Source organism: Mesorhizobium sp. J428, assembly GCF_024699925.1.
Lineage (GTDB): Bacteria > Pseudomonadota > Alphaproteobacteria > Rhizobiales > Rhizobiaceae > Mesorhizobium_A.
Genome location: NZ_JAJOMX010000001.1, coordinates 4,758,669 through 4,815,021 on the forward strand (window position 1 = coordinate 4,758,669; position 56,353 = coordinate 4,815,021).

Genomic DNA, 56,353 nt, shown 5'->3' on the forward strand with positions numbered 1-56,353 from the left:
TGACCTTCTTCAACGCGGCGGCGCTGTTCCTGCTCACCGGCGCGGAATTCCTCGGCATGATCCTGCTCGTCGTCTATGTCGGCGCGGTGGCGGTGCTGTTCCTGTTCGTCGTCATGATGCTCGACGTCGATTTCGCGGAACTGAAGCAGGGCGCACTGCAATATGCACCGATCGGCGCGCTGGTCGGCCTGATCCTGGCGGCGGAGCTGATCGTCGTCGTGGGCGGCTACGCGTTTGCGCCGCAACTCGCCTCGACGGTCGCGCAGCCGACGCCGGATCTTGCCGCCCGCAGCAACACGGCCGCGCTCGGCGATATTCTCTACACGGACTACTTCTTCCACTTCCAGATTGCGGGCCTCGTGCTGCTGGTCGCCATGGTCGGTGCCATCGTGCTGACCCTGCGCCACAAGACGGGCGTCAGGCGCCAGTCGATCGCCGCGCAGGTCGCGCGCACGCCGGCGACTGCGATCGAGGTGAAGAAGGTCGAGACGGGGAAGGGCATCTGATGGAAATCGGCATCGCGCATTTTTTGACCGTCTCGGCGATCCTGTTCACGCTCGGCGTGTTCGGCATCTTCCTCAACCGGAAGAACGTCATCGTCATCCTGATGTCGGTCGAACTGATCCTTCTGGCCGTCAACCTGAACTTCGTCGCGTTCTCGGCTGCGCTCGGCGACCTCGTCGGCCAGGTCTTCGCGCTGTTCGTGCTCACCGTCGCGGCGGCGGAGGCCGCGATCGGGCTTGCCATTCTCGTCGTCTTCTTCCGCAACCGCGGCTCGATCGCGGTGGAAGACGTCAACATGATGAAGGGCTGAGGAAGCCATGTATCACGCCATCGTCTTCCTTCCGCTCATCGGCTTCCTGATCGCCGGCCTTGGTGGCCGTGCGATCGGTTCCGCGGCGTCGGAATACATCACGTCGGGCTTCCTGGTGATCGCGGCCGCCCTGTCTTGGATCGCGTTCTTCTCGGTCGCCCTGGGCGACGGCCAGGCCTTCACCGTGCCGGTGCTCACCTTCATCCAGGTCGGCGCGATGGACGTGGACTGGGCGTTCCGCGTCGACACGCTGACGGTGGTGATGCTGATCGTCGTGACGACGGTCTCCGCACTCGTGCACATCTATTCGATCGGCTACATGCACCACGACCCGCATCGGCCGCGCTTCTTCGCCTACCTGTCGCTGTTCACCTTCGCCATGCTGATGCTGGTGACGTCGGACAACCTGGTGCAGATGTTCTTCGGCTGGGAGGGCGTCGGCCTCGCCTCGTATCTGCTCATCGGCTTCTGGTACAAAAGCCGTCCGCAAGTGCCGCCGCGATCAAGGCCTTCGTCGTCAACCGCGTCGGCGACTTCGGCTTCATCCTCGGCATCTTCGGCGTCTACATCCTGTTCGGCTCTGTCAATTTTGACACGATCTTCAACAACACGGCCTCCTTCATTCCGGCCGCCGGCCATGGCGAGGCCGCTGCGGGTGCCGAGGCGGCCGCGGCACATGGCGAGACGGTGCTGACCTTCCTCGGCTACCATCTCGACAAGACCGCCGCGCTGACCGTGACCTGCCTGCTGCTGTTCATGGGCGCCATGGGCAAGTCGGCGCAGGTGCCGCTGCACACCTGGCTGCCGGACGCGATGGAAGGCCCGACGCCCGTGTCGGCGCTGATCCACGCCGCGACGATGGTGACGGCCGGCGTGTTCCTGGTCGCCCGCATGTCGCCGCTGTTCGAGCTGTCGCATACGGCGCTGATCGTCGTCACCCTGGTCGGCGCGATCACCGCGATCTTCGCCGCCACGGTCGGCCTCGTGCAGAATGACATCAAGCGCGTCATCGCCTATTCGACCTGCTCGCAGCTCGGCTACATGTTCGTGGCACTCGGCCTCGGCTTCTATTCCGCGGCGATCTTCCATCTGTTCACGCACGCCTTCTTCAAGGCGCTGCTGTTCCTCGGCTCCGGCTCGGTGATCCACGCCGTCTCCGACGAGCAGGACATGCGCAAGATGGGCGGTCTGAGGAAACACATCCCGACCACCTACTGGATGATGGTGATCGGCACGATCGCCCTGACCGGCGTCGGCATCCCCGGCACCATCATCGGCACGGCCGGCTTCTTCTCGAAGGACGCCATCATCGAGGGCGCGTTCGTCGGCCACAACGTGATCGCGCCGATCGCCTTTACGCTGCTGGTCGTGGCCGCGATGTTCACCTCTTTCTATTCCTGGCGCCTGATCTTCATGACCTTCCACGGCAAGCCGCGCGCCTCGGCCGACGTCATGCACCACGTGCACGAATCGCCGATGGTCATGCTCGCGCCGCTGTTCATCCTGGCGGTCGGCGCCCTGTTCGCTGGCGTGCTCTTCCACGAGTTCTTCATCGGCGAGGGCTATGAGCACTTCTGGAAGGCGGCGCTGTTCACGCTGCCCGACAACCATATCCTGCACGACTTCCACTCCGTGCCGGTGTGGGTGAAGCTCGCGCCCTTCGTGGCAATGCTGCTCGGCCTCGTCACCGCCTGGTATTTCTACATCCGCTCGCCGGAGACGCCGAAGGCGCTCGCGGAGCAGCATCGCGGCCTCTACGCCTTCCTGCTCAACAAGTGGTATTTCGACGAGCTCTACGACTTCCTGTTCGTGCGCCCGGCCAAGCGCCTCGGTCACTTCCTGTGGAAGAAGGGCGACGGCTACGTCATCGACGGCTTCGGACCAGACGGCGTGTCGGCCCGTGTCGTCGACGTCACCAACCGGGTGGTCAAGCTACAGTCCGGCTACCTCTATCACTACGCCTTCGCCATGCTGATCGGCGTCGCGGCGCTCGTCACCTGGATGATGCTCGGGAGCAGTTTCTAGACCATGACCGACTGGCCCATCCTCTCCACGGTCACGTTCCTGCCGCTTGTCGGAGCGTTCCTGATCCTCTGGATCGGCGACGACAACGAAGCCGGACGCCGCAACATCCGCTCCGTGACGCTGTTCACGACGGTGTTCACCTTCCTTTTGTCGCTCGGCATCTGGCTCGGCTTCGATAATGCGACGCCCGGCTTTCAGATGGTCGAGAAGGTGGAGTGGCTGAACTCCGGCATCGCCTACCACATGGGCGTGGACGGCATCTCGATGCTGTTCGTGATCCTGACCACCTTCCTGATGCCGCTGTGCATCCTGGCGTCCTGGGAATCGATCCAGAAGCGCGTCAAGGCCTATATGATCGCCTTCCTGGTGCTCGAGACGCTGATGATCGGCGTGTTCTGCGCGCTGGACCTGGTGATCTTCTATGTCTTCTTCGAGGCCGGCCTGATCCCGATGTTCATCATCATCGGCGTGTGGGGCGGAAAGCGGCGCGTCTACGCCTCGTTCAAGTTCTTCCTCTACACGCTGCTCGGCTCGGTGCTGATGCTGCTCGCCATCATGGCGATGTACTGGCAGGCGCAGACGACCGACATCACCCAGCTCCTGACGCACGACTTCCCGGCCAACATGCAGACCTGGCTGTGGCTTGCCTTCTTCGCATCCTTCGCGGTGAAGATGCCGATGTGGCCGGTGCATACCTGGCTGCCCGACGCCCACGTCGAGGCGCCTACGGCGGGCTCCGTCATTCTGGCCGGCATCCTGCTGAAGATGGGCGGCTACGGCTTCCTGCGCTTCTCGCTGCCGATGTTCCCGCTCGCCTCGGACTGGTTCGCCCCGTTCGTGTTCACGCTCTCGGTCGTGGCCATCATCTACACCTCGCTCGTCGCGCTGATGCAGGAGGACATCAAGAAGCTGATCGCCTACTCGTCGGTCGCGCACATGGGCTACGTGACCATGGGCATCTTCGCGATGAACGTCGAAGGCGTGCAGGGCGCGATCTTCCAGATGCTGTCGCACGGCCTGGTGTCGGGGGCCCTGTTCCTCTGCGTCGGCGTCATCTACGACCGGCTGCATACCCGTGAGATCGCCGCCTATGGCGGACTGGTCAACAACATGCCGAAATATGCGGTGGTGTTCCTGATCTTCACCATGGCCAATGTCGGCCTGCCGGGCACCAGCGGCTTCGTCGGCGAGTTCCTGACGCTGCTCGGCGCGTTCAAGGTAAACACCTGGGTGGCCCTGTTCGCGGCGACTGGCGTGATCCTGTCGGCGGCCTACGCGCTGTGGCTCTATCGCCGCGTGATGTTCGGCGCGCTGACCAAGGAAAACCTGAAGGCGATGCTGGACCTCTCGCTGCGCGAGAAGATCATCCTCTACCCGTTGGTGATCCTGGTCATCTTCTACGGTGTCTATCCGTCGGCGCTGCTGAACCCGACCACCGCCTCCGTCGAGGCGCTGGTGAACAATCTGACGATTTCGCGCGAAGCGGCCGCCGCCGCCGAGCCTGTCGCCGCCCCGGCGCCGGCACATTGACGAAGGCCCGACGACATGACGCCTGACATGATCTCGAACCTGTCCACGATCGCTCCCGAGCTGATCCTCGCGGTCGGCGCGATGGTGCTGCTGATGATCGGCGTCTTTTCCGGCGAGCGCGGCAACACGATGGTGACCGGCCTTGCGGTGGCGATCCTCATCGGCGCGGGCGCTTGGATGGTCCTGATCGGCGAGCAGGGCGAGTCCTTCGGCGGCGCCTACATCTCCGATCCCTTCGCGCGCTTCATGAAGGTGCTGACGCTGATCGGGTCGGTGGTGACGCTCGCCATGTCCGTCTCCTTTGCGCAGGAGGAGAAGTTCGACAAGTTCGAGTATCCTGTGCTGATCCTGCTCTCGACGCTGGGCATGCTGCTGATGGTCTCGGCCAACAACATGCTCACCCTTTATCTCGGCCTCGAACTGCAGTCGCTGGCGCTCTATGTCGTCGCCGCCATCAACCGCGACAGCACCAAGGCGACCGAGGCGGGCCTGAAGTATTTCGTCCTCGGCGCCCTGTCGTCCGGCATGCTCCTCTACGGCATCAGCCTCGTCTATGGTTACACCGGCAACATCGGCTTCGACGCGATCGCGACAGCGCTCGGCCAGGGTGAGCGGCAGCTCGGTCTCGTCTTCGGCCTGGTCTTCGTGCTCGCCGGCCTCGCCTTCAAGATCTCGGCTGTGCCGTTCCACATGTGGACGCCGGACGTCTACGAGGGCGCGCCGACGCCGGTCACCGCCTTCTTCGCCGCTGCGCCGAAAATGGCGGCCATGGCGCTGGTCGTGCGCGTTGTCGTCGGACCGTTCGAGCCCGTGGCGGCCGACTGGCAGCAGATCATCGTCTTCATCTCCATCGCCTCGATGCTGCTCGGCGCCTTCGCGGCGATCGGCCAGAAGAACATCAAGCGCCTGATGGCCTATTCCTCGATCGGCCATATGGGCTTCGCGCTGGTCGGGCTCGCCGCCAACACCGAGGTCGGCGTGCGCGGCGTGGCCATCTACATGGCGATCTACCTGGTGATGACGCTCGGCACCTTCGCCTTCATCCTTGCCATGCGTCGCAAGGACGGCAATGTCGAGCAGATCGAGGACCTGTCGGGCCTGGCACAGACCAATCCGATGATGGCCACGATCATGACCATCCTGATGTTCTCGCTCGCAGGTATCCCGCCGCTCGCCGGCTTCTGGGCCAAGTGGTACGTGTTCCTTGCCGCGATCCAGGCGAACCTGCTCGCGCTCGCCATCATCGGCGTGCTTGCCTCCGTCGTGGGCGCCTACTACTACCTGCGCATCATCAAGATCATGTGGTTCGACGAGCCGGCCGGCGGCTTCGTGCCGATGACCGGCGAGCTTCGGATCGTGCTCGGCGTCTCTGGCCTGTTCGTGCTGTTCTATATGCTGGTCGGGCAGCCGGTCGAAGCGCTCGCCGAAGCGGCCGCGCGGGCGTTCTTCTGAGCGGGATGGGATTTCGCCTCTCTCCGCTCGCCGAGGCTGCGGGCTACCGTCTGGAGGCATTCGAAGTCTCCAGCTCCACGAATGCGATCGCGCTCGAAAGGGCACGTCAGGGAGAGTCAGGTCCGCTCTGGCTCGTCACCACACGCCAGGAAGGGGGCGCGGCCGTCGCGGCCGGCCTTGGGCATGGGTCGACGGCAATCTCGCGGCCACCTTGCTTCGGGTCGAGACCGATCTGCGCCAGGCTGCCACGCTCGGCTTTGTTGCCGGTCTTGCCCTTGGAGAGGCCCTCGATGCTCTGGCACCCGATGCCGGCATCTCCATCGGCATGGACGGCGCAAGCGGCCCGAACGCGCCGCGGTTCGAGCTGAAATGGCCGAACGATGTGCTCTGCTCCAACGCCAAGCTGTCCGGCATCCTGCTCGAGTCGTCCATGTTGCCGGACGGCCGCTTCGCGCTTGCGATCGGCATAGGCGTCAATGTCGTGGCGCATCCGGCCGGCCTGCCATACCCTGCGACGTCGCTCGCCGCGCTGGGGTTCAGGATCGATGCAGAGACGCTTTTCCTCGCGCTCTCCGACGCCTGGACGCGGCTCGACCGCATCTGGGCAGGGGGCAGGGGGATTGCGGAGATCCGCCGGCTGTGGCTCGCCCGTGCCGCCGGCCTCGGCAGCGAGGTGGCGGTCAACATTGACGGTAATATCGTGCGCGGCGTGTTCGAGACGATCGACGAGGATTGCCGCTTCGTCATTCGCAACGATAAAGGTGGCACTGTAGCCATCGCTGCCGGCGACGTGCATTTCGGCGCGGTTGCCTCGGCGGGCAGAAACTGAACGGGGCAAGAGGAAACGAAAATGGCTAAAAATGATTCGGCCGAACTCGTCTTCGTCCCGCTGGGGGGCGTCGGCGAAATCGGCATGAACTTCGCGCTCTACGGCTACGGGCCGGCGAATGCGCGGCAGTGGATCGTGGTCGACGTCGGCGTGACCTTTCCCGGCCCCGACCTGCCGGGCGTCGACCTCGTCCTGCCGGACACGCGTTTCATCGAGGCCGATCTGGCCAATCTCAAGGGGATCGTCATCACCCATGCCCACGAGGACCACTACGGCGCGCTGCTGGACCTGTGGCCGAGACTGAAGGCGCAGGTCTGGATGAGCCCATTTTCTGCCGGGCTGCTCGAGGCCAAGCGCCAGTCGGAGCGCGGCGCTCCGGAAGTGCCGGTGACGATCTATCGCGCCGGCGAGACCTTCGAGATCGGCCCGTTCCGCATCGAGGCGATTGCGGTGGCGCATTCGATCCCGGAGCCGGTGTCGCTTGCGATCACCACGCCGCTCGGCACGGTGATCCACACCGGCGACTGGAAGATCGATCCCGCGCCCGAGATCGGCCCCAAGACCGACGAGGCGCGCTTCCGCGCGCTTGGCGACGCCGGCGTCATTGCGCTGATGTGCGATTCCACCAATGCCATGCGCGAGGGCGAATCGCCCTCCGAGCAGGATGTCGGCAAGGGGCTGCGGGCCGAGATCGAGAAGGCGCCCGCGCTCGTCGCCATCACCACCTTCTCCTCCAATGTCGGCCGCATCCGCTCGATAGCGGAGGCAGCGCGCGACGCCGGCCGCTCGGTGCTGGTGCTCGGCCGCTCGATGCGCCGCGTCATCGACGTCGCTGGCGAGCTCGGCTATCTCGACGGACTGCCGCCCTTCATCGCCGAGGAGGAGTTCGCCGGCGTCCCGCGCGAGAGCCTGGTGGTGCTGTGCACCGGCAGCCAGGGCGAGGACCGCGCAGCACTCGCAAAGCTGTCGCGCGACGAACTGCGCTCGGTGAAGCTCGCGGCCGGCGACACGGTGATCTTTTCCTCCCGCACCATTCCCGGCAACGAGAAGGCGATCCTCGAGATCAAGAACAGCCTCATCGATATGGGCGTGAAGATCATCGAGGACGGCGATGCGCTGGTCCACGTCTCCGGCCATCCGCGCCGCTCGGAACTGAAGCGTATGTACGAATGGACGCGGCCGCGCATCCTCGTGCCGGTGCATGGCGAGGCGGCACATCTGGTGGCGCAGGGCTCGCTGGGCGCCATGCAAGGCATTCCCGAGGTCATGCAGGTGCGCAACGGCGACGTTGCCAAGCTGGCGCCCGGCCCGGCCGAGATCATCGACCAGGTTCCGTTCGGGCGGATCTACAAGGACGGACGCATCATCGGTACGGACGAGGGCGTTGGCGTCAAGGACCGGAGAAAGCTCTCCTTCGCCGGCCATGTCGCGGTCAATGTCGTGCTGGATGAGCGCTACGACCTCGCGGGCGACCCGGACCTCGTGGCGATCGGCCTGCCGCAGGTCAATGCCGGCGGCGAGGATTTCGAGGAGATGCTGCTCGACGCTGCCGCCGGTGCGGTCCAGTCCATCCCGCGCCAGCGGCGCAAGGACCTCGACCTCGTGGCCGAGGCCGTGCGGCGCGCCGTGCGCAGCTCCGCCAACGAGGCCTGGGGCAAGAAGCCCGTCGTGACGGTGTTTGTGACGTACTAGGGGAGTAAGGCGGTAGGGGAGTAGGGGACGATTCTGCACTGGCCGGATCGTCTCGGATGTGCGCGCTTTCGCCCCGTTTCCTGCTTTCCCCTATTGCCCTACTGCCTTATTGCCCTACTGCCCGAACCCGCGGAGCCGCCTCATGCTCGGACGCCTGAACCACGTCGCCATCGCCGTGCCGGATCTCGCGGCCGCGGCCGCCACCTATCGCGATACGCTGGGCGCGACCGTCACGGCGCCGCAGGCGCTGCCCGAGCATGGCGTGACGGTGGTCTTCATCGAGCTGCCGAACACGAAGATCGAGCTGCTGGAGCCGCTCGGCGCCGACTCGACCATCGCCAGCTTCCTGGCGAAGAACCCGTCGGGCGGCATGCATCACGTCTGCTACGAGGTCGAGGATATCCTGGCCGCGCGCGACCAGCTCAAGGCGTCGGGGGCGCGGGTGCTGGGCGACGGCAATCCCAAGATCGGCGCCCACGGCAAGCCGGTGCTGTTCCTGCATCCCAAGGATTTCGCCGGCACGCTGGTGGAACTGGAACAGGTCTGATCCCGCTATGGGCTACTTCTCCGCCTTCGCCATCTTCTTCATCATCTGGTGGCTCGTGCTCTTCGCCACGCTGCCCTTCAGTTTGAAGACGCAGGACGAGGACGGTGAAGTGACGCTGGGCACCGTGCCGAGCGCGCCGCGCGGCGCGCACATGCTGCGGGCGATGGTGCGCACGACGATCGTTGCCGCGATCATCTTCGGCGTGCTCTACTATCTCAATCAGGTGGCCGGCTACAGCTTCGACGACCTGCCGCGCATTGCGCCCGAGTTCAACTAGGCTGATTCTGTCCCGCAGCCGCACGCGGACGCGCCGAGCGCGGGAATCCCTCCCTTACGCACGGGATGAAACAAAAAAAGAACACGGCGCGGAATATGTCGATTTTTCAATGAATTGATGCCTCTTGCAAAAAGAGAACAAAACAGATACAAATCACCATCGGACAAAGCGGCGCTCGGCCTTCATTGACGATCTAGGGGTGATGTATCATGGCTCAGAACACACTGCGGCTGGTTGAGGACAAATCGGTGGACAAGACAAAGGCTTTGGACGCGGCGCTGTCCCAGATCGAGCGCGCCTTCGGCAAGGGCTCGATCATGCGGCTCGGCCAGAACGAGCAGGTGGTGGAGATCGGCGTCGTGTCGACCGGCTCGCTCGGCCTCGACATTGCGCTCGGCGTCGGCGGCCTGCCGCGCGGCCGCATCATCGAGATCTACGGTCCGGAAAGCTCGGGCAAGACCACCATGGCGCTGCATACGGTCGCCGAAGCGCAGAAGAAGGGCGGCATCTGCGCCTTCGTCGACGCCGAACACGCGCTCGACCCGGTCTATGCCCGCAAACTCGGCGTCGATCTCGAGAACCTGCTGATCTCGCAGCCCGACACCGGCGAGCAGGCGCTGGAGATCTGCGACACGCTGGTCCGCTCCGGCGCGATCGACGTTCTGGTCGTCGACTCGGTGGCGGCGCTGACGCCGCGCGCCGAAATCGAGGGCGAGATGGGCGACTCGCTGCCAGGCCTGCAGGCCCGCCTGATGAGCCAGGCGTTGCGCAAGCTCACCGCCTCCATCTCGCGCTCCAACACGATGGTCATCTTCATCAACCAGATCCGCATGAAGATCGGCGTCATGTTCGGCTCGCCCGAGACGACCACCGGCGGCAACGCGCTCAAGTTCTACGCCTCGGTGCGCCTCGACATCCGCCGCATCGGTTCGGTCAAGGACCGCGACGAGGTGACGGGCAACCAGACCCGCGTCAAGGTGGTGAAGAACAAGCTCGCCCCGCCCTTCAAGCAGGTCGAGTTCGACATCATGTATGGCGAAGGCGTGTCGAAGACCGGCGAACTCATCGACCTCGGCGTCAAGGCCGGCGTGGTCGAGAAGTCGGGCGCCTGGTTCTCCTACAATTCGCAGCGCCTCGGCCAGGGCCGCGAAAACGCCAAGGAATTCCTGCGCGCCAATCCCGAACTCGCCGGCGAGATCGAGCAGATGCTGCGCCAGAATGCCGGGCTGATCGCCGACAAGTTCCTCGAGACCGGCTCGGCATCCGATTCCGACGACGCCGACGACGCGGCCGCCATGTAGCCGACCTTCAAGGCGCAGAGACGTATTCGGGCCGCGGTCGATCCGCGGCCCTTTTCGCATCTGTGACACAGGCTCACCCGCGCATTCTGGACAGTGCGGAAGGGCGCCGCTAAAAGGCCGAAGTCCAGAATTCTGCCGGGTTCCCGGCGTTCCCCGCAAAGGCACGAAGATGAGTGGCGTCAACGAGATCCGGTCGACCTTCCTCGACTACTTCCGCAGGAACGGCCACGAGGTCGTCGAGTCGAGTCCGCTCGTGCCGCGCAATGATCCGACGCTGATGTTCACCAATGCGGGCATGGTGCAGTTCAAGAACGTCTTCACCGGATTGGAGACGCGCCCCTATGTGCGGGCGGCCACGGCGCAGAAGAGCGTGCGCGCCGGCGGCAAGCACAACGACCTCGACAATGTCGGCTACACGGCCCGCCATCTCACCTTCTTCGAGATGCTCGGCAATTTCTCCTTCGGCGACTATTTCAAGGAGCGCGCGATCGAGCTCGCGTGGAACCTGATCACCAAGGAGTTCGGGCTGGCGAAGGACAAGCTGCTCGTCACCGTCTACCACACCGACGACGAGGCCGCCGGCTACTGGAAAAAGATCGCCGGCTTCTCCGACGACCGCATCATCCGCATCGCCACCTCGGACAATTTCTGGGCGATGGGCGACACCGGCCCCTGCGGCCCGTGCTCGGAGATCTTCATCGACCGCGGCGAGCATATCTGGGGCGGCCCGCCGGGCAGCCCGGAAGAGGACGGCGACCGCTTCCTCGAATTCTGGAACCTCGTCTTCATGCAGTACGAGCAGGTGACGAAGGAGGAGCGCATCGAGCTACCGCGCCCGTCGATCGACACCGGCATGGGCCTGGAGCGCATGGCCTCCATCCTGCAGGGCGTCGAAAGCGTCTTCGAGACCGACCTGTTCCGCCATCTGATCGACGCCGCCTCGTCGGAGATCGGCAAGGGTCCGGGCAAGGACAATGTCGCGTCCTATCGCGTCATCGCCGACCATCTGCGCTCCTCCTGCTTCCTCATCGCCGACGGCGTGCTGCCGTCAAACGAGGGACGCGGCTATGTGCTGCGCCGCATCATGCGCCGCGCCATGCGCCATGCGCAGCTTCTCGGTGCCTCCGACCCGCTGATGTGGAAGCTGGTGCCGGCGCTGGTGCGCGAGATGGGCCAGGCCTATCCGGAGCTCAGCCGCGGCCAGGCGCTGATCACCGAGACACTGAAGCTTGAGGAGACGCGCTTCAGGAAGACGCTGGCGCGCGGCCTCGGCCTGCTCGCGGACGCGACCGAGACGCTGCACGCCGGCGACATGCTGGACGGCGAGACGGCCTTCAAGCTCTACGATACCTACGGCTTCCCGCTCGACCTGACGCAGGACGCGCTTCGCCAGCGCTCGATCTCCGTCGATCTCGCCGGCTTCACCGACGCGATGGAGCGCCAGCGCGCCGAGGCGCGCGCCAACTGGGCCGGCTCCGGCGAGGCCGCGACCGAGACGATCTGGTTCGGCCTGCGCGAAAAACTCGGCGCGACCGAGTTCCTCGGCTACGACACGGAAAAGGCCGAAGGCGTCATCACCGCGATCGTGCGCGACGGTGCTGCCGTCGATGCCGCGGCGGAGGGCGAGACCGTGTCGGTCATCGTCAACCAGACGCCATTCTACGGCGAGTCCGGTGGCCAGATGGGCGACACCGGCATGATCTCGGGCGACGGCGTGGCGATCGAGGTCACCGACACGCAGAAGAAGGCGAACGGCGTCTTTGTCCATGTCGGCAAGGTCGTGTCGGGCAAGGCCAAGGTGGGCGCCGCGGTCGAGCTCAAGGTCGACCATGCGCGCCGCAGCCGCCTGCGCGCCAACCACTCCGCCACGCATCTCATCCACGAGGCACTGCGCGAGGTTCTCGGCACCCACGTTGCGCAGAAAGGGTCGCTCGTGGCGCCGGAGCGCCTGCGCTTCGATATCTCGCACAACAAGCCGATCTCGGCCGAGGAGCTCGAACAGGTCGAGCAGATGGCCAACGAGATCGTCGTCCAGAACAGCCCGGTGAGCACGCGGCTTATGTCGGTCGACGACGCGATCGCGGAAGGCGCCATGGCGCTGTTCGGCGAGAAATACGGCGACGAGGTCCGCGTCGTGTCGATGGGAACGGCGCTGCACGGCCAGAAGGCCAACCGGCCCTATTCGGTCGAACTCTGCGGCGGCACCCATGTCCGCGCGACCGGCGACATCGGCCTGATCCGCATCGTTTCCGACGCCGCGGTCGCGGCCGGCGTGCGGCGCATCGAGGCGCTGACGGGCGAGGATGCGCGCCACCATCTCGACGAGCAGGACCGCCGCCTCAAGGCGGTCGCTTCCGCGCTCAAGGTCGGTCCCGGCGAGGTTCTGGCGCGCGTCGAGGGTCTTGTCGAGGAACGCCGCAAGCTGGAGCGCGAGCTCACCGAAGCGCGCAAGAAGCTGGCGCTGGGCGGCGGTGGCGCGAGCGGGGCAGGGGAGACCGAAACGGTCGCCGGCGTCTCCTTCACCGGGCGGGTCGTCACCGGCGTTCAGCCGAAGGACCTGAAGGGCCTCGCCGACGAGGCGAAGCAGGCACTGGGTTCCGGCGTGGTGGTCTTCGTCGGCGCGTCCGACGACGGCAAGGCCAGCGTCGTCGTCGCGGTCACGCCCGATCTTACCGGCCGCTTCAGCGCGGTCGACCTCGTCCGTGTCGCGGCGGCCGCACTCGGCGGTCAGGGCGGCGGTGGGCGTCCCGACATGGCCCAGGCCGGCGGCCCCGACGCCTCGAAGGGCGATGCGGCGATCGCCGCAGTCAAGGCCGCCCTGGCGGGCTGAGACAGCTCGCAAGGCTCATGAGGCGGCGCCAGAGGCGCCGCCAGCTTTGGTATCGTCAGGCTCCAAGGCGGCGCGGCGGGCTCGAGCCCGCCTTGTCACCGGCATGATGTCACTCGGTCACCGCGTCAGTCGGAAGGCTCGGTGGCGATGAAGCTGTCCCGCTCGCGCATCGCGTCCCACCAGGCCGATATGTTGGGATGCCTGTCCAGCATCGCGCCGGCAATGTCCGCCTTCTCGAAATAGGCCAGGACCGGGGCGAGATAGACGTCGGCGAGAGAAATGTCCTCGCCGATCAGCCACCGGCCGCTCCGTTTCAGGCGGGACAGTTCGGAGAGACAGGTTTCGGCGACCGGGACGGCCTTCGCCACGCGCTCGGTGTCCGTCGTCTCGCCGCGTCCGGGCTTTGAGACGGTTTCGACATAGATATCCCAGACCAGCGCTCTGTAGGCGTAGGAATCGACGATCCCGATGATCTGGTTCATCGCCGCACGATCGCCTGGTGCGATCGGCTGAAGCGGCGGTCCGCCAAAGGCTTCGTCGACATAGCGGACAATCGGCCCGGTCTCGTAGAGATCGATGCCGGCATGCGAGAAGGCGGGGATGCGGAGGAACGGATGGCGCCCGCGATACCAGGCGGGCGGGCCGCCCTGTGCGAAGATGTCAACCGGAACAAGGTCATACGCCACGCGCTTCTCTTCGAGCGCGAGGCGGACTATCCGGACATAGACGCTGTAGTCCGATCCGTAGAGGGTCGGACTATGCATCGGCGTGCCTCAGGCCATCGCCTTCTGCAGGTTCTCGTCGATCTTGTCGAGGAAGCCGGTGGTGGAGAGCCACGGCTGGTCGGGGCCGATCAGCAGCGCCAGGTCCTTGGTCATGTAGCCACTCTCGACCGTCTGCACGCACACCTTCTCCAGCGTGTCGGCGAACTTCGCCAGTGCCTCGTTGTCGTCCAGCTTGGCGCGATGCGCGAGGCCGCGCGTCCAGGCGAAGATCGAGGCGATCGAGTTGGTTGAGGTCTCCTCGCCCTTCTGGTGCTGGCGATAGTGGCGGGTGACGGTGCCGTGCGCGGCCTCCGCCTCGACGGTCTTGCCGTCCGGCGTCAGCAGCACCGAGGTCATCAGGCCGAGTGAACCGAAGCCCTGCGCCACCGTGTCCGACTGCACGTCGCCGTCGTAGTTCTTGCACGCCCAGATGTAGCCGCCGGACCACTTGAGCGAGGAGGCGACCATGTCGTCGATCAGGCGGTGCTCGTACCAGAGCTTCCGCGCCTTGTATTCGGCGGCGAATTCCTTGTCGTAGATCTCCTGGAAGATGTCCTTGAAGCGGCCGTCATAGGCCTTGAGGATGGTGTTCTTGGTCGAGAGGTAGACCGGATAGCCGCGCTGCAGGCCGTAGTTCAGCGAGGCGCGCGCGAAGTCGGCGATCGACTCGTCGAGATTGTACATGCCCATTGCGACGCCCGATGACGGCGCGTCGAACACTTCGTGCTCGATCACCTGGCCGTCCTCGCCGACGAACTTCATCGTCAACTTGCCCTTGCCGGGGAAACGGAAGTCGGTCGCGCGATACTGGTCGCCGAAAGCATGACGGCCGACAACGATCGGCTTGGTCCAGCCGGGCACCAGCCGCGGCACGTTCTTGCAGATGATTGGTTCGCGGAAGATCACGCCACCCAGGATGTTGCGGATCGTGCCGTTGGGGCTCTTCCACATCTTCTTGAGCTTGAACTCCTCGACGCGCTGCTCGTCGGGGGTGATCGTCGCGCATTTCACGCCGACGCCGTATTTCTTGATGGCGTTGGCGGAATCGATCGTCACCTGGTCGTTGGTGGCGTCGCGATGCTCAATGCCGAGGTCGTAATAGTGGAGGTCAATATCGAGATAGGGGTGGATCAACTTGTCCTTGATGAACTGCCAGATGATGCGGGTCATCTCGTCGCCGTCGAGCTCGACGACAGGGTTGGCCACCTTGATCTTCGCCATTGAATGCGCCTCTTTGAGAAAGTCGGAACCGCGGTTCCGCAGAGCCTTGGACTGGAGATTGGGCCGCTATAGCAAAGCCATCCGTAAGGCGCAAACGATGCGAAGGGCTTAGGGCGCTCATGCGGGGAGGAAGAGGAAATTATGTTCCAGCCTGAATTCATGGCCTTCGATGCCGGCAGTGTCACGCTGAACGTGGCATATGCCGGTGACCAGTCGCGGCCGCTGATCGTGCTGCTGCACGGCTTCCCCGAATATTGGGCCGCGTGGCGTGAGGTGATGGCCGATCTCGCCACCGATTTCTTCGTCGTCGCGCCGGATCAGCGGGGCTACAATCTCTCCTCCAGGCCGGCGGGCGTAGACGCCTACCGCGCGAAGCACATGGTCGCCGATCTCGCAGCACTCGCCGACAATTTGTCGCCGGGCAAACCCTTCGTGCTCGCCGGGCACGACTGGGGCGCCTCCGTCGCCTATGCCTACGCCTTCGCACATCCCGGTCGGCTCACCCGCCTCGTCATCGCCAACGGCGTCCATCCCTGGTGCTTCCAGAAGGCGATCCACGACGATCCGGTGCAGCGCCTGGCGAGCCAGTATATCAACAAACTGCGCGATCCCGCCGCCGACGAGCGCATGGTCGAGGACGGCTTCCGGCGCACGCTGCGCATGATCGAGGGCTTTTCCCGGGCAGACTGGATGACCGGCGAGGTCAGGGCCGGCTATCTCGACGCCTGGGGGCAGCCGGGCGCGCTGCCGGCCATGCTCAACTGGGCCCGTGCTTCGCCGATCGACGTCCCAGAGCCCGGCGCGCCGGCGGCAAGCACGGTGCTCGACACGATTCCGCCCGAGACGATGGCCGTGCGCATGCCGCACCTCGTCCTGTGGGGAGAGGACGATCGCGCCTTGACGCCGTCGTGCCTCCAGGGGCTCGACCGCTTCGCTCCGGACCTGACCATCCAGCGCATTCCGGGCGCAGGCCACTGGATCCTGCATGAGCAGCCGGAAGCGGTCGCAGCGGCGATCAGGCATTTCGCGCTGCCTAGATAATTTGGTATGAACCCGTCGGGACCGAACCCGGCGGGCCATGATACGGCCGTCGCTCCATTCCAGCCGCCTAACTTTCAGGCCATGAGTAGGCCCTGCGGCCGGGGTCGATGATGTCTCGTCTACTGTTGCGTCAGGGTTCCCGTTGGGGCACCGTCGACAGCATTGGCCCGTATTCTGTTGTTGACGAACGACAGGATCTGTCCGCTGGACAAAGCCGACAGTCCGTTTGCATTGCCGGAAACGTTGCTGTTCGAAAGCCTAACAATCGCGGTGGCGCCGCTGGCGCGTATCCCCGCTGCCGCGTTGTCGGATGCGGTCGCACCGTCGGCAATGATGTCGACATTGCCTGCGCCACCTGTGGCTGCGATGCCGTTGCCGGTGTTGAGGGAAAACACCGAATTGACGATAGTGACGGATATTGCACCGGACGTTGTAGAATTCGCGTGCAGGCCATTGTTGTTATTGGAAGACACGACATTGTCGACGACAACTTCGGCCGCCGCTCCACCGGTCGGAGCTATGAGTATCCCTGCACCTGCGACGCCGACGGCATTCCGCCAGATCGTTGAGTTGGTGACGAGCAACTTTGCGTTGTTAGACGGGACAAACGCGATGCCGTTGCCGCCCCCCGCGGCGGAAAAGTTGCGAATGAGGCAGTCGTCCACGTGAAGTGAGCCACCGGCGATAAAGCGAACGCCGTTCAGTCCCGTGCCGAGGCCCTCGATATCGAGGCCACGTAGGACGACGGCAGCTGATGTTGGCGCATTGACGACTATTGCGTTTGTCCCCGAAACCAGCACACCCGCCTCGACGTCATCGCAATAAATGGTGATCGCCTTGGTGATCGTGACCCCTCCGAAGCCGCCTGGGTCGAGGCAGTTGATCTCACCGCCTGTCGCCGTCTTGGAGATCGCGCCGGCGAACGTCTTGCAGGGCGCGGTGCGGCTGCACGGATTGGCGTCGTCGCCGACACCCGAGACCCAGGTACGGGTCGCCTGTGCGGATGCATTACTGGCAAGGCCGAGGAGTGCGGCAACAGCAACAGCGGCCGCCGTGATGAGTGTCGAGACCTTCATGGTCGTTCCCTTAGTTCGGAAAAAGCGCTCCTTCGCGCCGGCTTCCTTTAGACCTTGTCAAAAATTGCCGCAACGGAAACTTGTGCTTGGCGGAGCCGTGCTTGCGATGGCACGGTGTTCCTTTCGGCGACGTTTCATGTCAGAGACGCGCGCATGACCGGTGCCCCTTCCAGTCCACGCGACATGCCGCTTCCAGCCATCATCCTCGTCGAGCCGCAGCTCGGCGAAAACATCGGCATGGTCGCACGCGCCATGGCGAATTTCGGCCTGTCCGAACTGCGCCTGGTAAAGCCGCGCGACGGCTGGCCAAACGAGAGCGCCCGCGCCACGGCGAGCCGCGCGGACCACGTGATCGACGGCACGGTCGTGTTCGACACCTTGCAGGACGCGGTGGCGGACCTCGTCTATGTCGGCGCGACGACTGCGCGGCCGCGCGACAATTTCAAGCCGGTCGTGGGACCGGTCGAAGCAGGCCGTGGCCTGAGGGCGCGCAGCCGGGCAGGGCAGAAGACCGGCCTCCTGTTCGGGCGAGAGCGTTTCGGTCTGTTCAACGAAGAGATCGGGCTTGCCGACGAGATCGTCACCTTTCCCGTCAACGCCGAGTTCTCGTCGCTCAATATCGCACAGGCTGTGCTGCTCATGTCCTACGAGTGGATGAAATCGGGGCTTGAGCACGAGACCGACACGGCCTTCACCGGCCCGGACCTGACCCCGGCCGACAAGCGGCATATCCACGGCTTCCTCGGGCATCTCGAGCAGGCGCTCGACGCGCGCGGTTATTTCAGGCCCGCCGAAAAGAAGCCGAAAATGCTCGACAATGTGCGCGCCGTCTTTACCCGACCCAGATTCACCGAGCCGGAAGTAAAGGTGCTGCGCGGCGTGCTGGCCTCGCTCGACTACTTCTCGCCGAAGGAGCCGCGCGGCGCGGGCTATCCCGACCGCAAGCGGGAAGCGGATGAGGCCGCGCGCAGGAGCGGGGATGGGAATGACATCGACTGACCGTCCCGTGCTGATGTTCGATTCCGGCATCGGCGGCCTCACCGTGCTGCGCGAGGCGCGCGTGATCATGCCGGACCGCCGTTTCGTCTACGTCGCGGACGACGCCGGCTTCCCCTACGGCGCCTGGGAAGAGAAAGCGCTGTCCCAGCGCATCGTCGACCTGTTCGGCGGCCTGATCGCCACGCATGATCCCGAGATCGTCGTCGTCGCCTGCAACACGGCCTCGACGATCGTGCTGTCCGACCTGCGCGCGGCCTATCCGGCAACGCCCTTTGTCGGCACCGTGCCCGCGATCAAGCCGGCCGCGGAGCGCACCCGCTCGGGCCTCGTCTCGGTCCTCGCCACGCCCGGAACCGTCAAGCGCCAGTATACGCGCGACCTGATCGCGCAATGGGCGACGAAGTGCCATGTCCGTCTCGTCGGCAGCGACCGGCTGGCGGGCCTCGCGGAGACATATATGCGGGAGGGTTTCGTCGACGAGGAGGCTGTGCGCGCCGAGATCACGCCCTGCTTCATCGAGAAGGACGGGCGCCGGACGGACATCGTGGTGCTCGCCTGCACGCACTATCCGTTTCTCGCCAACCGCATGCGCAAGACCGCACCCTGGCCGGTCGACTGGATCGATCCTGCCGAGGCGATCGCGCGCCGCGCGCTGTCCCTCCTTCCATCCAGACGCGGCGATGCGCCAGCGGGGGAGGACATTGCGATCTTCACCTCCGGCAGGCCGGATTTCGCCGGGCGCCGGCTGATGCAGGGCTTCGGCCTCAAGGTCGCCTGACATTCTGCTGGAACCCGCGATGTCTAACGGCGTTGCTCGTCCACCGCAGCGAGGAGAACAGCCATGCCCGCAAGATCGAAGGCTCAGCAGAAGGCAGCCGGCGCAGCCCTGTCGGCCAGGCGCGGCGAGACGCCAAAATCGAAGCTCAAGGGCGCGTCGCGCGAGATGGTGGACTCGATGAGCGAAAAGCAGCTTGAGGAGTTCGCGGAGACCAAACGCAAGGGTCTTCCCGAGCGCTCAGCCAAGAAATAGCCGTTCCGGCGTTCTGCGCCGGCAATCTTGCGGTCGTTCCCTCAGGGGGCGGCCGTTTTCATACCTGGAACGCGGGAAACGAAGCCTGTTCAAAGCGGTAGACACATTAACTTTTGTCAATATGATCAAATCTCGGCCACAATCGTCCCTGAAAAGACTCGGATAACAGGCGAAAAACCATCGTCCACAGACGCATCTATGCGATGGATGGGTGACGGGGGCGTCAGACTACACGGCCAGGCATAAGGCCGAACGTGGAGCCAACGACGTGATAACGACTAGGGACGTAGCCTACCGGGGGAATTCGGACGGCGAGATTCTTCCCAACGGAGTAGGTCAGGGCTATTTTGCAATGGGCGCCGCGTTCATCGCGGTGGGCGTAGGCTCCGCGGGCGCGGCCGTTCTGGCGATGTCGCTGCTTGCGAGCGACCTGCCCAATCCCATGCCCGAGCAGGAAATCATCCAGTCCGCCATGGCCGCCGAGCAGGCCCAGCCGGCGCCGACCGAGAAACCGATCTTCAGCGACATCATTCCCGCCAGCACCAACGCCGTGCAGGCCAGCGCGGCTGCCGTGCCGATGCCGTCGCTGCCGGCCGCAACGCGGGAAGCTCCGCCTGAACTGGTTGCGCTCGGCGCCAGGGATCCTCGCTTCGCGCATGATGCCAGCGCCGCGCGCGGCATCGAGGATATCGGTGACATCAGCGATCTCGAACAGCCGGAAAGTGCCTTCGTGCCGATGAAGAGGCCTTCGCAGGCTCCGTTCGACAAGGTCGAAGAGGCGGCGCCGGCCTCGCCCGAAAAGACCGCGGCCATCGCACCGCCACCGAAGGTGGAGGAGCCGAAGGTCGAGGAAAAGGAGCCGCCGGCCAAGGCGGAAAGCTCGGGCAAGCAGCCCGCTGGCACCGCGCTGATGATCGACGACGCCAATATCCGCAGCCGCCCGCAGAAGGGCTCCAAGGTGATCGGGACGGTTCCCGCCAGGACGCAGGTCCAGCTCGTCGGCTGCGATCAGTGGTGCGAGATCGTCGTCAAGGGCAAGCGCGGCTTCGTCTGGGGCGAGTTCGTGCAGCGCGGCCGCGTCAGCGCGAAGATCCCGGTGTCGAAGGTCGTTGCGAAGGGCGCCGACTCAGATAAGCCGGATGTCGTGCCCGCATCGGAAACCGCGCCGCCGCCCGGCACCAACCAGTCTCGTTGACAAATCGCGTCTTTGCGCTTATTCGACCGCCAACGCCGCGCAGAGATGCGCGGTGTTTCATTTGAACTATCTCGGGTGCGGGTGTCTCGGGCACCAGTCCCGATTAATTAACGTGTCCCGTGGGGTCTTTCCGCAAAGCGTGCGTGGAAGCCCCTGTCAGGTTCCGAAAAAGGGAGCCAGAGGAGGGCGCGTTTCCTTGAACCGATGCGCGAGCATTGGTTCTCAACATGTTGAAGGAAATGCGATGAGCAAGCGCGAAGCCGCCAAGCATAAGATCGACCGCCGTCTCGGCGAAAATATCTGGGGTCGTCCGAAGTCCCCGGTCAATAAGCGTGAATACGGCCCCGGCCAGCACGGTCAGCGCCGCAAGGGCAAGATGTCCGACTTCGGCCTGCAGCTCCGCGCCAAGCAGAAGCTGAAGGGCCATTACGGCGACATTTCCGAGAAGCAGTTCCGTAAGACCTACGAAGAGGCCGACCGTCGCCGCGGCGACACCTCCGAGAACCTGATCGGCCTGCTCGAGTCGCGTCTCGATGCCGTCGTGTACCGCTCCAAGTTCGTTCCGACGATCTTCGCCGCGCGCCAGTTCATCAATCACGGCCACGTCAACGTGAACGGCCGCCGCACCAACATCGGCTCCTATCTCTGCAAGCCGGGCGATGTGATCGAGGTGCGCGAGAAGTCGAAGCAGCTGGTGATCGTGCTCGAATCCGTCCAGCTCGCCGAGCGCGACGTGCCGGACTACATCGAGGCGGACCACAACAAGATGGTCGCGAAGTATGTCCGCGTGCCCGGCCTCGCCGACGTTCCCTACGCGGTCCAGATGGAACCGAACCTCGTCGTCGAATTCTACTCGCGCTGATACTTCGACTCAGCGAAACTGCAAAAGGCCGCCGTCGGGCGGCCTTTTCATTTCCGGCCCGGCTCCGTAGTGTCCAATCCGCGCAAGATGAGATCATGAACGCTATCCCGGAAATGCCGCTCGACGATGCGGAGGCCCGCTTGGCCGGGTTCTTCGCGCATGCGCCACAGACCGTAGAATTCAACAAGCTGCGCAAGCGGCTGCTGCGCTCGACGCGCCAGGCGATCGAGGATTTCGCGATGGCGCGGGCAGGGGAGCGATGGCTGGTCGCGCTCTCGGGCGGCAAGGATTCCTACGGCCTGCTTGCCCTGCTGCTCGATCTCAAATGGCGCGGCCTGCTGCCGGTCGAACTACTGGCCTGCAATCTTGACCAGGGGCAGCCGAATTTCCCCAAGCACATCCTGCCCGACTACCTGAATCGGATCGGCGTCGCGCACCGGATCGAATACCGGGACACCTATTCGGTCGTCACCGAAAAGATCGCCGAAGGCGCAACCTATTGTTCGCTCTGCTCGCGCCTGCGCCGCGGCCATCTCTACCGGATTGCGCGCGAGGAGGGCTGCTCGTCGCTGGTGCTCGGCCACCATCGCGAGGACATCCTCGAGACGTTCTTCATGAACCTGTTTCATGGCGGGCGACTGGCGGCGATGCCGCCCAAGCTGATGAACGACGAGGGCGACGTGATGGTGCTGAGGCCGCTCGCCTACTGCGCCGAAGCGGATCTCGCCAGGTTCGCCGACGCGATGCAGTTCCCGATCATCCCGTGCGATCTCTGCGGTAGCCAGGACGGGCTCCAGCGCAACGCCATGAAGGCCATGCTGGAGGACATCGAGCGGCGCATGCCCGGCCGCAAGGACACGATGATCCGTGCGCTCAGCAATGTGCGGTCGAGCCATCTGCTCGACCGCAAGCTGTTCGACTTCGCGGCCCTTTGACCAGACAGAGCTTTAGTGGCCGCCCGGCGCCGACGTGCCGAAGAGGCGGCCGCGCTCGGCGAGCAGCACCAGCACCAGCGCCACGATCGACACGCCGCAGAAACCCGCCGCGAGCGGCGTGACCATGCCCGTCGAAGGCCTGGCCGATCAGCGCGCCGACAACACCGCCGCCAAGTGTCTGGATGAAGCCCTGGATCGAAGAGGCCGTGCCAGCGATGTGGCCGAGCGGCTCCATCGCGATCGAGTTGAAGTTCGATCCGATCCAGCCGAACTGCATCATCGCCAGTGCGAACAGGATGACGAAGGCGGTGAGCGGAACCGGTCCCGTCAGCGACCAGGCAAACCAGATCGCGCTGACTGCGATGAAGCCGAGCAGCGCACCATGCGAGAGCCTGCGCATGCCGACCCGCGAGACCAGACGTGAGTTCAGGAAGGACGACACGGCCATCATGCCCGCAACCACGGCGAACAGGATCGGGAACAGGGCCCCGAGACCATAGATCCCAACATAGATCTGTTGCGCCGAATTGATAAAGCCGAACAGGGCCGCGAACACCGCCGTCGAGGCCAGCGTATAGCCGAGCGAGGTCCGGTTCGACAGGACGATGGTGAACCCCTGCAAGATCGAGGCGATGTCGATCGTGCGCCTGTCTTCCGGATGCAGCGTCTCCGGCAGCCGCACCCAGGTCCAGACGGTGACCGCGGCCGCGATGGCCGCCATCAGCACGAAGATCATGTGCCAATTGGCGAACATCATCATCAGCTGGCCGAGGGAAGGGGCGATGACCGGGATGACCATGAAGGTCATGAAGATCAGCGACATGACCTCGGCCATGGCACGCCCGCCAAACCGATCGCGCACAACCGAGACGGCGATGACGCGCGTCGAAGCTGCGCCCACGCCCTGGATGAAGCGAAGTGCGAGCAATATCTCGAAGGTCGGCGCGAAGACCGCGGCGAACGCTGCGAGCACGTAGATGGTCAGGCCGACGAGCAGCGGCCCGCGCCGCCCGAACCGGTCGGAAAGCGGCCCATAGATCAGAAGTGCGGCTGCCATGCCGCCGAAATAGGCGGAGATCACGTATTGGCGGTGGTTCTCCTCGGCGACATTCAGGCTTTCGCCGATCTGCTGCAGACCGGGCAGCATGATGTCGATCGCAAGCGCGTTGAGCGCCATGAGGGCGGCCGCGAGCGCGATGAATTCCCAGCGCGAGAGCGAATCCTGGCCGGTCTCGGCCAGAGGGGTCTTCTGGTCCATAGTCTTGGTCCAATCGGTCGTCTGAAAATGCAAAGGGATGCGCGGTTGCCCGTCACATCCCCTGTCGAAGGGCGCCTGAACGGCGCCCGGAAGATCGTGTCAGTCGATCAGGCAGCGCCTTTGACGCTGATGCCCTTCTCGTCGAGGAAGCCCTGCAGCTCGCCGGCCTGGAACATTTCGCGGACGATGTCGCAGCCGCCCACGAATTCGCCCTTCACGTAGAGCTGAGGAATGGTCGGCCACTGCGAATATTCCTTGATGCCCTGGCGGAGCTCGTCGGAGGTCAGGATGTTGACGCCCTTGTAGTCCACACCGAGGTAATCGAGAATCTGGACGACCTGGCCCGAGAAGCCGCACTGCGGGAAGCCGGGGGTGCCTTTCATGAAGAGGACGACGTCGTTGCTCTTGACCTCGTTGTCGATGAACTGTGCGATCGCGCTCATAGTGGTGCCTTCCATGGCTGCGGCCTGATCCGGGCAGGCGCGTAGCTAAAAATGACCGTTGCCAGATTACATAGGCGATCCGGGTTGAGCTGTCGAGATAAGTAGGTCACCTTTCGTAACCATACTGACCGCAATTGTCAGGCCCGCTGCCGCTCCAGCCACCGCAGCAGTGTCATCTCGCTTTCGGACAGGCCGGACGGCAGTTTGCGGAAACTACGCCGCGCAGCCGCAAGCGACGCGGCGAGGTCGCCCTCCGTCCAGTTCTCGATCAGCGCGGGGTGGATATAGCAGTTGCGGCACACCGCGCGGGTGTTGCCGAGATGGGCTGCAACCCGATCTATCGCCTCGTTCAGGGCCCGGCGTTGCCCTGCCTGCGTCTCGGGCAACGGAGTGGCCGCGAGAACCTCGGCCGCCAGCACGCTTCCGCCCCAGGTGCGGAAATGCTTGGAGGTGAAGGGCGCGCCGGTCGCCTCACGGATATAGGCATTGATGTCGTCGGAGCGGATGCGGCGTCGGGCGCCGTCCCCGTCGAAATACTGGAACAGATGCTGGCCGGGAATGTCTTGCGCTCCCTTCACGACCCGCGCGATTCGCCGATCCGACAGCTTCAGCCGCCACTCCTTGCCCGACTTGCCCTTGAACGCGAAGCGCAGGCTGGCGCCCTCGATCTCGACATGCCGGTCCCTCAGCGTGGTGAGGCCAAACGAGCCGTTGTCGCGCGTATAGGAAGAGTTGCCGACGCGGATCATCGTCTTGTCCAAGAGGCGCACGACGGCCGCCGCGACGCATTCGAACGACAGGCTGCGGCGGCGAAGGTCCCTGTCGATCGTCGCCCGCAAGCGCGGCAGCGCCTGTGCGAAGTCGGCAAGGGAGCCATATTTGGCCTCATCACGGCAGGCCGCCCATCGTGCGTGGTAGCGATACTGCTTGCGACCCTTCTGGTCGCGGCCCGTCGCCTGGATATGGCCCTCGGGATCCTCGCATATCCACACATCTGTCCATGCCGGTGGGATGGCGAGGGCCCGTATCCGGGCGAGCACCTCGTCGTCGTCGATGCGGCGTCCCCGGCTGTCCAGATAAGAAAAGCCGCGGCCGGCCCCGCGCCGGCGAATGCCCGGCTCTCCGTCGTTCACATAGACCAGCGAGACGCGTTCGGCGGCCTCCTTCGTCTGGTCGGAAGGACCGTTGCGATCGTTGGGACTATCCGGAAGGGAGAGCTCAATCATGCCAGCGAGCTAACCACCGGCGCGCTCACAGGTTCCATGCGCCTGTGGCACACGAGTGACCATATGACGGTTACATGACGTGATCCCTTGTCAGTCTGGAACGACGGGAGCACGATTCCAGAAAAGCAGTTTGCGGAGCGAATCGCGCCCAAGGAGCAGACCAAAGGAGAAGGTCATGCTCTTCAAGCAAATGATGCCCACGCGTGCCAGTGTGCGTGCCGCGTTCCTCCTGACGACCGTGTCCATTGCGCCTGCCGCAAGCGCCCATGAAGCGCCGAAGGGCTGGGCGTATCCGCTGTCGTGCTGTTCGAACTTCGACTGCAAGCCCGTGTCGAACGGTTCGGTCAGCGAGCGGCCGGAGGGCTATGTCATCAGCACCGGCGAGGTGGTGGCCTACAACGACAAGCGCATCCGCAATTCGCCCGACGGCGAATTCCACTGGTGCGCGCACCAGTCCGGCGTGGATGCGGGCCGCACCATCTGCCTGTTCGTGCCGCCGCGCGGCTTCTGAGGGCAGCTTAGGGAACGTGACCGACACGGCCCGCCGTGACGAACGCGGCGGGCACGCAGCGACGCATTCAAGCGTTACCGATCATGGTAAAGATCGGATTCAATCTTTCTTGGTAATTTCCCGTTCATAAAGAGACTGGTCTTTCCGGGCGCTGCTCGGTCCTTCTCGTATTGTGTAACGGTCCGACATGCGACTTTCCCCTCTCGTCGTCTCGCTCCTTGCCTGCGTTGCGCTGGCCGGCTGCATGTCGAGCAATGCCGCCGATGTGCTCAAGGTCGGCGCCTCTCCCGAAACCACCGCGTCCGTGTCCGGTCCGCGCCCGGCCGAAGTGGTGGGCCTCGCCCAGGAGCAGCAGGCCTTGATCGAGGCCGACGCTGATGTCGACCCGGTCAAGGTGTCAGCGCTCGCCCCGCCGGACGTGATCGACGAACCTGCCGTCAAGGCCGTCGCCCTCGTCACTCCGCCGAAGCCGACGGCACGGCCCGAGGCGCGCAGCTATGGCGCAGTCCAGCGGCAGCGCTTCCGCGACGCCAAGCCGATCAATTTCGGCAAGCGCAAGCCGGCCGACTATGCCGTGCACGGCGTCGACGTCTCGCGGTGGCAGGGCGAGATCGACTGGGTGAAGCTGCGCAGCCAGGGCGCCAACTTCGCCTACATCAAAGCGACCGACGGCGGCGACCATCTCGACCCGATGTTCCGCAAGAACTGGCGCGAGGCCGATGCCGCAGGCCTGAAGCGCGGCGCCTATCACTTCTTCTACTGGTGCCGCAGCGCCTCCAGCCAGGCCGACTGGTTCATCCGCAACGTGCCAAAGGACCCGAACGCGCTGCCGCCGGTGATCGACGTCGAGTGGAACCATCTCTCCGCCTGCAAGAAGCGGCCCTCGCGCGCCACCGTGCTCGAGAAGATGCAGGTCTTCATGGACAAGATAGAGGCGCATTACGGCCAGCGCCCCGTCATCTACACCGCGCCGGACTTCTACGGCGACAATCTGAAGAACGCTTTCCAGAACTATCCGTTCTGGTTGCGCGCGGTTGCACAGCATCCTTCCAAGGTCTATCCGGGCCGCGACTGGGTGTTCTGGCAGTATTCGGGTTCGGGCCTATCGCATGGCGTGAGGGGCAAGATCGACCTCAACGTCTTCTCCGGCTCCGAATCCGACTGGCGCCGCTGGCTCGGCAAGCAGGAACGTATCGCCGCCAACTGACCTGGCGGGGCGAGGGGCAAAAAGCCTGTCCAGAAGGAAGGTGGTACGCCCTAGGGGAGTCGAACCCCTCTCTGCACCGTGAAAGGGTGCCGTCCTAACCGATAGACGAAGGGCGCGTAGCCGAGGCGGCTTATAGTCAGCTTCGCCGGGACGGGCAACCCGGACCGGCGAGGAATTTTCGCTTTTTTGCCGCAGCCGCCGAAGCGCCGGCCCGGTCAGCCTGCGACGCGTTCCATGAACGCCATCGCGCCCTGCGGCGCACGGATCTTGCCCTCGTGGATGATGTAGACGAAGACGTCGCGCGGCAGCTTCTTCGCTGTGCGGGTCGGGTCTGCGTAGGGCAGGTCGTCGGGCTGGCCACCCTCGGCCCAGATCCTCGCCCGCTTGGCCCAGCCGTCGAGATCCTTCGGCGCATAGGCGGTTGCGATGTCGTCCGAGCCGCGCTGCAGGCGGGCATAGACGAAGTCCGCCGTGATGTCGGCGAATTCCGGATAGTCGAAATGATGCGCGTAGCAGATCGCGCAGCCATGCTTCTCGGCGAGCGCGACGAAGTCCGGCACGGCGAACGAGCCGTGGCGCACCTCCAGCACGTGCCGCAGCTTCAGGCCGGCATGCTTTTCGGGCAGAAGCTTCAGGAAGCCTTCGAAATCGTCCGGCTCGAACTTCTTCGTCGGCGCGAACTGCCAGACCAGCGGCCCGAGTTTTGGCCCAAGCTCCTCCAGTCCCTGCGAGAAGAACTTCGCCATCGATTCGCCGGCGTCGGACAGAACCTTGCGGTTGGTGACGAAGCGGTTGCCCTTGATCGAAAAGACGAAGTCGACCGGCGTCTCCGATGACCATTTGGCATAGGTCGCCGGCGTGAAGCCGGAATAGTAGGTGCCGTTGACCTCGATGGTCGGCACCTGCCGCGAGGCGAATTCGAGCTGCCGCTTCTTCGGCAGCGTGTCGGGATAGAACGTGCCCTCCCAGGGCTCGAAGGTCCAGCCGCCCATTCCCGCGCGGATCGTTCCGGCCTTGCTCATCACGCCTCCCATCGATGTCGCCGACAGAACTTATGTCGTGAGGGGACGCGGGTCCATCGCGGCGGCACGCTGCCTGCCAGCCTCCTGACATATGGTGCCGGGCTTCGCATCACATTCACAGGCGCTCGCTAGGGGTGTAATGAAGCAAGCCTGCCGGTGGGGACCGGCCCCGGAGCCAGTCACGTCATGCCAATATCCGCCAAGCTCGCCCGCAAGCTCGCCGTCGCCGCCGTCGTGGTGGTGGCCGGCCTGTGGTTCATCCCGGTCGTCACCGTCGTGTGGCTCGCCTGCGGGCTGATCGACGTGATGCGCAACACGCGCCGCGACGCGATGGTGTTCGAGCGCTACTTCCTCGGCAACGGCATCCCGACCTTCCTGCTCTCGCCGTTCAACCTGCTGATCGACCTCCTGTCCTACCGCAACAAGGGCATCTGGAAGATGGAGGACCTGCCGCCGGCCTGGCGCGAGGAGGTCGAATTCGTGCTCGGCACCTTCCGCACCCGCAAGGACGAGATCGTCGGCGACATCGACAAGGTGTTCGAGGCCGGCCGGCGCGGCATGTATGTCTTCTCCTGGTACGGCAAGGAGAACCCGCACAACATCGAGGAGTTCAAGCGCGAGTTCAAATACATCAAGACGATCGCCGTCTCGGTGTTCTCGAAGCGCGAATCGACCACCTTCCACTACGGCCCGCTGCGGCTGACGCTGCGCGTGCTCTACAATCTCTCGCCGGTGAAGACCGACCAGATCTTCATCGAATGCGGCGACCGCAAGCACTACTGGCACGACGACCCGCTCTACATCTTCGACGACACGCTGATCCACCGCTCGGTCAACGAATACGACGCGCGCCGCTACTGCGTGTTCATGGACATCGTGCGGCCGACGCCGTTCCCGGGCCTCCTGTCGGCGCTTGTCTCGGTCGTGTCGCTGATCGCCTCCAAGATCAACGCCATCTTCTACAAGAACTGGAAGATGTTCCGACCCGCGCCAAAGCCCGCCGCCGGCGCGAACTGAGGCGCGGCAGGGCGCGCTGGGCGCAGCATGGCGCGGTGGAGACGGCGGGGCATGCGGCCATTGCGACGAGCGACGCCAGCACCTGTTTCAGCGCCTCCCGGTTCTTCTCGATCGCCCTGTTCCAGTCCACCGCCGCCTCCTTTCGCTCTGGCCGGCCAAGTCTCGCGCCGGGCGCCGGGGGTGTGGATAGATTTTTTTCGTCGCGGGAGAATCCGGCGCTTCGTCATCCAAGCGCGGCGTTATCCCGGCGACCGGAGGTGAGCCGGGATCGATTGGCGGCCGGAAGCCTGGCGCAAGAAGCGGCCAATCGCGAAGAAGAATGGATACCGGGTCGCCTCCGGCGCCCGGTATGACGGAGGGAGGTTTGAGGCCGGAAGGGTGCAGGGAGGCGTAGACGCCTGACCCGCACACCTCAAACCGCCTGACCGGAAAGCCGGTAGATCGAATCGCAGGACTTTTTTTCGGTCCGGCGGCCGGTGCGAAGCACAGGCCGCATTTGCGGATCGTTAACCCTGCCTTCGGAACGCAGGGCACCTTCGCCCCCGCCGGTGATTGTATGCACAGCTGCAGTCGATGGAGCCTGACATGTGGAAAGCTGCGCTGGGTCTTGCCGCGGTGCTGTTTGCCGCCTCGCCGGCGGGGGCGGGCGAATGGCAATACGATCCCGCCACCGATGTGATCTATGACGGCTCCGTCCCGGTGGCCCGCTGGTACAACGAGCGTCCCGCGATGGAGACGGGGGCGCGGCGCTATCACAGCCCGCGACACGACCGGGTCCGGCACGTGCCGAGGTGCCCGCATCGGCTGTGCGGCTATCCGCTGCCGATTTACAAGGCGCACCGACCGATCCCGCCGCTCCAGGACTACCGCCCCACTGCGCACGCCGACTGGTGCGCGGCGCGCTACCGGTCGCATGCGACGCGTGGACGGATACGTATCAACCGTATCACGGGCCGAGGCGGTATTGCCGGTCGCCGTGGCGGTGAGCAGTCCCGGTCTTACGATGCCCCTGAGTAATTATCCGGACGAGCCGTCCGAGCCGCGCTTCGCCTGAGGTTCAGGCTCTTTGTTACCCAAGTCCGTCGTCGCGTTGCCGCTGGCGCCGGCTCCAATGGCAGCACTGGCGAGGCCTGTAGACGCGGCCGTTTCCCCGGCGCTCGTGGCTATCGACCCTGCGGCCATCTCTGCTGCGTCGGCCGGAGTATCGCCGGCCGGCTTTGTCTTTCCCTCATTCGTTTCGTTGCGTCGATCGTTTGCAGTCGCATTCGGGTTGCCTTCTGGCATCACACCGCCTCCGAACTCATGCATGGACAGTCGAGAGTATGGACCGTCGCGACCCGGTGTCTAGTGGGCTGCGATTCATCCGACGGCATAACTCATGACGCCGCATTCCTTTGCGGCTCACCCGGCCAAGTGGCTCGAAATTCGGGGACAAGCCATCCTCTCCCGCAAGGGGCGAGGAGGGCTACTCCGCCGCCTCGCGTTTCCGCCCGCCCGGCCTTCTCTCCAGCAGTTCCTTCAAGAACTGCCCCGTATAGCTGCGTTTTTCGGCAACAATGTCCTCCGGCCGGCCCTGCGCCACCAGCTCTCCGCCGCCGTCGCCGCCTTCGGGGCCGAGGTCCAGCACCCAGTCGGCGGTCTTGATGACTTCCAGATTGTGCTCGATAACGACGACCGTGTTGCCCTGGTCGACCAGCTCGTGCAGGACTTCGAGCAGCTTGGCCACGTCGTGGAAGTGCAGGCCGGTGGTGGGCTCGTCGAGGATATAGAGGGTCTTGCCCGTGGCGCGGCGGGAGAGTTCCTTGGCGAGCTTGATCCGCTGCGCCTCGCCGCCCGACAGCGTGTTGGCCTGCTGGCCGACATGGATGTAGCCCAGCCCGACCTTGGCGAGCGTTTCCAGCTTGTCGCGCACGGCGGGCACCGCGGCGAAGAACTCGGCGCCTTCCTCGACCGTCATGTCGAGCACGTCGGCAATCGACTTGCCCTTGAAGGTGACCTCCAGCGTCTCGCGGTTGTAGCGCTTGCCGTGACAGACGTCGCAGGTGACGTAGACGTCGGGCAGGAAGTGCATCTCGATCTTGATGACGCCGTCGCCCTGGCAGGCCTCGCAGCGGCCACCCTTGACGTTGAAGGAGAAGCGGCCGGGGAGGTAGCCGCGCGCCTTGGCTTCCGGCAGGCCGGCGAACCAGTCGCGGATCGGCGTGAAAGCGCCGGTATAGGTGGCCGGGTTCGAGCGCGGGGTGCGGCCGATCGGCGACTGGTCGATGTCGATGACCTTGTCGAGGAACTCGAAACCCTCGATGCGGTCGTGCTCGGCCGGGTGCTCGCGCGCGCCCATGATGCGGCGCGAGGCGGCCTTGAACAGCGTCTCGATCAGAAGAGTCGACTTGCCGCCGCCGGACACGCCGGTGACGCAGGTGAAGGTGCCGAGGGGGATTTCGGCCGTGACGTTCTTCAAATTGTTGCCGCGCGCGCCGACGATCTTCAGCCGCCTGTTCTTCTTCAGCGGCCGGCGCTCGGACGGCACCGAGACTTCAAGTTCGCCCGACAGGTATTTGCCGGTGAGCGAGCGCGGATTGGCCATGACCTCGGCCGGCGTGCCTTGCGCGATGATGCGCCCGCCATGGATGCCGGCGGCGGGGCCGATGTCGACGACGAAATCGGCCGCGAGGATCGCGTCCTCGTCATGCTCGACCACGACGACGGTGTTGCCGATATCGCGCAGGTGCTTCAGCGTGTCGAGCAGGCGGGCATTGTCGCGCTGGTGCAGGCCGATCGACGGCTCGTCGAGCACGTAGAGCACGCCGGTGAGGCCGGAGCCGATCTGCGAGGCGAGCCGGATGCGCTGACTTTCGCCGCCCGACAGCGTGCCGGAATTGCGCGCCAGCGTCAGGTAGTCGAGGCCGACGTCGTTGAGGAATTTCAGCCGCTCGCGGATCTCCTTCAGGATGCGGTAGGCGATCTCGTTCTGCTTGTCGTTGAGCTGCGCGGGCAGCGCATCGAACCAGGCGCCGGCTTTGCGGATCGACTGGTCGGTGACCTGGCCGATGTGCAGGCCGGCGATCTTGACGGCCAGCGCCTCCGGCTTGAGGCGGAAGCCGTTGCAGGCGGGGCAGGGGGTGGAGGCCATGAAACGCTCGATGTCCTCGCGGCTCCAGGCGGAATCCGTCTCCTTGTAGCGGCGCTCGAGATTGGGGATGACGCCCTCGAAGGTCTTGGTCGTCTTGTAGGAGCGCAGCCCGTCGTCGTAGCTGAAGGCGACCTGGCGCTCGCCGGTGCCGTTGAGGATCGCGTCGCGCGCCTCTTCGGCGAGGTCAGACCAGCGGTCGGTGACCTTGAAGCCGTAGGCCTTGCCGAGCCCTTCCAGCGTCTGGAGATAGTAGGGCGAGGTCGAGCGCGCCCAGGGGGCGACGGCGCCGTTCTTCAGTGTCAGGCTCTCGTCCGGGATGATCAGGTTGCGGTCGATCGCCTGCTGCGAGCCGAGACCGTCGCAGGTGGGGCAGGCGCCGAACGGGTTGTTGAACGAGAACAGCCGCGGCTCGATCTCGGGAATGGTGAAGCCGGAGACCGGGCAGGCGAACTTTTCCGAGAACAGCATGCGCTCATGCGTCTCGTTGGCCGACTTGTTGGCGGAATCCTCCTTGGTCTCCGAGGCCGGCAGCGGCCGGTCGGCGAATTCGGCGACCGCGATGCCGTCGGCGAGCTTGAGCGAGGTTTCGAGCGAATCCGCCAGGCGCGTCGCGATGTCGGGCCGCACGACGAGGCGGTCGACCACCACGTCGATGTCGTGCTTGTATTTCTTGTCGAGGACAGGCGCCTCGGCGATCTCGTAGAACTGACCGTCGATCTTGACGCGCTGGAACCCCTTCTTCTGCAGCTCGGCGATCTCCTTGCGGTATTCACCCTTCCGGCCGCGCACGATCGGCGCCAGGATGAACAGGCGCGTGCCCTCCGGCAGCTCCAGCACCCGGTCGACCATCTGCGAGACGGTCTGGCTCTCGATCGGCAGGCCGGTCGCCGGCGAATAGGGGATGCCGACGCGCGCGAAGAGCAGGCGCATGTAGTCGTAGATCTCGGTGACGGTGCCGACCGTCGAGCGCGGGTTGCGGCTCGTCGTCTTTTGCTCGATCGAGATGGCGGGCGACAGGCCGTCGATCTGGTCGACGTCGGGCTTCTGCATCATCTCGAGGAACTGCCGCGCATAGGCCGACAGGCTCTCGACATAGCGGCGCTGGCCCTCGGCATAGATCGTGTCGAAGGCGAGCGAGGACTTTCCGCTGCCCGACAGGCCGGTCATCACCGTCAGCAGATCCCGCGGGATGTCGAGGTCGACATTCTTCAGATTGTGCTCGCGCGCGCCGCGGATCGAAATGTATTTCTGATCGGCCATGACCGGTCCGCAGCCTCATGCTGATAAAGGGGATGGCGGAGACCGCCTGCCCGAATGTAGGTATTTTCGCCGCAAGGTCGAGGGCTGCGCGCCCGCGACCCCCAAGCATTAGACGGCGGCGGAAGACGCGGCAAGCGAAAAGAACGGAGAGTGAACGGAGGCTCCTGACAAGACGATGTCAGGAGGTGAGGGCGGTTCGCACGAAGCGGCCTGTAACATTCGATCACTTTTTGCCCCGGAGGCCCGGAAAGGTTTGACCTCGCGGCCGTTGGGGCGCAGATTTCAGATGTCGGGAATGACGAGCGCAGGGCGCTCTCCGTGGCCGACGGGCCGTCTGCGAGGCGCCGCAGACACCGGATCAGATCGTTCCCCGACGAGGCGAAACGGACAGAGGAGGGAGCCATGACTCCACCGGACAGTCCCTTGCGGCTCCGCAGCTAGACGGAGCCACGGCAGACGCAGGCGCGGGTTAAAATCCGCCGAACCACGTGTTGCCGCCCCCCTGACAATCAGAGACCGCAGTCGGATCGATGGCCGACGCCATCTTGGCATCCGAAACAGGGCCGGTCCCTTGAAGCCGGCCGATGGGCAGAGCAAATTGTCCACAACAAAAGGCCCCGTCCGCATTGAGTTGCGGCGGGGCTTTGCGTTGCCGAGGGGCTGCGGCGGTCGGGTTCGGCTGCCGAGGATGATCGTCGGCCGACAGGACGCCAATTGCACGCAGCAAGGGACAGGCTAGTGCACGCAGCAAGGGACAGGCTAGGGCGCAGGCGCCGAAGTCGCGTCCTTGGTTCACGGCGGAAGAAGAGCTATCCTTGCTTGTCGAGGCGCTGCAGGATCGCGCGATACCGTTCGAAGATGGCGGGGTCTTCGTGGAAGATTTCCTCTTTCACGATGTCGTCGACCGTAAGATCGGGAAGCCGGGGATAGGACGACTTGATTTTCGCAAGCGTGGCTTTGGCCAATCTCGTTTCGCCCAATTCCGCATTGCAGATGGTGCGATAGACGATCGACCAGGACGTGTCCGTCGGCATCCTGGCGAAACTGGCGAGCGCCTCTCGGTAGCGCCCGGCATTCGTCAGGATGATGCCGAGGAAATCTTCGAACCATCCCACTGCGAACGGGTCGCGCCGTTGTGCCTGTTCGAGCTCGACGAGTGCCGCGTCATATTTGCCGACATAGTTGAGCAGGAGGGCGCGGATGCTGAGCATGAAGGGGTCGTTCGGGTTCAGGGCGACGGCGCGGTCCAGGCTTGTCTCAGCCTCCCTGAACCGCTGCAGGAACATCAGGGCAAAGCCGCTGGCGAGATGCGCGTAGGCCTCCTCGGGATCGAGTTGCAGCGCGGCCTTCGCGATCCCCAGTCCGGTGTCCAGATGACTTGAGTCATACGTCCACCAGAATTTGATCGACTCGACAAAACCCAGCATGGCCCGGGCCTGGGCAAAATCCGGGTCGAGCTCGACAGCTTTCTGCAGGAACGGTTCGGCCTGGATCACCGTGTCATACTGGCCGGCCAGCTGCAGGGCGCGAAGGTAGCTTTCGTAGGCCGACATGTTGCCGGTCGGGCGAGCCCTGGTGCGCGATGCGATCGCGGTGCGCGCCTGACGAGCCAGCCGCGCCGCGATCATCTGGGTGATTTCGTCCTGGATGGCGAAGATGTCGTCGAGCTGGCGATCGTAGTGCTCGCCCCAGACATGGGCCATCGTGGCCACCTCGGTCAGCTGAACGGTGATCCGAACACGGTTGCCGACCTTTCGCACGCTGCCATCGACGACATACTGGACGCCAAGCGTCTTCATCACCTCGGCCAGATCGTTCGACCTGCCGCGGAACCGGAACGAGGAGTTCCGGGCGATGACGAGAAACTCGCGGAACTTGCCAAGCTCGGCGATGATGTCCTCGGCCATACCGTCGCTGAAAAACGCCTGTTCCGGGTCGCCGCTCAGATTGTCGAAGGGAAGGACGGCGATGGATGGTCTGGACAGCGCCGTTCCTTCTGGCGCCGCCGCGAACGGCCTGGGACCGGCATACTTGTAGCCGCGGCCATGGACGGTCACGATCATTTCGGCGGGCAGCAGCTTTCGCAAAGCCGAAACGTGCACCTGCAGCGTGTTGTCCTCCACCGCAAGGCCGGGCCAGACGGCGTCGAGGAGCTCGTTCTTGCCCACCACCTCGTCCGGCCTGTCCAGCAGCACGGCAAGGATGTCGAAGGATCGAGCCGAAAGCTCCGCCGGGCCCTCCGGCCTGAGCAGCAGCCGTTCGGCTCGTTTCAGACGATAGTCCCCGAACTGCAGATCCATTGGCGGCGAACCGATCCTCGCCGGCAGGATAATCCAGAGCGCGCGTGAAGGCGAACTTTCGAGCCGTGACCTTCAGGATTGTTCAGGGCGGCTCAGGACTCTTCAGGTCCGCGCCAAGGATCAGAGTTGGGAACGGTGCCATCCTCATCATCACAAGAGGACGCCATGACCGAAAGCTCCGCCAGCGCTCCGACGACCATCCCGCGTCCCGACGCGTGGCGGCCACGCTTCCTGGGACGTGAGATCGGAACCTCGCTCGCCGCCATGGTCGGCCTGCTCGCCGATGCGTTCAGGCTGGCCTATGTAGACCCCTATGCCGGCCGTCCTCGCCGACCGCAGATCGTCGCGGACGACGATCTCAACGGCCGAGATCCCTCCTGGTGACCATGGCGGCGAGCCAGATGCTCAGAGCCGGGCACCGCCCGTTGCGTCGATCGCCTGTCCCGTGGTCCAGCGCGCATCGTTGGAGGCGAGGAAGGCGATCACGTCGGCGAGGTCCTCGGCCGTCCCGAGCCGCGAGAAGACCGACATGGCCTCCGCGCCGGCTCGCGCCTCGGGATTGGCCAGCCACTCGGCGTTCATATCCGTCTCGGTCACACCCGGCATGACCGCATTGATGGCGATTCCGCGCCGGCCCAGCTCGGGCGCCAGCGCCAGCGTCAGCGTCTCGAGCGCGCCTTTCGACGCCGAATAGGCGGGGTGGCTCGGCGCGGCGACGCGCGTGAAGCCTGTCGAGACATTGATGATGCGTCCGCCGTCGCGGATATGTTTGGCCAGCGCCTGGATCAGGAAGAACGGCGCCTTCAGGTTGATCGCCATGACCTCGTCGTAGAGGGCTTCGCTCGTCTCGGCCAATGAGACCGCGGGCGCGACACCGGCATTGTTGACGAGAATGTCCAGGCCGGGCTCTCCGGTGTGGTTGAGGGCCGCATCCCTGAACTGCTCCCAGATGCGGATCGCCGCCTCCCTGCCTTTGGCCAGATCGGCCTTGATGGCGACGGCCTTTGCGCCGAGCGCCTCGATCTGCTCGACGGCCTGCCGGGCGGCATCGGCGTTGCTGCCGTAATGCACGCCGATGAAGGACGCGCCTTCCCTGGCAAGGGCCAGCGCCGTCGCGCGGCCGATTCCGCGCGAGCCTCCGGTCACCAAGGCCACTTTGTTCGACAGTTTTCCGGGCATCGGTCTCTCCATTGAAATTTTATAGCGACCGATATAATAAATGGCGGGAAAGCGTGTCAATGAATATTATAGGGATCGATACAAAAATGACGGAGGCCGTCCGGAAGCGCGGTAGGCCGCGGGTGCTGAAGCCGGAAGTCGGGCTCGAAAAGGCCGCGCTGCTGTTCTGGGAGCATGGCTACGAGGGAACGTCGATCGCCGACCTGACGCAGGCGATGGGCGTCACGCCGCCGTCGCTCTACGCCACGTTCGGCTCGAAGGAGGACCTGTACCGACAGGCGCTCGACTACGCCATCGAGGGCGAAAACAGGCGGCGCGCCGAAGCGCTGCGCGGCGCGCCGAGCGCATATGACGCGATGGTGTTCTACCTGCACGACGTTGCCGAGAGCATCAGTCAGCCCGGCAAACCGCGCGGGTGCATCGTCTCGTCGGCGGTGCTCCAGCATTCGGAGGCGAGCGCGTCGGTTGCCCGGGATGTGGCGGCGCGGCGGGACGCCGCGACCCGGGCCATCAAGGATCGGCTCGATCGCGCCGTGAGCGACGGTGAGCTTCCCGCGGATACGGACACCGATTCACTCGCCCGCTTCTACGCGGCCGTCGTCCAGGGCATGTCCGCGCAGGCGTGCGATGGGGCGTGTACAGCCAGGCTGAAGCAAGTGGCGGACATCGCGCTGTCTGCATGGCCGGGAGAGCGGATGGATGGGAGGGGGAGTGACGGCCGAGCGCGGGAACGGCTGGCGGCCAAGGCGTCGCGATAAGGTCTGTCGACTGGCCCCGAAGGGCCGGCGAGAAGACGGTTCGTCCGCCTACCCCCGCGACGCCCCCGCATCCGCCGTCGCGGGCACCCCGCCTTCCACCGAGTCCAGCCAGCCGCGCGCATAGGCGATGTCGCCTTCGCCGCATTCGTGGCCGGAGCTCAGCGTGTCCTGCACCACCACGGCGCCGTTGCGCTTCAACAGGTCGCCCAGCATCGCGCCGTAGGAGCCGTAGATCTCGTCGGTGGCGCCGGACAGGATCAGCACGCGCGCGGCAGTGAGGTCGGCCTTGGGGGCGGCTTCCAGCACGGACATGGCGCGCATCAGCACCGCCTGCCGGATCGTGCCGGGATGCAGCAGCACGGTCGCGGCCACCAGGTTGGCGCCGTTCGAATAGCCCAGGAACAGCGTGCGGTCCGGATCGGTGACGCCGTCGCGGCGCAGGCCGTCGAGGAAGCCGGAAAACGTCTCGGCCTCCAGCCGCACGCTCGACTGGTCGAAGGTGATCGGGCTCAGCTTGCGGTACCAGCGGCGCTCGCCGTTCTGGAGGATGCGGCCGCGGGGCGCCACGATCCGCGCCTTCTGATCGAGCATCCGCGCCAGCGGCAGGATCGCCGCCTCGTCCGCGCCTGAGCCGTGCAGCGCCACGATCGTCCGCTCGGGTGGGTCTTTCGGTTCGTAAAGCCTGTAGACATAGCTGCGGTCATACCGCAGCGGCGCATCCATCCAGTCGCCTCGCATCGCGCGCTCCGCCCAAATCAATCGGGCCCCTCATTGTTATCTCCTTAAACGATAGTTGATCGAACCGACACCCGTTTTCGCCGTTTAGGGATGCCTACAAACCCGACCGGGGTCGTGGGAATGGAAGAGCCGAGCGGCGCACAGTGTGTCGACTCGGGCGAAAACTGGCCGGGAATCAAAGACATGCGCGCCGAGCGAGACACTCGAATCGACGTCATCAGGGCAATCGTGCTGCTGATGATCTTCATCAATCACGTTCCCGGGAACGTCTACGAAACCTTCACGCTCAAGAATCTCGGCTTCTCCGACGCGGCCGAGGTGTTCGTGCTGATCTCGGGGCTCGCGATCGGCCTGGTCTACGGGCAGAAGATGAAGGGCGAGCAGGCGGTGAGGTCCGCGCTCGCCATCTGGCGCCGGGCCTGGGTGCTCTTCTACACCCACATCATGACGACGGTGGCGACGCTGACCATCTTCTGCGCCGCCGCGGTGTTCGCGCTGCGGCCCGACCTGCTGGAGATGATCAACATCGGCCCGCTGATGGAGGATCCGGCGCGCGTGTTGGTGGGCATCGGCACGCTCGGCCACCAGCTCGGCTACAACAACATCCTGCCGGTCTACATGGTGCTGCTTGTCGCCACGCCGGCGATCGTGTGGCTGCTCAAACGCAGCATGGCCGGGACGCTGGCCGCCTCGGGCGCGCTGTGGCTCGCGGCCGGCCTCTTCCAGATTGCGCCGGCGAACTATCCGCTGCCGGGGGTCTGGTTCCTCAACCCGCTGTCTTGGCAGTTTCTGTATGTCATCGGCATCGCCGGCATGATGCATGTCAGGGCCGGCGGAGCGCTGCCGCAGCATCCACTCTGGACCCGGCTGGCGATCGCTTATCTGGTTGGAGCGTTCGCGCTGATCCACAGCCCGTTCTGGGGCCAGGTGACGTGGTTCGGCCTGCCCGAGGTGCTGGGCGGGTTCAACAAGACCTTCCTGTCGCTCTTCCGCCTGCTCGACGTGCTGGCGTTGACCTACCTCGTCGCGCGCTGGCCGGCGGTTTCAGGGCTGGCGCGGACGGCGCCCGACCATCCGCTGGCGATCCTCGGCAAGCATTCGCTGCCGGTCTTCGTCACCGGCACGTTGTGCGCGATGGTGGCGCAGGTGCTGCGCCACCTGGACCAGCCCAGCCTCGGCTTCGACACGCTGCTGATCGCCACCGGCATCGCTACGCAGCTGGCGATAGCCTATTTCCTCGAATGGAAGGCGGAGATGACGCGGACGGCCGCCGCGAAGGCGCCGAAGGCAAAGGCTGCGGGAGAGGCGAAGGCGCTGCCGGTCTCGGCGTAAGCGGAAGGCGGGGCGCCGGCCTTACCGCCCGTCGCCGTGGCTGCCGGAGCCGACCTGCACCCAGACATAGCCCGAGACGGTGAGCTCCCACTTCCCGAACTTCTTCGTCCCGGACGCATCGGCCGGCGGCTCATCGGGCTCGGGTTCGGGCGCCACGATCGAATAGGTGCTGTCGACGCCGGGCAGGGCGGCGTCCTTCTTCTTCGCCTCGTCGGCGACGGCCGGCAGGCTCGCGGCCGCGAGGACGGCGAGTGCGGTGAAGAGGCGGAAGCGCGTGCGAAGCATGAGGCCAGCATAGCCTTTCGTGCCGCCGAAGGCCACCCGCCCGACATGCGGGACCGCATGGGGTCGGCCTGCCGGCGTGGCGCGGACGCCGCACTTGCAAGCGGGGCCGGAATATTCTAGAACATAACAGGAACAGACAAAGATGTGGACAGCGGGAGGCTTTTCCCGCGCCCCGGCGCATCGGCTGTCCTGTTCGGTTATGATGCGGCTCGATTTGGTTTCGGATAAGCGCGGAGCGGTGTGATGGCGGGTAGCGTGAACAAGGTGATCCTGGTGGGCAATCTGGGCGCGGACCCGGAAATTCGCCGGCTGAACTCGGGCGATGCCGTCGTCAACCTCCGCGTCGCGACGTCGGAAAGCTGGCGCGACAAGAATTCCGGCGAGCGCAAGGAAAAGACCGAGTGGCACCAGGTCGTGATCTTCAACGACCAGCTTGCCAAGGTGGCCGAGCAGTATCTGAAGAAGGGCATGAAGGTCTATATCGAGGGCCAGCTCCAGACCCGCAAATGGGAAAAGGACGGCGTCGAGCGCTACACGACCGAAATCGTGCTGCAGAAGTTCCGCGGCGAGCTGCAGATGCTTGACGCGCGCGGCGAGGGCGGTGGTGGCGGGCAGGTGTCGTATGACCGCGGCGGACGCTCGGGCGGCTCCGATTTCGGCCAGTCGGGACCGTCGGACTACGGTTCGCGCGGCGGCGGCGGTGGCGGTGGACGCCCGGCATCGCGCGACCTCGACGACGACATCCCGTTCTGATCGACCTTCCGGGTCAAGATGTGGCCAGCCTGATTTTGCTCTTGCCGTGGCTGGACGGGGCCGGCAATAGTCGGCCTCGCGGAGGGGACGGCTTTTGAGCAAAGGATCGATCGCATGCATTCTTCCGCCCGTTTCCCCGGATTCCTTCCCGCCATGGCGGCAGGCCTGAGCGGACTCATGATGCTGGCGGCACCGCTCGGCGCCGTCGCCGCGGAGCTTCTTGACCCCAAGCCGCGCATTGCGGTCGTCTCAGCGTTCGAGCCGGAATGGCAGGTGCTGAAGTCGGAACTGGCGGAGGCCAGCGAGTATCGGGTCAATGGGCGCAGCTTCATTACCGGAAAGCTCGCCGGCAAGGACGTGGTGCTGTTCCTGAGCGGCATCAGCATGGTCAACGCCGCGATGAACACGCAGATCGCGCTCGACCGCTTCTCGCTCTCGGCAGTCACATTCTCCGGCATCGCCGGCGGCGTCGACCCCACGCTGCATATCGGCGACGTCGTCATTGCCGACCAGTGGAGCCAGTACCTGGAGGCGGTGTTCGCCCGCGAGACGCCAGAAGGTTTTGCCATTCCGCCATGGATGGAGGAGCAGGGCATTGCCGGCTACGGCATGATCGTGCCGCGTTCGGTCAACGTCACTCGCGAGAATGCATCGGGCGAGGAAGAGCGTTTCTGGTTCCCGAGTGACCCCGGCTTGCTCGACGCGGCACGTGAAGTGGCGGCGAAACTCGACCTGGCGGACTGCGTCGAGGAGAACAAGTGCCTCACCGCGAAGCCGAAGATCGTCGTCGGCGGCAACGGAGTGTCCGGCCAAGCCTTCGTCGACAACGCAAAATTCCGTGAATATGTGCTTGCGACCTTCGGGGCGAAGGTGCTGGACATGGAAAGCGCGGCCGTCGCGCATGTCGCCTATTCGAACGGCGTGCCGTTCCTCGCCGTGCGCAGTCTGTCCGACCTGGCCGGCGGAAGCGAGGGCGCCAACGAGATGGCGACGTTTATGGGGCTGGCCTCGAAGAATTCCGCGGCCGTGGTCAAGGCGATCCTGCAGGAAATGCCATGAAAGCGCAGCTGAAATGAATCGACGACCGGACCTTGCCGGGCGAGACGGGCTCCGGCGTCCCCGATTTCGGCCAGATTGGCCCGTCGGACTGCCGCTCGCACGCAGCGGTCCCGGCGGGCGGGGCTCCTCGCGTGACCACGACGCTGACATCCCCTTCGAGCGGGTAGGTTGAGGACAGATGTGCCGCTGGTGCGAAGGTCCGGTCCTCGGGCTCGACGGTTTCGGCATCGAGCGGCGCGAGGATGCACGCCTTGCCGGGTTGCGCTGGACCGGCAGCCATGCGGACGCGGTCGCGGGTGGATTGGCCGAGGCGCTGACGCGTCTGCGCGGGCGCATCCTCGAAGAGGCGGCGTTCACGCCCGGGCCGGTGGTGGTCGTGACGCTGGCAGGGCAAGGCGATGAGGTGAGGTGCTTCGCCGGCGCGAAGCTGACGCAGGATGCGTCGACGCCCGCGGGGCTGGAGGAGTTCGCGGTCGAGGGGGCGGATTACGCGGTCGCAAGCCATCACCGCTCCGACGGCGAGGTACTCGATCGCTATGCGGCGATGCTTGACTGGTTCCGCGCCGAGCGACTTATCCGCGACCGTTCGGAAATCCAGCACCGCGAGGAATATCCGTTGCATGCGGACTTTTGGCGGCCCGAGACGATGAGGCTGATGGTGCCGGTGAAGCTGGACCACTGACCGCTTGATCGGACTTACGCCGCCATCAGTGCCTTGATGCCGTCGGCCACGAACTGCACCGCGAGCGCGGCCAGGATCACGCCGAGGAGGCGGGTCAGGATCGAGCGGCCGGTCTGGCCGAGGAAGCCGTCGATGCGCTCGGCGAGGAAGAAGACGAGCCAGGTCAGCACGATGCCGGCGAGCAGGATCAGGAGCAGCGCGACCTGCCCGTAGAGCGTCGGGAACGAGCCTGAGAGCAGCACCGTGGCCGAGATCGCGCCAGGGCCCGCGATCAGCGGGATCGCGAGCGGAAAGGCGGCGATATTGTGGATGTGGTCGCGCGTGATTGCGACGTCGGCGCTCTTCTCCTTGCGGTCGTTGCGGCGCTCGAAGATCATCTCGAAGGCGATGAAGAACAGGAGCAGGCCGCCCGCGACGCGGAAGGCCGGCAGCGTTATGCCGAACATGTTCAGGATGGCGGCGCCCGCCACCGCGAAGACGGCGAGCACGATGAAGCCGATCACCGAGGCGCGCAGCGCTACCTGGCTGCGCTCCGACCTGTTCATACCGCGCGTCAGCGCCAGGAACAGTGGCGCCAGCCCCGGCGGGTCGATCGTCACCAGCACCGTCACGAAGGCGTTGAACAGGCTCTCGATGGTCGGCATGGCGTCCCCTCCGCGCCGCCATGCTACTCCACGGACACCGGAGCGCAACCTGCTTCCGGCCGCCGGCCGACCCTGAGCGGCGAGCGGCGGTGGAGGAGCAGAAGCAGGACGAGCAAGCAGGACAGAACCTCCATGCCGACCACGAGCGCGGCCTCGCTGACAGTCCAGCGCGGATCCGACAGGGCGGGGTAGAGATAGAGCGCGAATTCATCGTCGTTGCCCTGGGGCGAGAAGACGAGGAAGGCGAAGAGATTGTTCACGACATGATACCCCATCGCCGCGCCGAGATTGCCGGTGGCGACGACGAGAACGGTCGCCGCAACCGCGAACAGGGAGACGGAGCCGAAGATCGCCAGCAGCATGTGGGTCTGCACCTCCGGGTCCCAATGCGCGATCGTAAAGACGAGCAACGGGATCGCCGCCCAGACGAGCGGGCTCGTGAACCGGTTGGCGAGCAGTTGCATGAGATAGCCGCGGAAGACCGCTTCCTCGGCCGATGCCTGCAATGCGATCAGTCCCGCGACCGGCAGCAGGTAAACCAGCCAGTCGGCAAGCGGCAACGAAGAGCGGGCAACCGGCAGATCCGGCGAATCTGGACTGACAAGTATCGAGAGGCCGAAGGCGAGGCAGCCGGCGAGAACCGCCTTCAGGCCGTCCCGGACGTCGATTCGCCGGTCGGTTCCGAGGACGCTCGACAGTCGCCGCCGGTGCACGATGCGCAGCACGGCCCAGACCACCCCCCACAGAACTCCCAGGGTAACGAACAGCGTGGCTGTTCCAGCGCGCCCGGTAAAGACAGTCTGAAGACGATCAGAGATCGATCCGTACGACTGCACGTACCAGGCGCCGATAATCGCAGACGCGGCGAATAGGACGAAGACCGTGGTGACGATCCACAGGGCCACTGTCAGCGCCACGCCGATCACGATGGACGGCACACCCCATCGGCCCTCCCTCGCGAGGGCGACATACCGCCGGAAGGGCGATGCGGTTTCGATCGGCGGCATTCCCGGCTCCGGTGCGGTTCACGCTGCCCAGAAAGCCGAATCGCTGCCGCAAATTCAAGGCGCGGCGCGGCATAGCGGCCGATTGCGGCTGCGAAATGCAGGCCCGGAATTAGCAGCCGCTTCGTCATTCATGCCTATCCATTTGAAAAGACAGCATGAATAACCCACAGCGACACGGCTGCGGTATTTGGAAAACCACCCTTCGTTCTTATATAATGCAGGTAAGATTCTGCCAGAAAGCGTGATCCGAATTGAGTGACCTGACCAAGCCGCCGCGGGGCGACGAGCCGGACGGCATCGAGCCCGTCTCCATCATCGAGGAGATGCAGCGCAGCTATCTCGACTATGCGATGAGCGTGATCGTCAGCCGCGCGCTGCCGGACGTGCGCGACGGCATGAAACCGGTGCATCGCCGCATCATCTACGCCTCGCATGAGAGCGGCTACCACTGGAACCGCAAGCACGTGAAGTCGGCCCGTCCGGTGTCGGACGTGATGGGTAAGTATCACCCGCACGGCGACGCCTCGATCTACGATGCGCTGGTGCGCATGGCGCAGGACTGGTCGCTGCGCGTGCCGCTGATCGACGGACAGGGCAATTTCGGCTCGATCGACGGCGATCCGCCGGCTGCGATGCGTTACACCGAGGCGCGCCTGACCAAGGTGGCGCACGAGCTGATCGAGGATATCGACAAGGACACGGTCGATTTCCAGGACAACTATGACGGCTCCGATTCCGAGCCGAAGGTGTTGCCGGCGCGTTTCCCGAACCTTTTGGTCAACGGCGCGGGCGGCATCGCGGTCGGCATGGCGACCAACATCCCGCCGCACAACCTCGCCGAGATCTGCAACGGCGCGATCGCCCTGATCGACAATCCGGCGATGGAACTGCCGGACCTGATGGAGATCATCCCGGGCCCGGACTTTCCGACCGGAGGCATCATTCTTGGGCGCTCCGGCATCTATAACGCCTATTCGACCGGCCGCGGCTCGGTGCAGATGCGCGGCAGGGTGCAGATCGAGCAGCGCGCCAACGACCGCGAGGCGATCATCGTCGACCAGGTTCCCTACCAGGTGAACAAATCCTCGATGATCGAGAAGATGGCCGAGCTGGTGCGCGAGAAGCGCATCGAGGGCATTTCCGACATCCGCGACGAGAGCGACCGGCAGGGCTACCGCGTAGTGATCGAGCTGAAGCGCGACGCGAACGCCGAGGTGATCCTCAACCAGCTCTACCGCTACACGCCGCTGCAGACGTCGTTCGGCGTCAACGCGGTCGCGCTGAACGGCGGCAAGCCGGAGCTGATGACGCTCATCGATATGCTGAAGGCGTTCAACCAGTTCCGCGAGGAAGTGGTGAGCCGGCGGACGAAATTCCTGCTGCGCAAGGCGCGCGACCGGGCGCATGTTCTGGTGGGCCTCGCGATCGCCGTTGCCAACATCGACGAGGTGATCAAGCTGATCCGCACCGCGCCCGATCCGCAGACCGCGCGCGAGCAGCTGATGACGCGCCGCTGGCCGGCGCGGGACGTGGAATCGCTGATCATGCTGATCGACGACCCGCGCCACCGCATCAACGAGGATGGCACCTACAATCTCTCCGAGGAGCAGGCGCGCGCCATCCTCGAACTGCGGCTGGCGCGCCTCACCGCGCTCGGCCGCGACGAGATCGCAGACGAACTGAACCAGATCGGCGCCGAGATCACCGACCTCCTCGACATCCTCGCATCCCGCGCGCGCATCCGGGCCATCGTCAAGGACGAGCTGGCGGCCGTGCGCGACGAGTTCGGCACGCCGCGGCGCACAGAGATCGTCGACGGCGGCGCGGACATGGAGGACGAGGACCTCATCCAGCGCGAGGACATGGTCGTTACGGTCACGCATGAGGGTTACATCAAGCGCGTGCCGCTCTCGATCTATCGGGCGCAAGCGCGCGGCGGCAAGGGCCGCTCCGGCATGACGACCAAGGACGAGGATTTCGTCACCCGCCTGTTCGTCGCCAATACGCACACGCCGATCCTGTTCTTCTCCTCGCGCGGCATCGTCTACAAGGAGAAGGTGTGGCGCCTGCCGATCGGCACGCCGCAGTCCAAGGGCAAGTTCCTGCGCAACATGCTGCCGCTGGAGGAGGGCGACCGCATTACCGCGATCCTGCCGCTGCCGGACGAGAGCGAGTGGGACAAGCTCGACGTGATGTTCGCCACCACGCGCGGCACCGTGCGCCGCAACAAGCTCAGCGACTTCGCCGACGTGAAGCGCAACGGCAAGATTGCGATGAAGTTCGACGAGGAGGGCGACGCGATCCTGGCGGTCGAGACCTGCACGGAGAACGACGACGTGCTGCTGACGGCCGAGTCCGGCCAGTGCATCCGCTTTCCGGTGACCGACGTGCGCGTGTTCAAGGGGCGCGATTCGACCGGTGTCCGCGGTATCGCCATGAACGAAGGCGACCGGGCGATCTCGATGACGATCCTGGAGCATGTCGAGGCGCAGCCTTGGGAGCGCGCGGCCTACCTCAAGCGCTCCGTCGCCGAGCGCCGGCTTGCATCTGCCGAGGGCGAAGGCGAGGAGGAGGTGGTGCTGACCAATGAGGAGGTCGGCGAAGGCGGTGAACTGTCCGACGACCGCTACGAGGAACTGAGGCTGCACGAACAGTTCGTGCTGACCATGACCGAATACGGCTACGGCAAGCGCTCGTCGTCCTACGACTTCCGCGTCATCGGGCGCGGCGGCAAGGGCATCCGCGCCACAGACGTGTCGAAGGTGGACGAGATCGGACGTCTTGTCGCCGCCTTCCCGGTCGCGTCGACCGACCAGATCATGCTGGTATCCGACGGCGGCCAGGTGATCCGGGTTCCGGTCGAAGGCATCCGCTTCGCCAGCCGCGCCACCAAGGGCGTGACGGTGTTCAAAACCGCGGAAGGAGAGAAGGTCGTCTCGGTCGAGCGGATTTCCGATGCGTCTGACGACGAAGGCGAAGGCGAGGCGGAGGCACCATCACAGCCCGAAACGCCGACGGAGTGATGCGGAGGCGTTAGCTTGGTCTGCGCGTAGGATTATCATCCATTTCCTGTGATTCTCGGGCTTGCCCCGAGGATCACGGGAAGAGACGTGCAGTCAGCTTCCCGATCTGCCCTGTAGCGCGACGGCTCAGTTCGTCAGTCCGAAGGGGCGTGTGGAGCGGATGTTGCGCTCCTGGTGGGCGCGGCGGCTTTCTTCGTGGATGCCGAAGGCAGTTGCGATCAGCATGGCGATGGTCATTGCGGCGGCAAGCATCAAGATGATCATGGCGTCGTCTCCTTGACGGCAGTAACGGCCGAACGCCGTTTCGGTTTCATTGTCCTTGCATGCACATTGCCGTGATTGCCTTGAACTCCGCCTGAGCGCGGCGTTCATCCAACATTCACCTTTCTACCAACCTGGTGAATTGCCTTCCTTGAGCGGGATCAATAGAAGCTCTCGCCATGACCGAACGCATCGCCATCTATGCCGGCTCCTTTGACCCGCTCACCAACGGCCACCTCGACGTGCTGAAGGGCGCGCTCACGATTTCGGACAAGATCTTCGTGGCGATCGGCATCCAGGCGTCGAAGACGCCGGTGTTCAGCCTCGAGCAACGCGTGGCGCTGATCGAGCAGGCTGCGCGCGACGAACTGGGCGAAGACGCCGCCAAGCTGGAGGTAATCTCCTTCCAGGGGCTGCTGATCGACGCCGCACGCAAGTACGGCGCGAAGATCATGATCCGCGGGCTGCGCGACGGCACCGACCTCGACTACGAGATGCAGATGGCCGGCATGAACGAGACGATGGCGCCGGAGCTGCAGACCGTTTTCCTGCCGGCCAGCCCCTCGGTGCGTCGATTACCGCCACATTGGTCCGCCAGATCGCGTCGATGGGCGGTGACATCCGCCCCTTCGTCCCCGCGGTCGTCGCGAAAGCGCTGGCGGCCAAGTTCGGGTCCTGACCCTTCCGGAGATTTTTCATGAACAGACGCAGCTTCATGTCGGCCGTCGCCCTCGGCGCCATGCTTCTTGGACAGCCCGCGCTCGCGGCCGAGCCCGAGAACACGATGATCATCACGCTGAAGGACGGCGACGTCACCGTAGCGCTTCGGCCCGATCTTGCGCCAAAGCATGTCGAGCGGATCAAGGAGCTGGTGCGCGAGGGTGCCTACGACAACGTGGCCTTCCACCGCGTCATCGAGGGCTTCATGGCCCAGACCGGCGATGTGCAGTTCGGCGACATGAATGACGGCTTCAATCCGGACCGCGCCGGCACCGGCGGCTCCGATAAGCCGGATCTGCCGGCCGAATTCTCCTCGACGCCCTTCGTGCGCGGCGTGCTCGGCATGGCCCGCGCGCAGGACCCGAACTCGGCCAATTCGCAGTTCTTCATCATGTTCACCGAATACCCGTCGCTGAACGGCCAGTACACGGTCGTCGGCGAGGTGGAGAAGGGCATGGAACTGGTCGACAAGATCAAGCGCGGCGCGGGCGGCAACGGCGAGGTCTCCGACCCCGACCGCATGATCAAGGTCCGCATCGCGGCCGACAACAAGTAGAAAAGGAAGGAATAGCCGATGGCCGAGATCAAGGATCCGGAAAACACGATCATCATGGACACGACCAAGGGACCGGTCGTGATCGAACTCTTCCCGGACGTGGCGCCGAAGCACGTCGCCCGGATCAAGGAACTCGCCCGCGAGAAGTTCTACGACGGCGTGGTGTTCCACCGCGTCATCGAGGGCTTCATGGCCCAGGGCGGCGACCCGACCGGCACCGGCATGGGTGGCTCCAACAAGCCCAACCTGCCGGCCGAGTTCAGCAACGTCCCGCATGTGCGCGGCACCTGTTCGATGGCGCGCTCGCAGAACCCGAACTCGGCCAATTCGCAGTTCTTCATCTGCTTCGACGACGCCTCCTTCCTCAACCGCCAGTATACGGTGTGGGGGCAGGTGATCGAGGGCATGGAGAATGTCGATAAGATCAAGCGCGGCGAGCCCGTGCGCGATCCCGACTCGATCAAGACGATGCGCGTGGCCGCGGACGTCGCCTGACCATGAAGCGCGCGCTTCTCGCCGCCACTCTTGCCTCAGCCGCCTGGCCTGCCCAGGCGACCGGCGAGCTGTCGTGCGGCGGCGAGGGCGTCGGCATCGACCTGCTGGTCGGCCATGTGGACGTGCTGTCGATCGCGCGCGCGGTGATCACCATTGGCGACCAGACCTGGTCGTCGACGCCCGAATCCTACCCCGGCACGCCGATCACCGTCGGCCAGGGCTTTGAAGACGACCGCATGATGGCGGTCGACTTCACCGACGAGAACGTCAACGAGATCATCGCCCGCCTGCGCATCGTGAAGGCGGAAGAAGGCGACAGCCGCGTCGCCGGGGGCGTGTTCACCTTCAAGGGCAAGGGCGCCTTCGTCGTGGACTGTTCAGACATCCAATGAAGGTCGACCTGTTCGATTTCGACCTGCCGGAGGACCGCATCGCGCTCCGCCCGGCGGCTCCCCGCGATTCCGCCAGGCTGCTGGTCGTCAGGCCGGGCGAAGCATTCGCGGACATGACCGTGCGCGATCTTCCGGGCCTGCTGCGCCCGGGCGACGCGCTGGTGTTCAACGACACGAAGGTCATCCCGGCCCAGTTGTCCGGTCTGCGGCGGCGCGGGGAGGCGAGTGCGCGCGTCGACGCCACCTTGCACATGCGGGTCGGCCCCGACGCCTGGCGCGCCTTCCTGCGACCGGCCAAGCGTGTCGTGGTCGGCGACCGCATCGCCTTCGGTCACACCGAGAACATCTGCCTGATGGGCGCGCTCGACGCGACGGTGGAGGAAAAGGGCGACGGCGGGGAGGTGCTGCTGCGCTTCGACTTCTCGGATGCTGCGCTGGACGAGGCGCTGCACACGGTCGGTCACATCCCACTACCGCCCTATATCGCCTCGAAGCGGTCGGAAGACGAGCGCGACCGGGCCGACTATCAGACCATCTATGCCGAGGAGGAGGGTGCGGTGGCGGCGCCCACCGCCGGCCTGCACTTCACGCCGGATCTGTTTGCTGCGCTCGACGCGGCGGGCATCGAGCGGCATTTCGTGACCTTGCATGTGGGGGCTGGCACCTTTCTGCCGGTGAAGGCTGACGACACGGCGGATCACAAGATGCATGCCGAGGTTGGACGCGTCTCGACCGCGACGGCGTCGGCGCTGAACGCGGTGAAGGCGCGGGGAGGGCGCATCGTCTGCGTCGGCACGACCTCGCTGCGGCTGCTGGAAAGTGCGGCCGACGAGAACGGAAGGCTGTCGGCCTGGACCGGTCCGACCGACATCTTCATCACCCCGGGCTACCGCTTCCGCTTCGTCGACGTGCTGATGACGAACTTTCATCTGCCGCGCTCGACGCTGTTCATGCTGGTGTCGGCCTTTTCGGGGCTGGAGACGATGCGGGCGGCATATGCGCATGCGATTGCGAGCGGCTACCGGTTCTACTCGTATGGCGATGCGGGGCTGTTGTTCAGGGAGGATCAACATGGATGACGATATTGAACGCATGGACCGTGACCAGTTGATCGCGGAAGTGCGCAAGCTGCGTGCCGGCATCCGAAAGCACCGTGACTCGACTGGCCACGAGTTGTGCTGGCACCACCCGGACCTGTGGGACCTTCTGCCCGAACGGACGGAACCGTCGATTGCGGTGCCGCCCTGGCCGAAATTCATGCGCGGCTGCATCCAGTATCGCAATTCGCTCGACCGTCAGGCGCCCGATGCGCCGGTTCACGACAGGGAATTCGGTGAGTAAGTCGTTCACATTCACCCTCCACGCCACCGACGGTGCGGCCCGCACCGGCGAGATTTCGATGCCGCGCGGCACGATCGCGACGCCGGCTTTCATGCCAGTCGGCACTGGCGGCACGGTGAAGGCCATGTACATGGACCAGGTGCGCGGTGCGGGCGCCGACATCATCCTCGGCAACACCTATCACCTGATGCTGCGGCCGAGCGCGGAGCGCGTCGCGCGGCTTGGGGGCTTGCACGAATTCGCGCGCTGGCCGTGGCCGATCCTCACCGACAGCGGCGGCTTCCAGGTCATGTCGCTGGCGCAACTCAGGAAGCTGACCGAGGACGGCGTGACCTTCCGCTCGCATATCGACGGCTCGTCCTGGCACATGAGCCCGGAGCGGTCGATCGAGATCCAGGGACTGCTCGATTCCGACATCCAGATGCAGCTCGACGAGTGCGTGGCGTTGCCGGCCAAGAGACAGGAGATCGAGCGGGCGATGGAACTGTCGCTGCGCTGGGCCGACCGTTGCAAGGCAGCCTTCGGCGACCAGCCGGGCAAGGCGATGTTCGGTATCGTGCAGGGTGGCGACGACGCGGACCTTCGCGTGCGCTCGGCGCAGGCGCTGAAGGCGCTGAAGCTGAAGGGTTATGCCGTCGGCGGGCTGGCGGTGGGCGAGCCGCAGGAGGTGATGCTTGCCATGCTGGAGGCGACCTGTCCCGAACTGCCGCACGAGAAGCCGCGCTACCTGATGGGAGTCGGCACGCCGGACGATATCGTCAAATCGGTGGCGCGCGGCATCGACATGTTCGACTGCGTGATGCCGACGAGGGCCGGACGGCACGGTCTCGCCTACACGCGTCGCGGCAAGATCAACCTGCGCAATGCGCGCCATGCCGATGATCCGAGGCCGCTGGACGAAGAGAGCGACTGTCCCGCCGCGCGCGACTACAGCCGCGCCTACCTGCATCACCTGATCAAGTCGGGCGAGGCGCTGGGCGGGATGCTGCTGACCTGGAACAATATCTCCTACTATCAGGACCTGATGCGCGGCCTGCGCGGCGCGATCCGCGAAAGCCGCTTTGCCGTCCATGCGGCGGCCGTGACCGAGGGCTGGGCGAAGGGGGACATCGCGCCGGTCACGTGCTGAGCGCGTTGGACGCGCGCAGGCTGCAGCCGGTGATCTTGTGGGTTCCGTCGGGCTGCAGTTCGAGCGTGTAGACGGCTTCATATTCCTTGCCGTCGGGGCCGAGGATCAGCACCTGCTGGACGATCGAGGTCGGGCTCATCTCCTCCACCTTGCCGAAGGAATAGGTCTTCGGCCGCCGCACCGGCGCGTAGCCGTCGGTGACCATGCCCATGAAGGCCTCGACCGTCGGGAAGATGCGCTTGATGTTCGGTGCGGCGTAGCCGTAGGCGGCAGGCCCGTCGTCCGCGAGGAAGGCCTTCAGCTGGCCGTCGATGGCCGACTGCGCCGAGCGCACTTCGGCTTCTCCCGCAACGACGGGCAGGGCGGACAGGAGGCAAAGGACTGCGGCAAGGACGATGCGCATGGCTGGACTCCCGGTGCCGGCGGTCGATCACGGCCGGGCCTTCTCCAATATACGCCGGAAATCGCGTCGCAGTTTCACAACATGCGCGGGAACGGCTCGCTCGCCTTGAAACCGCGCATCCTTCCTGCGAGAGTCAGGCTGCGCAACAGGAGAGGCGGTCGGAATGCAGGCGTTGTTCGTCCAGGTCAAATGCGATCTCGGCAAGTCCTACGAGGTCGCGGCCGCCATCGCCGACAAGGAGATCGCCTCGGAGATTTACTCCACGGCGGGCCAGTGGGACCTGCTGGTCAAGTTCTACATCGAGGACGGCATCGACATCGGCCATTTCGTCAATGAGCAGGTCCATTCCGTCGCCGGAATCAGGGACACGCTGACGATCATGACCTTCCGCGCCTTCTGAGCGGAATTGCGTCGCCCGCTTTGCGATCACCTCCGCGCCCAGCAAACAAGCACCGTGCCGCCGCGCTGGGCAAAATCCGACTTTGGCGGTGCTTTGTGCATCTGACGCGCGATTGCGCTTGCAATTCCGAAATCCGCCCGATGAAATGAGCGTACAGGGGAGTAATGCCGATTGGTTGCGTTCGATGAAATGCGTCCCGACGGTTCGGGAGTCCGGAAACCGTATGCGGGATATGAGCAGTGGCTCCTTAAACAGGATCCGGCGCGCCTGACGGAGAAGATGGGCGACGCCGAGCGGGTCTTCCGCAAGACCGGCATCACCTTCGCCGTCTATGGACACGAGGATGCGTCCGAAAAGCTGATCCCCTTCGACATCGTGCCGCGCATCTTGTCCGGTCAGGAATGGCGCAGGCTGACCCAGGGCATCGAGCAGCGCGTCGTGGCGCTGAACGCCTTCCTCGACGACATCTACCACCGCCAGGAAATCCTGAAAGCCGGGCGCATCCCCAAGCACCTGATCGCCGGCAACGAGGCGTTCCTGCCGGAGATGATCGGGGTCAGGCCGCCGGCCGGCGTCTACACCCACATCATCGGCGTCGACATCGTGCGCACGGGCGAAAATGAGTTCTACGTGCTGGAGGACAACGCCCGCACGCCCTCGGGCGTCTCCTACATGCTGGAAAACCGCGAGACGATGATGCAGCTCTTCCCCGAGCTGTTCCAGCACGTGAAGGTACGGCCGGTCGAGAACTATCCGCAACTCTTGCGCCAGTCGCTGGCCAATGTGAAGCCGGAAAGCTGCAAGGGCACGCCGACGATCGCGGTGTTGACGCCCGGCATCTTCAACTCGGCCTATTTCGAGCATGCCTTCCTCGCCGACCAGATGGGCGTGGAGCTGGTGGAGGGTTCGGACCTGCGCGTGGTCGACGGCCATATCGCGATGCGCACGACGCAGGGCTACAAGCCGATCGACGTGCTCTACCGCCGCGTCGATGACGCGTTCCTTGACCCGATGACCTTCCGGCCGGACTCGGCTCTCGGCGTGCCGGGCATCATGGATGTCTACCGCGCCGGCAAGATCACCATCGCCAACGCGCCGGGCACCGGCATCGCCGACGACAAGGCGATCTACTCCTACATGCCGGAGATCATCGAGTTCTACACCGGCCGCAAGGCGATCCTCGGCAACATCCCGACCTGGCGCTGCTCGGAGCCTGACAGCCTGAAATATGTGCAGGAGCACATCGCCGAACTGGTGATCAAGGAAGTGCACGGCTCCGGCGGCTACGGCATGCTGGTCGGCCCGACGGCCTCGAAGAAGGAGCGCGAAGCGTTCGCGGCCAAGCTTGCGGCGAAGCCCGGAAACTACATCGCCCAGCCGACGCTGGCGCTGTCGACCTGCCCGATCCTCGTCGAAGGCGGCCTGGCGCCGCGACATGTGGATCTTAGGCCTTATGTGCTGGTGTCGGATAAGATTCAGATCGTGCCGGGCGGACTGACGCGCGTTGCTCTCAAGGAGGGTTCGCTGGTCGTCAACTCATCCCAAGGGGGAGGAACCAAAGACACCTGGGTCCTGGATGACTAGCGCCATGACCGACCGTCGCTCTCCAAACTCCCCATCCACCACTCTCCATTCGCCGGTCAATTGATGCTCGGACGCAACGCCAACGGCCTCTACTGGATGAACCGCTACATCGAGCGGGCGGAGAACATGGCGCGGCTGGTCGATGCGGGGCTGCGGCTTGCGCTGACGAGCACGGCGAGCTCGACCGACGAATGGACCTCGGTCGTCGTCTCGGCCGGCGTCGAGTTTGCCTTCCTTCAGAAGCACACCGAATTCACGGCGGACACCGTCGCGGATTTCCTGCTGCGCGACGCGTCCAATCCGTCGAGCGTGATGTCGGCCATCGAGACGGCCCGCAACAACGGCCGCATGGTGCGCACGGCACTGACGCGCGAGACCTGGGAGGCGATCAACGAGGCGTGGATGTCGATGAAGCGGCTGCTCAAGGCGCCGATCGACGAACGCGACCTGCCGCGCATCCTCGACCAGATCAAGCGCGAGACCGCCTTCATCCGCGGCTCGTTCTACGGCACGATGCTGCGCAACGAGATATTCGACTTCAGCCAGATCGGCACCTTCGTCGAGCGTGCCGACAACACGGCGCGGATCCTCGACGTGAAATACTATGTGCTGTTGCCGTCGGTGTCCTGGGTTGGATCTTCGCTCGACAACTACCAGTGGGAATCGATTCTTCGCTCGGTCGCGGCGCACCGCTCCTATCGCTGGGTCTACGAGGCGGAGTACAAGCCGACCAACATCGCCGACTTCCTCATCCTCAACGGACGCATGCCGCGCTCGCTCGCCTTCTGTTACCGCAACATCGCGGAAAGCCTGAGCTTTCTGGCGACGGAATACGGCAATCGTTTCGGTTGCCACGACACCGTCGAAACCACACTGGCCAAGCTGAGGGTCGGATCGATCAAGGACATCTTCGATCGCGGCCTGCACGAGTTTCTGGTCGAGTTCATCAGCGACAACAACAGGCTGGGCAACCAGATCGCCGAGGAATACCGGTTCAACTGATCCCATGCGGCTGAAAATCTCCCACCGGACAGAATATGGCTACGACGCACCGCTGAGCTACGGGCTGCAGCGGCTGCGGCTGACGCCGCAGAGCGGGCGCGCGCAGACTGTGATCTCCTGGGAGATCACAGTCGACGGCGCGCGCGAGGAACTGCGATACATCGACGGGTTCGGCAACGAGACACGGCTGCTCTCGATCGACGGCGAGCCGCGCGGCGTCGCCATCACGGCAACAGGCGAGGTGCAGACCAACGACACTGCCGGCGTGACCGGCCCTCAGCGGGGCTTTGCTCCGATGTGGCTGTTCGAGGCGGAGACGCCGCTCACCGCCTCTGGCAAGAAGATCGTCGCCCTTGCCAAGGGACTGGGCGAGGGCGACGGCCTCGAACGGCTGCACCGGCTCAAGGACACGATCGCCGACCAGGTGGAATACAAGGCCGGCGCGACAACCTCCGCCACGACCGCCGAAGAGGCGCTGAAGCTTGGGGCGGGCGTGTGCCAGGACCACGCGCATGTGTTCCTCTCGGCGGCGCGGCTGATCGGCTTTCCGGCGCGCTATGTCAGCGGTTATCTGATGAAGGAAGGCGAGCAAGCGGCGAGCCACGCCTGGGCGGAAGCGCACGTGAACGGCCTCGGCTGGGTCGGCTTCGACCCGTCGAATCGCATGTCGCCGGACGAAACCTACGTTACGCTGGCGACCGGCCGCGACTATCGCGATGCCGCGCCTGTGTCGGGAATTAGGTTGGGACAGGCGCTGGAAACGCTTGCGGTTCACATTACGGTCGAGCAGTAATCCCCGACCAATCCGCTGCGGAT

The 56,353-nt window shown here is 64.9% G+C and carries 52 protein-coding genes, 1 tRNA gene and 4 pseudogenes (1 of these 57 running past the window's edge); 40 read left to right on the forward strand and 17 right to left on the reverse strand.

What is annotated here, in order from left to right; genetic code table 11:
- The 11 genes and pseudogenes from LRS09_RS23935 to alaS all read left to right on the forward strand — a co-directional run.
- Positions 1-506: the 3' portion of an NADH-quinone oxidoreductase subunit J gene (locus LRS09_RS23935; RefSeq protein WP_257809518.1), read on the forward strand. 115 nt of this gene lie to the left of the window's left edge; 506 of the gene's 621 nt are visible here — the last part of the coding sequence; its start codon lies off the left edge, out of view; the stop codon is at positions 504-506.
- A complete protein-coding gene (nuoK, locus tag LRS09_RS23940) occupies positions 506-814 on the forward strand; it encodes an NADH-quinone oxidoreductase subunit NuoK (RefSeq protein WP_257809519.1) in 309 nt (102 codons plus the stop codon). The genes LRS09_RS23935 and nuoK overlap by 1 nt, the downstream gene beginning before the upstream one ends.
- Before the next feature lie 7 nt (positions 815-821).
- A pseudogene (nuoL, locus tag LRS09_RS23945) lies at positions 822-2,839 on the forward strand (NADH-quinone oxidoreductase subunit L).
- Between the two features lie 3 nt (positions 2,840-2,842).
- Positions 2,843-4,369 (forward strand): NADH-quinone oxidoreductase subunit M, encoded by a 1,527-nt coding sequence (locus tag LRS09_RS23950; protein ID WP_257809520.1) that lies wholly within the window; start codon positions 2,843-2,845, stop codon positions 4,367-4,369.
- A gap of 15 nt (positions 4,370-4,384) precedes the next feature.
- A complete protein-coding gene (nuoN, locus tag LRS09_RS23955) occupies positions 4,385-5,821 on the forward strand; it encodes an NADH-quinone oxidoreductase subunit NuoN (RefSeq protein ID WP_257809521.1) in 1,437 nt (478 codons plus the stop codon).
- A 5-nt stretch (positions 5,822-5,826) separates the two neighbouring features.
- Positions 5,827-6,650, forward strand: a pseudogene (locus LRS09_RS23960) (biotin--[acetyl-CoA-carboxylase] ligase).
- A 21-nt stretch (positions 6,651-6,671) separates the two neighbouring features.
- On the forward strand, positions 6,672-8,342 hold the full coding sequence (locus tag LRS09_RS23965; RefSeq protein WP_257809522.1) for a ribonuclease J: 1,671 nt from the start codon (positions 6,672-6,674) through the stop codon (positions 8,340-8,342).
- A 142-nt stretch (positions 8,343-8,484) separates the two neighbouring features.
- The gene (gene mce / locus LRS09_RS23970) at positions 8,485-8,889 is read left to right on the forward strand and encodes a methylmalonyl-CoA epimerase (RefSeq protein WP_257809523.1); all 405 of its coding nucleotides are present in this window, start codon (positions 8,485-8,487) and stop codon (positions 8,887-8,889) included.
- A gap of 7 nt (positions 8,890-8,896) precedes the next feature.
- Positions 8,897-9,166, forward strand: coding sequence for a DUF1467 family protein (locus LRS09_RS23975; protein WP_257809524.1), 270 nt, complete (start codon positions 8,897-8,899; stop codon positions 9,164-9,166).
- Between the two features lie 209 nt (positions 9,167-9,375).
- Complete coding sequence (recA, locus tag LRS09_RS23980) at positions 9,376-10,467, forward strand: recombinase RecA (RefSeq protein WP_085465370.1); 1,092 nt, start codon at positions 9,376-9,378, stop codon at positions 10,465-10,467.
- A 169-nt stretch (positions 10,468-10,636) separates the two neighbouring features.
- Entirely contained in the window at positions 10,637-13,297 is a 2,661-nt protein-coding gene (gene alaS, locus LRS09_RS23985; protein WP_257809525.1) for an alanine--tRNA ligase, read from the forward strand.
- Positions 13,298-13,422: 125 nt separating this feature from the next.
- On the opposite strand, the gene LRS09_RS23990 is transcribed toward alaS, so the two are convergent.
- A complete protein-coding gene (locus LRS09_RS23990) occupies positions 13,423-14,061 on the reverse strand; it encodes a glutathione S-transferase family protein (RefSeq protein WP_257809526.1) in 639 nt (212 codons plus the stop codon).
- 9 nt (positions 14,062-14,070) lie between these two features.
- The gene (locus LRS09_RS23995; protein ID WP_257809527.1) at positions 14,071-15,282 is read right to left on the reverse strand and encodes an NADP-dependent isocitrate dehydrogenase; all 1,212 of its coding nucleotides are present in this window, start codon (positions 15,280-15,282) and stop codon (positions 14,071-14,073) included.
- 141 nt (positions 15,283-15,423) lie between these two features.
- Between LRS09_RS23995 and LRS09_RS24000 the strand changes: the two genes are divergently transcribed.
- Positions 15,424-16,323: an alpha/beta fold hydrolase gene (locus tag LRS09_RS24000; protein WP_257809528.1), complete on the forward strand. Its 900-nt coding sequence runs from the start codon at positions 15,424-15,426 to the stop codon at positions 16,321-16,323.
- Between the two features lie 119 nt (positions 16,324-16,442).
- Here LRS09_RS24000 and LRS09_RS24005 read toward each other — a convergent pair whose 3' ends face one another.
- Complete coding sequence (locus LRS09_RS24005) at positions 16,443-17,399, reverse strand: right-handed parallel beta-helix repeat-containing protein (protein ID WP_257809529.1); 957 nt, start codon at positions 17,397-17,399, stop codon at positions 16,443-16,445.
- Between the two features lie 153 nt (positions 17,400-17,552).
- Between LRS09_RS24005 and LRS09_RS24010 the strand changes: the two genes are divergently transcribed.
- The 6 genes from LRS09_RS24010 to ttcA all read left to right on the forward strand — a co-directional run bounded on the left by LRS09_RS24010 (position 17,553) and on the right by ttcA (position 22,420).
- Complete coding sequence (locus LRS09_RS24010; RefSeq protein ID WP_257809530.1) at positions 17,553-18,398, forward strand: RNA methyltransferase; 846 nt, start codon at positions 17,553-17,555, stop codon at positions 18,396-18,398.
- Complete coding sequence (gene murI, locus LRS09_RS24015; RefSeq protein ID WP_257809531.1) at positions 18,379-19,176, forward strand: glutamate racemase; 798 nt, start codon at positions 18,379-18,381, stop codon at positions 19,174-19,176. The genes LRS09_RS24010 and murI overlap by 20 nt, the downstream gene beginning before the upstream one ends.
- Before the next feature lie 63 nt (positions 19,177-19,239).
- The gene (locus tag LRS09_RS24020) at positions 19,240-19,428 is read left to right on the forward strand and encodes a DUF3008 family protein (RefSeq protein ID WP_257809533.1); all 189 of its coding nucleotides are present in this window, start codon (positions 19,240-19,242) and stop codon (positions 19,426-19,428) included.
- Between the two features lie 268 nt (positions 19,429-19,696).
- Positions 19,697-20,623 carry an SH3 domain-containing protein gene (locus LRS09_RS24025; RefSeq protein ID WP_257809534.1) on the forward strand — a complete coding sequence of 309 codons (927 nt, stop codon included), beginning with the start codon at positions 19,697-19,699 and terminating at the stop codon, positions 20,621-20,623.
- 244 nt (positions 20,624-20,867) lie between these two features.
- Positions 20,868-21,485 carry a 30S ribosomal protein S4 gene (gene rpsD / locus LRS09_RS24030; RefSeq protein WP_257809537.1) on the forward strand — a complete coding sequence of 206 codons (618 nt, stop codon included), beginning with the start codon at positions 20,868-20,870 and terminating at the stop codon, positions 21,483-21,485.
- Positions 21,486-21,580: 95 nt separating this feature from the next.
- Complete coding sequence (gene ttcA, locus LRS09_RS24035) at positions 21,581-22,420, forward strand: tRNA 2-thiocytidine(32) synthetase TtcA (RefSeq protein ID WP_257809538.1); 840 nt, start codon at positions 21,581-21,583, stop codon at positions 22,418-22,420.
- 12 nt (positions 22,421-22,432) lie between these two features.
- Here the strand turns inward: ttcA and LRS09_RS24040 are convergent.
- The 3 genes and pseudogenes from LRS09_RS24040 to LRS09_RS24050 form a co-directional block, all read right to left on the reverse strand.
- A pseudogene (locus LRS09_RS24040) lies at positions 22,433-23,678 on the reverse strand (multidrug effflux MFS transporter).
- Between the two features lie 107 nt (positions 23,679-23,785).
- Positions 23,786-24,121 (reverse strand): Grx4 family monothiol glutaredoxin, encoded by a 336-nt coding sequence (gene grxD / locus LRS09_RS24045; RefSeq protein WP_257809539.1) that lies wholly within the window; start codon positions 24,119-24,121, stop codon positions 23,786-23,788.
- A 137-nt stretch (positions 24,122-24,258) separates the two neighbouring features.
- Positions 24,259-25,347 carry a DNA topoisomerase IB gene (locus LRS09_RS24050; protein WP_257809540.1) on the reverse strand — a complete coding sequence of 363 codons (1,089 nt, stop codon included), beginning with the start codon at positions 25,345-25,347 and terminating at the stop codon, positions 24,259-24,261.
- Positions 25,348-25,522: 175 nt separating this feature from the next.
- Between LRS09_RS24050 and LRS09_RS24055 the strand changes: the two genes are divergently transcribed.
- Positions 25,523-25,858 (forward strand): hypothetical protein, encoded by a 336-nt coding sequence (locus LRS09_RS24055; RefSeq protein WP_257809541.1) that lies wholly within the window; start codon positions 25,523-25,525, stop codon positions 25,856-25,858.
- 187 nt (positions 25,859-26,045) lie between these two features.
- Positions 26,046-27,065 (forward strand): glycoside hydrolase family 25 protein, encoded by a 1,020-nt coding sequence (locus tag LRS09_RS24060; RefSeq protein ID WP_257809542.1) that lies wholly within the window; start codon positions 26,046-26,048, stop codon positions 27,063-27,065.
- 41 nt (positions 27,066-27,106) lie between these two features.
- Here LRS09_RS24060 and LRS09_RS24065 read toward each other — a convergent pair.
- A tRNA-Glu gene (locus LRS09_RS24065) sits at positions 27,107-27,181 on the reverse strand.
- 99 nt (positions 27,182-27,280) lie between these two features.
- Entirely contained in the window at positions 27,281-28,087 is an 807-nt protein-coding gene (locus LRS09_RS24070; protein ID WP_257809543.1) for a DUF72 domain-containing protein, read from the reverse strand.
- Between the two features lie 186 nt (positions 28,088-28,273).
- Between LRS09_RS24070 and LRS09_RS24075 the strand changes: the two genes are divergently transcribed.
- Both LRS09_RS24075 and LRS09_RS24080 read left to right on the forward strand, forming a co-directional pair.
- Positions 28,274-29,104 carry an aspartyl/asparaginyl beta-hydroxylase domain-containing protein gene (locus LRS09_RS24075; protein WP_257809544.1) on the forward strand — a complete coding sequence of 277 codons (831 nt, stop codon included), beginning with the start codon at positions 28,274-28,276 and terminating at the stop codon, positions 29,102-29,104.
- Between the two features lie 585 nt (positions 29,105-29,689).
- Positions 29,690-30,121, forward strand: coding sequence for a hypothetical protein (locus LRS09_RS24080; RefSeq protein ID WP_257809545.1), 432 nt, complete (start codon positions 29,690-29,692; stop codon positions 30,119-30,121).
- Between the two features lie 448 nt (positions 30,122-30,569).
- Here LRS09_RS24080 and uvrA read toward each other — a convergent pair whose 3' ends face one another.
- Both uvrA and LRS09_RS24090 read right to left on the reverse strand, forming a co-directional pair.
- A complete protein-coding gene (uvrA, locus tag LRS09_RS24085; RefSeq protein ID WP_257809546.1) occupies positions 30,570-33,494 on the reverse strand; it encodes an excinuclease ABC subunit UvrA in 2,925 nt (974 codons plus the stop codon).
- An 809-nt stretch (positions 33,495-34,303) separates the two neighbouring features.
- Positions 34,304-35,794 (reverse strand): winged helix-turn-helix domain-containing tetratricopeptide repeat protein, encoded by a 1,491-nt coding sequence (locus LRS09_RS24090; protein WP_257809547.1) that lies wholly within the window; start codon positions 35,792-35,794, stop codon positions 34,304-34,306.
- A 165-nt stretch (positions 35,795-35,959) separates the two neighbouring features.
- Between LRS09_RS24090 and LRS09_RS24095 the strand changes: the two genes are divergently transcribed.
- Positions 35,960-36,178 (forward strand): hypothetical protein, encoded by a 219-nt coding sequence (locus tag LRS09_RS24095; protein ID WP_257809548.1) that lies wholly within the window; start codon positions 35,960-35,962, stop codon positions 36,176-36,178.
- A gap of 21 nt (positions 36,179-36,199) precedes the next feature.
- Here the strand turns inward: LRS09_RS24095 and LRS09_RS24100 are convergent, their stop codons facing one another.
- Complete coding sequence (locus LRS09_RS24100) at positions 36,200-36,973, reverse strand: SDR family oxidoreductase (protein WP_257809549.1); 774 nt, start codon at positions 36,971-36,973, stop codon at positions 36,200-36,202.
- Positions 36,974-37,059: 86 nt separating this feature from the next.
- Between LRS09_RS24100 and LRS09_RS24105 the strand changes: the two genes are divergently transcribed.
- Positions 37,060-37,731 carry a TetR/AcrR family transcriptional regulator gene (locus LRS09_RS24105; protein ID WP_257809550.1) on the forward strand — a complete coding sequence of 224 codons (672 nt, stop codon included), beginning with the start codon at positions 37,060-37,062 and terminating at the stop codon, positions 37,729-37,731.
- A gap of 48 nt (positions 37,732-37,779) precedes the next feature.
- On the opposite strand, the gene LRS09_RS24110 is transcribed toward LRS09_RS24105, so the two are convergent.
- The gene (locus LRS09_RS24110) at positions 37,780-38,469 is read right to left on the reverse strand and encodes an alpha/beta hydrolase (RefSeq protein ID WP_257809551.1); all 690 of its coding nucleotides are present in this window, start codon (positions 38,467-38,469) and stop codon (positions 37,780-37,782) included.
- A 183-nt stretch (positions 38,470-38,652) separates the two neighbouring features.
- On the opposite strand from LRS09_RS24110, the gene LRS09_RS24115 reads away from it, so the two are divergent.
- Entirely contained in the window at positions 38,653-39,801 is a 1,149-nt protein-coding gene (locus LRS09_RS24115) for an OpgC family protein (RefSeq protein WP_257809552.1), read from the forward strand.
- 21 nt (positions 39,802-39,822) lie between these two features.
- Here LRS09_RS24115 and LRS09_RS24120 read toward each other — a convergent pair whose 3' ends face one another.
- On the reverse strand, positions 39,823-40,086 hold the full coding sequence (locus LRS09_RS24120; protein WP_257809553.1) for a hypothetical protein: 264 nt from the start codon (positions 40,084-40,086) through the stop codon (positions 39,823-39,825).
- Between the two features lie 243 nt (positions 40,087-40,329).
- Here LRS09_RS24120 and ssb point away from each other — a divergent pair, with 243 nt between their 5' ends.
- The 3 genes from ssb to LRS09_RS24135 all read left to right on the forward strand — a co-directional run bounded on the left by ssb (position 40,330) and on the right by LRS09_RS24135 (position 42,580).
- Positions 40,330-40,839 carry a single-stranded DNA-binding protein gene (ssb, locus tag LRS09_RS24125; RefSeq protein WP_308240337.1) on the forward strand — a complete coding sequence of 170 codons (510 nt, stop codon included), beginning with the start codon at positions 40,330-40,332 and terminating at the stop codon, positions 40,837-40,839.
- Between the two features lie 114 nt (positions 40,840-40,953).
- Complete coding sequence (locus tag LRS09_RS24130) at positions 40,954-41,898, forward strand: 5'-methylthioadenosine/S-adenosylhomocysteine nucleosidase (protein ID WP_257809556.1); 945 nt, start codon at positions 40,954-40,956, stop codon at positions 41,896-41,898.
- Positions 41,899-42,076: 178 nt separating this feature from the next.
- Entirely contained in the window at positions 42,077-42,580 is a 504-nt protein-coding gene (locus LRS09_RS24135; RefSeq protein WP_257809558.1) for a GyrI-like domain-containing protein, read from the forward strand.
- Between the two features lie 14 nt (positions 42,581-42,594).
- Here the strand turns inward: LRS09_RS24135 and LRS09_RS24140 are convergent, their stop codons facing one another.
- Positions 42,595-43,224 (reverse strand): MarC family protein, encoded by a 630-nt coding sequence (locus LRS09_RS24140; RefSeq protein WP_085465402.1) that lies wholly within the window; start codon positions 43,222-43,224, stop codon positions 42,595-42,597.
- Between the two features lie 23 nt (positions 43,225-43,247).
- Positions 43,248-44,231 (reverse strand): CPBP family intramembrane glutamic endopeptidase, encoded by a 984-nt coding sequence (locus LRS09_RS24145; RefSeq protein WP_257809559.1) that lies wholly within the window; start codon positions 44,229-44,231, stop codon positions 43,248-43,250.
- A 251-nt stretch (positions 44,232-44,482) separates the two neighbouring features.
- Between LRS09_RS24145 and gyrA the strand changes: the two genes are divergently transcribed.
- Positions 44,483-47,254, forward strand: a complete 2,772-nt coding sequence (gene gyrA, locus LRS09_RS24150; protein ID WP_257809560.1) for a DNA gyrase subunit A — start codon at positions 44,483-44,485, stop codon at positions 47,252-47,254.
- A 126-nt stretch (positions 47,255-47,380) separates the two neighbouring features.
- Here gyrA and LRS09_RS24155 read toward each other — a convergent pair whose 3' ends face one another.
- Positions 47,381-47,518, reverse strand: a complete 138-nt coding sequence (locus LRS09_RS24155) for a hypothetical protein (RefSeq protein ID WP_257809561.1) — start codon at positions 47,516-47,518, stop codon at positions 47,381-47,383.
- A gap of 176 nt (positions 47,519-47,694) precedes the next feature.
- On the opposite strand from LRS09_RS24155, the pseudogene coaD reads away from it, so the two are divergent.
- The 7 genes and pseudogenes from coaD to tgt all read left to right on the forward strand — a co-directional run bounded on the left by coaD (position 47,695) and on the right by tgt (position 52,148).
- A pseudogene (coaD, locus tag LRS09_RS24160) lies at positions 47,695-48,194 on the forward strand (pantetheine-phosphate adenylyltransferase).
- An 18-nt stretch (positions 48,195-48,212) separates the two neighbouring features.
- A complete protein-coding gene (locus LRS09_RS24165; RefSeq protein WP_374684879.1) occupies positions 48,213-48,791 on the forward strand; it encodes a peptidylprolyl isomerase in 579 nt (192 codons plus the stop codon).
- A gap of 18 nt (positions 48,792-48,809) precedes the next feature.
- Positions 48,810-49,286: a peptidylprolyl isomerase gene (locus LRS09_RS24170; protein ID WP_257809563.1), complete on the forward strand. Its 477-nt coding sequence runs from the start codon at positions 48,810-48,812 to the stop codon at positions 49,284-49,286.
- Between the two features lie 2 nt (positions 49,287-49,288).
- Positions 49,289-49,678 (forward strand): hypothetical protein, encoded by a 390-nt coding sequence (locus tag LRS09_RS24175; protein WP_257809564.1) that lies wholly within the window; start codon positions 49,289-49,291, stop codon positions 49,676-49,678.
- Positions 49,675-50,757 carry a tRNA preQ1(34) S-adenosylmethionine ribosyltransferase-isomerase QueA gene (gene queA / locus LRS09_RS24180; protein ID WP_257809565.1) on the forward strand — a complete coding sequence of 361 codons (1,083 nt, stop codon included), beginning with the start codon at positions 49,675-49,677 and terminating at the stop codon, positions 50,755-50,757. The genes LRS09_RS24175 and queA overlap by 4 nt, the downstream gene beginning before the upstream one ends.
- Positions 50,750-51,019 carry a hypothetical protein gene (locus LRS09_RS24185; protein WP_257809567.1) on the forward strand — a complete coding sequence of 90 codons (270 nt, stop codon included), beginning with the start codon at positions 50,750-50,752 and terminating at the stop codon, positions 51,017-51,019. The genes queA and LRS09_RS24185 overlap by 8 nt, the downstream gene beginning before the upstream one ends.
- Positions 51,012-52,148, forward strand: coding sequence for a tRNA guanosine(34) transglycosylase Tgt (gene tgt / locus LRS09_RS24190; protein ID WP_257809568.1), 1,137 nt, complete (start codon positions 51,012-51,014; stop codon positions 52,146-52,148). Before LRS09_RS24185 ends, tgt begins: the two co-directional genes overlap by 8 nt.
- On the opposite strand, the gene LRS09_RS24195 is transcribed toward tgt, so the two are convergent.
- Complete coding sequence (locus LRS09_RS24195; protein ID WP_257809569.1) at positions 52,138-52,551, reverse strand: DUF4864 domain-containing protein; 414 nt, start codon at positions 52,549-52,551, stop codon at positions 52,138-52,140. The genes tgt and LRS09_RS24195 overlap by 11 nt on opposite strands.
- A 163-nt stretch (positions 52,552-52,714) precedes the next feature.
- Here LRS09_RS24195 and LRS09_RS24200 point away from each other — a divergent pair, with 163 nt between their 5' ends.
- The 4 genes from LRS09_RS24200 to LRS09_RS24215 all read left to right on the forward strand — a co-directional run bounded on the left by LRS09_RS24200 (position 52,715) and on the right by LRS09_RS24215 (position 56,330).
- Positions 52,715-52,951, forward strand: a complete 237-nt coding sequence (locus tag LRS09_RS24200; RefSeq protein ID WP_257809570.1) for an Lrp/AsnC ligand binding domain-containing protein — start codon at positions 52,715-52,717, stop codon at positions 52,949-52,951.
- Positions 52,952-53,122: 171 nt separating this feature from the next.
- Positions 53,123-54,535, forward strand: coding sequence for a circularly permuted type 2 ATP-grasp protein (locus LRS09_RS24205; RefSeq protein ID WP_257809572.1), 1,413 nt, complete (start codon positions 53,123-53,125; stop codon positions 54,533-54,535).
- A 60-nt stretch (positions 54,536-54,595) separates the two neighbouring features.
- Positions 54,596-55,537 (forward strand): alpha-E domain-containing protein, encoded by a 942-nt coding sequence (locus LRS09_RS24210; protein ID WP_257809573.1) that lies wholly within the window; start codon positions 54,596-54,598, stop codon positions 55,535-55,537.
- 4 nt (positions 55,538-55,541) lie between these two features.
- A complete protein-coding gene (locus tag LRS09_RS24215) occupies positions 55,542-56,330 on the forward strand; it encodes a transglutaminase family protein (RefSeq protein ID WP_257809574.1) in 789 nt (262 codons plus the stop codon).
- Positions 56,331-56,353 lie beyond the last annotated feature (23 nt).

Coding starts and splice junctions, on each gene's coding strand:
- nuoK (WP_257809519.1), top strand. CDS start 506: ATGGAAATCGGCATCGCGCATTTTTTGACCGTCTCGGCGATCCTGTTC.
- LRS09_RS23950 (WP_257809520.1), top strand. CDS start 2,843: ATGACCGACTGGCCCATCCTCTCCACGGTCACGTTCCTGCCGCTTGTC.
- nuoN (WP_257809521.1), top strand. CDS start 4,385: ATGACGCCTGACATGATCTCGAACCTGTCCACGATCGCTCCCGAGCTG.
- LRS09_RS23965 (WP_257809522.1), top strand. CDS start 6,672: ATGGCTAAAAATGATTCGGCCGAACTCGTCTTCGTCCCGCTGGGGGGC.
- mce (WP_257809523.1), top strand. CDS start 8,485: ATGCTCGGACGCCTGAACCACGTCGCCATCGCCGTGCCGGATCTCGCG.
- LRS09_RS23975 (WP_257809524.1), top strand. CDS start 8,897: ATGGGCTACTTCTCCGCCTTCGCCATCTTCTTCATCATCTGGTGGCTC.
- recA (WP_085465370.1), top strand. CDS start 9,376: ATGGCTCAGAACACACTGCGGCTGGTTGAGGACAAATCGGTGGACAAG.
- alaS (WP_257809525.1), top strand. CDS start 10,637: ATGAGTGGCGTCAACGAGATCCGGTCGACCTTCCTCGACTACTTCCGC.
- LRS09_RS23990 (WP_257809526.1), bottom strand. CDS start 14,061: ATGCATAGTCCGACCCTCTACGGATCGGACTACAGCGTCTATGTCCGG.
- LRS09_RS23995 (WP_257809527.1), bottom strand. CDS start 15,282: ATGGCGAAGATCAAGGTGGCCAACCCTGTCGTCGAGCTCGACGGCGAC.
- LRS09_RS24000 (WP_257809528.1), top strand. CDS start 15,424: ATGTTCCAGCCTGAATTCATGGCCTTCGATGCCGGCAGTGTCACGCTG.
- LRS09_RS24005 (WP_257809529.1), bottom strand. CDS start 17,399: ATGAAGGTCTCGACACTCATCACGGCGGCCGCTGTTGCTGTTGCCGCA.
- LRS09_RS24010 (WP_257809530.1), top strand. CDS start 17,553: ATGACCGGTGCCCCTTCCAGTCCACGCGACATGCCGCTTCCAGCCATC.
- murI (WP_257809531.1), top strand. CDS start 18,379: ATGGGAATGACATCGACTGACCGTCCCGTGCTGATGTTCGATTCCGGC.
- LRS09_RS24020 (WP_257809533.1), top strand. CDS start 19,240: ATGCCCGCAAGATCGAAGGCTCAGCAGAAGGCAGCCGGCGCAGCCCTG.
- rpsD (WP_257809537.1), top strand. CDS start 20,868: ATGAGCAAGCGCGAAGCCGCCAAGCATAAGATCGACCGCCGTCTCGGC.
- ttcA (WP_257809538.1), top strand. CDS start 21,581: ATGAACGCTATCCCGGAAATGCCGCTCGACGATGCGGAGGCCCGCTTG.
- grxD (WP_257809539.1), bottom strand. CDS start 24,121: ATGAGCGCGATCGCACAGTTCATCGACAACGAGGTCAAGAGCAACGAC.
- LRS09_RS24050 (WP_257809540.1), bottom strand. CDS start 25,347: ATGATTGAGCTCTCCCTTCCGGATAGTCCCAACGATCGCAACGGTCCT.
- LRS09_RS24055 (WP_257809541.1), top strand. CDS start 25,523: ATGCTCTTCAAGCAAATGATGCCCACGCGTGCCAGTGTGCGTGCCGCG.
- LRS09_RS24060 (WP_257809542.1), top strand. CDS start 26,046: ATGCGACTTTCCCCTCTCGTCGTCTCGCTCCTTGCCTGCGTTGCGCTG.
- LRS09_RS24070 (WP_257809543.1), bottom strand. CDS start 28,087: ATGAGCAAGGCCGGAACGATCCGCGCGGGAATGGGCGGCTGGACCTTC.
- LRS09_RS24075 (WP_257809544.1), top strand. CDS start 28,274: ATGCCAATATCCGCCAAGCTCGCCCGCAAGCTCGCCGTCGCCGCCGTC.
- LRS09_RS24080 (WP_257809545.1), top strand. CDS start 29,690: ATGTGGAAAGCTGCGCTGGGTCTTGCCGCGGTGCTGTTTGCCGCCTCG.
- uvrA (WP_257809546.1), bottom strand. CDS start 33,494: ATGGCCGATCAGAAATACATTTCGATCCGCGGCGCGCGCGAGCACAAT.
- LRS09_RS24090 (WP_257809547.1), bottom strand. CDS start 35,794: ATGGATCTGCAGTTCGGGGACTATCGTCTGAAACGAGCCGAACGGCTG.
- LRS09_RS24095 (WP_257809548.1), top strand. CDS start 35,960: ATGACCGAAAGCTCCGCCAGCGCTCCGACGACCATCCCGCGTCCCGAC.
- LRS09_RS24100 (WP_257809549.1), bottom strand. CDS start 36,973: ATGCCCGGAAAACTGTCGAACAAAGTGGCCTTGGTGACCGGAGGCTCG.
- LRS09_RS24105 (WP_257809550.1), top strand. CDS start 37,060: ATGACGGAGGCCGTCCGGAAGCGCGGTAGGCCGCGGGTGCTGAAGCCG.
- LRS09_RS24110 (WP_257809551.1), bottom strand. CDS start 38,469: ATGCGAGGCGACTGGATGGATGCGCCGCTGCGGTATGACCGCAGCTAT.
- LRS09_RS24115 (WP_257809552.1), top strand. CDS start 38,653: ATGCGCGCCGAGCGAGACACTCGAATCGACGTCATCAGGGCAATCGTG.
- LRS09_RS24120 (WP_257809553.1), bottom strand. CDS start 40,086: ATGCTTCGCACGCGCTTCCGCCTCTTCACCGCACTCGCCGTCCTCGCG.
- ssb (WP_308240337.1), top strand. CDS start 40,330: ATGGCGGGTAGCGTGAACAAGGTGATCCTGGTGGGCAATCTGGGCGCG.
- LRS09_RS24130 (WP_257809556.1), top strand. CDS start 40,954: ATGCATTCTTCCGCCCGTTTCCCCGGATTCCTTCCCGCCATGGCGGCA.
- LRS09_RS24135 (WP_257809558.1), top strand. CDS start 42,077: ATGTGCCGCTGGTGCGAAGGTCCGGTCCTCGGGCTCGACGGTTTCGGC.
- LRS09_RS24140 (WP_085465402.1), bottom strand. CDS start 43,224: ATGCCGACCATCGAGAGCCTGTTCAACGCCTTCGTGACGGTGCTGGTG.
- LRS09_RS24145 (WP_257809559.1), bottom strand. CDS start 44,231: ATGCCGCCGATCGAAACCGCATCGCCCTTCCGGCGGTATGTCGCCCTC.
- LRS09_RS24155 (WP_257809561.1), bottom strand. CDS start 47,518: ATGATCATCTTGATGCTTGCCGCCGCAATGACCATCGCCATGCTGATC.
- LRS09_RS24165 (WP_374684879.1), top strand. CDS start 48,213: ATGAACAGACGCAGCTTCATGTCGGCCGTCGCCCTCGGCGCCATGCTT.
- LRS09_RS24170 (WP_257809563.1), top strand. CDS start 48,810: ATGGCCGAGATCAAGGATCCGGAAAACACGATCATCATGGACACGACC.
- LRS09_RS24175 (WP_257809564.1), top strand. CDS start 49,289: ATGAAGCGCGCGCTTCTCGCCGCCACTCTTGCCTCAGCCGCCTGGCCT.
- queA (WP_257809565.1), top strand. CDS start 49,675: ATGAAGGTCGACCTGTTCGATTTCGACCTGCCGGAGGACCGCATCGCG.
- LRS09_RS24185 (WP_257809567.1), top strand. CDS start 50,750: ATGGATGACGATATTGAACGCATGGACCGTGACCAGTTGATCGCGGAA.
- LRS09_RS24195 (WP_257809569.1), bottom strand. CDS start 52,551: ATGCGCATCGTCCTTGCCGCAGTCCTTTGCCTCCTGTCCGCCCTGCCC.
- LRS09_RS24200 (WP_257809570.1), top strand. CDS start 52,715: ATGCAGGCGTTGTTCGTCCAGGTCAAATGCGATCTCGGCAAGTCCTAC.
- LRS09_RS24215 (WP_257809574.1), top strand. CDS start 55,542: ATGCGGCTGAAAATCTCCCACCGGACAGAATATGGCTACGACGCACCG.